The sequence below is a fragment of the Mycobacteroides salmoniphilum genome (assembly GCF_004924335.1).
GTDB classification, from domain to species: domain Bacteria; phylum Actinomycetota; class Actinomycetes; order Mycobacteriales; family Mycobacteriaceae; genus Mycobacterium; species Mycobacterium salmoniphilum.
The window spans coordinates 1,758,546-1,815,432 of the sequence record NZ_CP024633.1; the positions used below are offsets into that span (position 1 = coordinate 1,758,546).

A 56,887-nucleotide genomic window follows, 5' to 3' on the forward strand; every position below is an offset into this window, starting at 1 on the left:
ACCCATGGTGCCGTCTTGACCGATGCCGCCGCCGTCAAGGCCAAGGCGCTGTTGGATCAAGAAGGGCGTGACGACCTGTCGCTGCGCATCGCTGTCCAGCCCGGCGGTTGCGCGGGTCTGCGATACCAGCTGTTCTTCGATGACCGCACCCTCGACGGTGACCTCGTCAGCGAGTTCGACGGTGTGAAGCTCACCGTGGACCGGATGAGTGCCCCGTACATCCAGGGTGCCTCGATCGACTTCGTCGACACCATCGAGAAGCAGGGCTTCACGATCGACAACCCGAACGCCACCGGCTCCTGCGCCTGCGGCGATTCCTTCAACTGATCAGAACGCGTTCGCGCCGCGCATGTACGCGGAGCAGACGTAGATCTTGCCCTCGTTGATCAGTAGCTCGGCCTGCCCCTGTGGGGCGTCCTTCCGCTTGTGACTCGTTGCGGTGAATAGCACTTTGAGTTGGTACTCGGAGAAGTAGACGATCTTGTCGATCGACTTCACGGTGGCCGTGCCGAACGTCGCCACAAACTGTTGAGCGTTGGCGCGCACAATCGTGTCGTCGGTGTCCTTGTCACGCACCGCGTCGTACAGGCCGCAGCCGGCGTTGCGCGCCAGCGTCACGATGTCGAGCTTGGCCATCGCATCCAGGTAGCCCTGGATGGTCTGCTCGATCTTCGCCTCACTGGGCCGGTGGGATACCCCCGAATTCTTGGTCAGAAGTCCCAGCAGCAGTGCCAGCACCACCAGCGCCGCCACCACGGCGGCCGGCGCGAGCCACGCGGGCAGCTTGCGCTTACGTTCGGGGTAGTCGACCGGGGGCGGCATGGGAGGTAAACCAGGGTAGGGCACCGTCGAATAACCTGGTTCAGCCATGGACTCTCCTGAAATATCGTTTCCCCGGTTCTCACTCCCCAACAATCCAGGCTAGCAATCGGATACAACTACCCGAACAGTTACGCTAGGTAAGCTTCTGGGGTTGTCTCTCGACTCACCCACACCTGCCCGAATCCTACGAAGGGTCTCACGCGTGTCCATCATCGTCACCGGATCCATTGCGACCGACCACCTGATGAACTTCCCCGGGAAGTTCTCCGAACAGCTGTTGGTCGAGCACCTGCAGAAGGTGTCCCTCAGCTTCCTGGTGGACGATCTGGAAATCCGTCGCGGTGGTGTCGCTGGGAACATCGCGTTCGCCATCGGCGTGCTCGGTGGCAAGCCCGCCCTGGTGGGTGCCGTGGGTGCGGACTTCGCCGAGTACCGATCCTGGCTTGAGCAACACGGTGTCAACTGCGATGCCGTGTTGATTTCCGAGACCGCCCACACCGCGCGTTTCGTCTGCACGACCGACCAGGACATGGCGCAGATCGCGTCCTTCTACCCGGGTGCGATGTCCGAAGCCCGCGACATCTCGCTCGCCGATGTCGTATCGCGCACCGGGGCACCGGAATTGGTCATCATCGGAGCCAACGACCCCGACGCCATGTTCCGGCACACCGAGGAATGCCGCAGCCTGGGGTTGCCGTTCGCGGCCGACCCATCGCAGCAGCTGGCCCGGCTCTCCGGCGAGCAGGCCCGCGAACTCGTCGGTGGCGCCAAGTACCTCTTCACCAACGACTACGAGTGGGATCTGCTGCTGTCCAAGACCGGATGGACCGAGGCAGACGTGCGTGAGCGTGTCGAGCTGCGGGTCACCACCCTGGGTCCCAAGGGTGTTGAGATCGTCGAGAAGGACGGCACCTCCCTCAAGGTGGGCGTGGTCCCGGAGACGGGGCAGGTCGACCCGACCGGTGTCGGCGACGCATGGCGTGCCGGATTCCTCACCGGCCGCAGCGCCGGCCTGAACCTGGAGCGTTCGGCACAGCTGGGATCGCTTGTGGCAACACTGGTTCTGGAGACTGTCGGCACCCAGGAATGGGCGTGGGAGCGCGATGACGCGCGGGCCCGGCTCGCCGATGCGTACGGCCAGGAAGCAGCCGACGAGATCGGTGCCGCTCTCTAGAGCTGCACCGGGTAGTGCGGCTCCTGGATGTTCGGCCGCACCGACTGCTCGACGAAGATCGCATGCCACAGCATGAAGATCAGCACCGTCCACAGCCTGCGGCTGTGATCGCTGACCCCGGCGGCGTGTTCGGTGAGCATCCGGCCGACGGCGGGCACATCGATCAAGTGCCCGGCCTGCGTGGTCGCCAGCATCTCTCGGGCCCAGTCGTGCAGTAGGCCGTCGACGAACCAGTGCCGGATGGGCACCGGGAAACCGAGCTTGGTCCGGTGCAGAACATGTGCCGGGACAATGGGTTCCAGCGCTCTGCGCAGGGCGTACTTGGTGGTCTCGCGGGTGATCTTCTCGCGGTAAGGCAGCTGCGAGGCCACCTTGAACACCTCGGGGTCGAGGAACGGCACCCGCAGCTCCAGCGAGTTCGCCATCGTCATCTTGTCGGCCTTGACCAGGATGTCGCCGCGCAGCCAGGTGAACAGGTCCACATACTGCATACGCGCCACCGGATCCCAGTCCGCGCAACGCTCGTAGAGGGCCGCGGTGACGTCCTGGTGGCCCCATTCCGGGCGATAGTGGGGGAGCACCGCGCGCAGCTGTTCGTCGTCGAAGCTGCGCGCGTTCCCGTAGTAACGCTGCTCCAGTGTCATCGACCCGCGGTGCAGCAGGCTTTTGCCGCGCACCCCATCCGGGATGGCGGCGGACAGCCGCGCCGCGCCACGTCGCAGCGCACCCGGCAGGTATTCGAAGGGCTTGAGCGACAAGGGCTCCCGGTAGATCGTGTATCCGCCGAAGAGCTCGTCGGCGCCCTCGCCGGAGAGCACCACCTTGACGTGCTTACGTGCCTCCCGGGCCACGAAGAACAACGGCACCAGGGACGGATCCGCCACCGGATCGTCCAGATACCAGACGATCTCGGGCAGCGCGGAAACGAACTCCTCCTGGCTGACCACCTTGACGATATGCCGGGCGCCGATCGCCTGGGCCGACTCCGCCGCCACGTCGACCTCGGAATAGCCTTGCCGTTCAAAGCCGGTCGTGAAAGTAATGAGCTTCGGGTTGTGCCGGATCGCCAGCGCCGCGATGGCCGTCGAGTCGATACCGCCGGACAGGAACGATCCCACCGTGACATCGGCCCGCATGTGCTTGGCCACCGAATCGGAGAGCACCTCGGTGATCTCGTCGTAGCGGGACTGACGGGTCGCGCGGGTGAACGGCGTCACGGCGAACCGGGCCGGGAAGTAGCGCGTGACGCGCGGCTCCTGGCCGGGGGAGATGCGGGCGTATGAACCAGACTCCAGGCGTCGGATCTCGTTGTGCAGACTTTCGGGCTCCGGAACGTACTGCAGCGTCGTGTAGTGCTGCAGCGCCCGCAGGTCCAGCTCGGTCCCGATGCCCAACTGCTCCACCAGGTCCAGCAGGCATTTCTTCTCACTGCCCAGTGCGGTGCCGCCCGGCCCCGTCGCCATGAACAGCGGCTTGATGCCGAAGGGATCTCGTGCGCAGAACAGCTCGCGTTCCACCGTGTCCCAGATCGCGAAGGCGAACATGCCGCGCAGCCGGTGCAGCGCGTCCGGACCCCAGAAGTGGTAGGCCGCCAGGATCGCCTCACCGTCGCCCTCGGTGGCAAAAACGGCGCCGTAATCGGACCTGAGCGCTTCCCTAAGTTCCAGGTAGTTGTAGATCTCGCCGTTGAAGACCAGCACGTAGCGGTCCGGGGTGTCCACCGGTCCCCAGCGCAACGGCTGGTGTGAATGCGCGATGTCGATGATCGAGAGTCGGTTGAAGCCGAAGAGCACGTTCTCTTCGTGCCAAATCCCCGGTTCATCGGGGCCGCGATGGCGCATATGCACCATCGCCGCATCTACCGCGGGGCTATGGGATTCGAGGGAAGACCCGGGCGGTCCCAGCCACGCCACCAGTCCACACACGCGGCCAAGTATGCAACATCGCCGGACGTATCACGGGACCATGGTCCCGACACCGGCCCCGTCGCTGCCCTGATGCGACCGCGTGGTCTACGCTGCGTAGTATTCGATTGCTGCCACTGGTCAGCGATGGATTCTGGACCGAAACAGGAGGCTGCAAAACGTGACGTCACCGATGAGCCACGTGGGCGAAAAGGCTCGGACACGGTCCGGCTCACGGCCGTCCCTGCTGGCCACTGTGGTGCTGTTGGGCGCGGCGAGCTTCCTGCTCAGCGGTTGTAGCGTCCAAGAAGTGCTCCGGTTCGGGTGGCCCGAGGGCATCACCCCCGAGGCCCACGACTACATGGCCCCCCTGTGGACCTGGGCAGTCGTCGCCTCGCTCGTCGTCGGCGTCATTGTGTGGGGCCTCACCTTCTGGACCGTCGCGTTCCACCGGCACAAGCCCGGCGATACCGAGTTCCCGCGCCAGTTCGGATACAACCTGCCGCTGGAGCTGATCCTGACGGTGGTGCCCTTCCTGATCATCGCGGTGCTCTTCTACTTCACCGTCGTGGTGCAGAACAAGGTCATGCACAAGGACCCGAACCCTGAGGTCGTCGTCGACGTGACCGCCTTCCAGTGGAACTGGAAGTTCGGGTACCAGAAGGTCGCGTTCAAGGATGGCAGCCTCAACTACGAGGGCGCCGATCCGGAGCGCAAGAAGGCGATGAGCTCCAAGCCCGAGGGCAAGGACGCGCACGGCAAGGAGATTGTCGGCCCGGTGCGCGGCCTGAACCGTGAGGACCGCACCTACCTGAACTTCGACAAGATCGAGACCGTCGGAACCTCTTCGGAGATCCCGGTGCTGGTGCTGCCCAGCGGCAAGAGCGTCGAGTTCCAGCTGGCCTCGGCCGATGTCATCCACTCGTTCCGGGTGGTCCCGTTCCTCTTCACGCGCGACGTGATGCCTGAGCCCAAGGCCAACAACTCCGACAACGTCTTCCAGGTCAGCAAGATCCTGAAGGAAGGCGCGTTCGTGGGTCGCTGTGTCGAGATGTGCGGCACCTACCACTCGATGATGGCCTTCGAGCTGCGCGTGGTCAGCCCCAATGACTTCAAGTTCTATCTGGAAGCGCGCAAGGCGGGTAAGACCAACGCCGAGGCGCTGGCGTCGATCGGTCAGTCACCGGTCTCGATTACCACCAGGCCGTTCGACGGCCGCCGCGGGGAGCTCGCGCCGGCGGACAACAACGCGGCGAAGAACTAGGCGAGGGAGCGCAGCATGCATATCGAAGCCCGACTCTTCGAGATCCTCACCGGATTCTTCGCCCTGGCCACCGTGGTGTACGCGGTACTCACCGCCATGTACGCCAATGGCGGTGTGGAGTGGGCGGGAACCACCGCCATGGTGATGACCACAGGTCTGTCGCTGATCATCTCGACGTTCTTCCGCTTCGTAGCCCGGCGCCTGGACACCCGGCCCGAGGATTACGAGGATGCCGAGGTCGCCGACGGCGCCGGAGAGCTGGGCTTCTACAGCCCGCACAGCTGGTGGCCGATCATGATTGCGCTGGCCGCCGCCACCACTGCTGTGGGTGTGGCGCTGTGGCTGCCGTGGCTGATTGCCGCCGGTGGGGTGTTCGTGCTCAGCGCGGTCGCCGGGCTGGTCTTCGAGTACCACGTCGGCGCGGAGAAGCACTAGCTCATCTCTCGTGTCGTGCCGCCTCCCACGGCCGCGCTCGTACTTTGCCGCGAGACTCCCGTGACTGGTGTGACATCTCCGTGCGCACTCTCACGTTTTCGATAACAATCCGGTGGTCAGTTTGGTTTTTGCGGCCGTCGGGTTTCGTCGCCCCGGATGGCGTTGGCTATCGTTGCCATGGCGCCTCAGGCAGGTAGCCCGCCGGGGAGCGGGAAGTGACGAAAAGGAACTTGTGTAGATGAGTGGGACGGACAACCCAGGGTCGGGGACTCCCGGGGAAGTTCCGGATCTGGACGGTCCGAATGCGGACGCCGCGGCTGCTGACTCTTCCGGGGCGGACTCTTCCGCGTTTCATTCGCAGGCGTACTCGGCGCCCGAATCTGAGCAATTCACCAGCCCGTACGTGCCGTATGACGAATACGAGACAGCGCTGGTCGAGGGCGATGAGCCGCCTCCGCCGCGCTGGCCGTGGGTCGTCGGGGTGGCGGCGATCATCGCCGCGATCACCCTGGTCGCCTCCGTCGCGCTGCTGGTAGCCGGGCGCTCGGACGAGACGACCGGAGCCGCCAAGAGCACCTCGGTCACGCCGACCCCGAGCACGACACCGTGGAACGAGATCATCACCACCACTACGGAGCCTCCGCCTCCGCCGCCCCCTCCACCTACCACGGAGCCTCCGCCTCCGCCGCCCCCTCCGGTGGTGACCGAGACGGTGACGGTGGAACCGCCGCCTCCTCCGCCTCCGCCGGTGACGACGCATGAGGCTCCGCCTCCGGTGACGACCACCACGCCTCCGCCGCCGCCTCCGCCGCCCCCGACAACCACGACGCCGGCCCAGCCGCGGCAGATCACGTACGCGGTGACGGGCTCCAAGGCTCCGCTCGACCGCATCACGATCACCTATGTCGACCCTCAAGGGCGCACCCGGGTCGCGCCGAATGCGTATATCCCGTGGTCGATCACCGTTACCCCGATCTCGAACTCGGAGATTGGTTCGGTATCGGCGAGCAGCATGTTGCGCTTGAGCCAGCTCAATTGCACGATCACCACCAGCGATGGTCAGGTGTTGTCCTCCAACAACAACAATTCGGCGCAGGCAACCTGCTAATGCCAGCAGGTCGATTAACCAAGCCACTGGAGGCACTTGCCGGTCCGGTGCGGCGATCCTCTCCGGAGTCCGTCGACCGGATGCTGATCGGGTTGTGCGCCGTGATCTGGCTGGCGTTCGTCGGGATGTTGGTCGGCGCCATTGTCGTGATGACCGGGGTAGGGGAGGACGCGGCAGGGGCCGCTGGTACCTCGTGGGGGATCTACATCGTCATCGGGGTGTCTTTGGCCGTCATCATCGGCGCGGTGCCGCTGCTGTTGCGCGCCCGTAAGACGGCGGCCCGGCCCACCAATGGCGCATCACAAGCTGTGCCTAAGCCCAAGGGCGCCAGTGCCTCCGGTGCAAGCGGCATGCCGTCGGGTCCGCCTCCCGCGGAGGCCTCGACCGAAAAGCTCAAGACATTCGGCGGTCTCGTGGACCCCGTGAGTCATGTTCCCAAGGACTACAACGGCCCCGGGTCGCCGGCATATCGGGCCGCCGCCGAGGCAGCGTCCAAATCGGCAGCAGTGGACCGGCTGTGGCTGCGGGCCACGGTGGGGATCGCTGGTGGCATCGGTCTGGCACTGCTGGCCGTGGTCACCGGTACCTACCTGTTGGCGGTGGAAAGTGAGACCGCCGCCATCGTCGCGTTTGTGTTCGGTGGGGTGATTACCTGCGCGATGGGGGCGATTCCGTGGCATACCCTCAAGAAGCTGCGTGAGCTCGGCGCGTCAGGATCCTCGGACGCGCAGTAGTTTCACCGCTAGAAGTCGGCGATCCCGGCGCGGGCAACGACTTTCGTGATGGTGGCGCGCACCAGTGATTCTTCCGGGACCGCATTGCGGCGGCCGAAGTCCTCGGCCAGGTCGGCGCCCATGTAGCGTCCACCGATCCTGGTCGCCCATTCGAGCATCTCGTCGAGATCGTTGGTCAGCCGTGCCTCCGCCGAGAACTGGACATAGGAGTACGGCGGCCGCTGGTCGTCGACGGCCAGCGAGATGCGCGGGTCTCGTTGAATGGCCTTGCCCTTCAAGGTTTCCGTGCCCGTCGTGAAGATCAGCTCATCACCGTCGGAGCCCTCGTGGAGCAGGAACCACACCGGCGTCACGATGGGTGCACCGTTGGACCGGACCAGGCCGAGCATTCCGGTGCGGGTGCCCTGGGTAGCGAAGGCCCACCATTGTTCGCGCGTCATCTCCTGCATACAGCCAGGGTAAAACATTGGGCCCCGCACACTTTCGTATGCGGGGCCCAATCGTCGAGCTGACTTCTAGTGGCCGTGACCGTTCGTTGACGGCTCGCCGTCCTGGTACTCCTTCAGAGCGAGCAGCGACTTGTGGTGCGCTTCGTGCTCGGCTTCAACCAGTGCGGCTTGCTCGTCGGCGGGGTCGGCGAACAGGAACGAGCCGGTGCCGGGCGCGCCGGCCGATCCGAGCTTGTTCATGCGTTGAGGTACTGCCGCGCCCTGGTATTCCAGCGGGATGGCGTGGCCGTGCTCGTCGACTCCGGCAAGCGGTTGGTGCAGCTCGATGTATTCACCGTGCGGCAGTCGCTTGATGATGCCGGTCTCGATGCCGTGTTCGAGTACCGCGCGGTCGCTGCGTTGTAGGCCGATGGCCCACCGGTAGGCGAGGTAGTAGACGACGATCGGCAAGATGACCATCCCGATGCGGCCGATCCACGTCGTCGCGTTCAGCGAGATGTGGAACTTCAGCGCGATGACGTCGTTCATCGCGGCCAGCGTCAGGATCATGTAGAACGAGATCGCCGCTGAGCCAATGGCGGTACGTACCGGGGCATCACGCGGACGCTGCAGCAGGTTGTGATGCGCATCGTCACCGGTCAGCTTCTTCTCGATGAACGGGTACATGGTCAGCAGACCGAACACCACGCCCATGATGATCGCCACCGCGAATACCGCGGGCACGGTGTGCCCGAAGATGTACAGCTCCCAGGCAGGCCATAGACGCGCCAGCCCTTCTGTCCACTGCATGTAGAAGTCGGGCTGGCTGCCTGCCGAGACCTGCGAGGGCTTGTAGGGGCCCAGCAGCCAGATGGGGTTGATCTGCAGCAGACCACTCATCAGCGCCAGGATCGCGGTGGTGAAGGCGAAGAACGCACCGCCCTTCAGTGCGAAGACCGGGAGGATCCGCACCCCAACAACATTGGATTCCTTGGCTCCCGGGCCGGGGAACTGGGTGTGCTTCTGGTACCACACCAGCGCCAGGTGCACGCCGATGAGGGCCAGGATGATCGCGGGGATCAGCAGGATGTGCAGCGCGTACATGCGCGGGATCCAGATGTTGCCGGGGAAGTCGCCGCCGAACAGCGCCCAGTGCATCCAGGTACCGACAACCGGGATGCCCAAGGTGATCGACGACATCGCGGCGCGCAGACCGATACCGGAGAGCAGGTCATCGGGCAGCGAGTAGCCGAAGTAGCCCTCGAACATCGCCAGAATCAGCAGCAGCGAGCCGATCACCCAGTTGGCTTCGCGGGGCCGGCGGAATGCGCCGGTGAAGAAGATGCGCGCCAGGTGCACCATGATCGACGCCGCGAACATCAGCGCCGCCCAGTGGTGGATCTGTCGCACGAAGAGGCCACCGCGGACCTCGAAGCTGATGTTCAGCGCGGTCTCGTAGGCCTTGGACATCTGCACACCGCGCAGCGGCTGGTAGACGCCGTTGTAGGTGACCTCGGCCATCGACGGGTCGAAGAACAGAGTCAGATACACACCCGAGAGCAGCAGGATGATGAAGCTGTACAAAGCGATCTCACCGAGCATGAACGACCAGTGCGTCGGGAAGACCTTGTTGATCTGCCGCTTCATCCCGGCGGCGAGGTGGTACCGAGAGTCGATCGCCTCAGCTTGTTTGCCTAGGCGTGACGGCTTTTGGGCTGTTTCGCTCATGATTTGCGCTCCCAGAATGCGGGTCCGACGGGCTCGACGAAGTCGCCATTGGCGACGAGGTATCCGTCCTTGTCGACGGTGATCGGCAGCTGTGCCAGTGCCCGGGCGGCCGGCCCGAAGATGGGCTTGGCGAAGTGCAGTGCGTCAAACTGCGACTGGTGGCACGGGCACAGGATGCGGTAGGTCTGCTGCTCGAAAAGCGATGTGGGGCAACCCAGGTGCGAGCAGATCTTGGTGTACGCGAACAGGTCGCCGTAGTTGAAGCTTTCCTGTCCCTTGCGCTTGATCACCTTGCCCATATCGCTGGGGCGCACCCGGATGATCATCACCGGGTTACGTACGCCCATAGAGATATGCGACAACTTCTCGTGCGATTCGACGGTGGTGCCATCGCCATCGGACTCGCGCCACGGGAACACGGTCTCCATGCCACCGGCGTCGATGTCCTCGGGGCGGACCTTCAGCAGGATCTGCGAGCTGCTGCCCACGGCCCGGCCCAGGTAGATGGTTTCGCCCTTGTACCGCGGGGTCCAGCCGCTGGTGAGCAGCACCGGCTGCTTGCCATTGGCGGTGGGGACCACGGGGGCCCACGGGTTCTTGATCAGACCGCCGATGAATGCGACGGCGGTGCCGGCGCCCATCGCGCCGACGCCGAACCCGAGAGCCCGGATGACCATCTTGCGGCGGGGGAGCGTCGAGGTCTCCAGGGTGTCCTGCAGCTGCGCGACGATGGTCTTGCGGTCCACCTCCGACGAGCCCGGCCCGTCGTGGCGGTCCTGGATCGAGATCTCCTGGGGAACGAACTTCTTGGTGTACAGCACCGCGCCGATACCCAGCGAGAGCACCGACAGGCCCAAGGTCAGGCCGTACAGCGGTGTCGCGAGGTTGTACGCGGCATTACCCGGATCGCCGAATGGCTTGTACTCCCAGGGCCAAAACAGGAAGACACCAAGCAGGGCCAGGCCAAATACTCCGCCAAGGGCGAACCACAGGGCAATCAGCCGCTCGGCGCGCTTCTCGGCCTTGGTGCCCTCCACGGGCCAGCGCGGTTCGCGGTAGACGATCTCGACGCCGTCGAGGTTGGTACCGAGCTTGACCAGCTCATCACGGCTCATGGCCGCGAGCTGCTCGTCGCTGGGAATCTCTACTTTGGGATCGCCACTCACGCGCGCGCTCCAATCCACAGTGCCGCGGCAATGGCGGCGACGATGCCGATGATCCAGATGGCCATGCCCTCAGAAGCCGGGCCGAAGCCGCCCAGGCCGTAACCGCCCGGATCGGGGGTCTCGGTCGAAGCCTTGACGTAAGCGACGATGTCCTTCTTCTCGTCAGGGGTCAGCTGGCGGTCGGAGAACTTGGGCATGTTCTGCGGGCCGGTCAGCATGGCGGTGTAGATCTGCTGCTCGTTGGCCGGATCGAGCTCGGGGGCGAACTTGCCCGACGAGAGGGCCCCACCGCGGCCGGTGAAGTTGTGGCAGGACGCGCAGTTCAACCGGAACAGGTCGCCACCGCGGGCGATGTTGTTGCCGCGCAACGACGTTTGAGCGATTGCGCCGTCGCCGTCGCGGATGACCTGGGGTCCGCCGCCGTTGGCCTGGATGTACGCGCCGAGGGCGTCAGTCTGCTCCTCGTCGAAGATCGGGTCCTTGCGCTGGGCCTGAGCCTCGTTGCGCATGGCCGGCATACGGCCCGTGGAGACCTGGAAGTAGACGGCCGCGTCGCCCACGCCGATGAGGCTCGGGCCGCGGTCGGGTACACCCTGCAGGTTGGCGCCGTGGCAGGTGATGCATGAGGTCTCGTACAGCTGCTTGCCGGTGCGCAGCAGCGCGGACTTGTCCTCGTCGGCCACCGCGACCTGCGGGGTGGGCGTGAAGGTCGAGGCCAGGCCGCCGGCGACCACCAGCGCGATCAGCAGCAGCAAACCTGCTGAGATGCGGCGGCGGAACTTGCGGCGTGCGCGATTCTTAGCGGCTGTGTTGTTTACGGGCTCCACGCTCAACGGTGGCGCTCCCTTCACCGAGTCGGGCTGGTTCATCGGACGAAGTAGATGGTGGCGAACAGGGCGATCCACACGATGTCGACGAAGTGCCAGTAGTACGACACGACGATCGCGGAGGTTGCTTGGGCAGGAGTGAACTTGCTCATCCGGGTACGAACCAGCAGATAGATGAAGGCGACCAGACCACCGATGACGTGCAGACCGTGGAAACCGGTGGCCAAGTAGAAGGTTGAGCCGTAGGCGCTGCCGGCGATGGTGGTGCCCTCGTGCACGAGGTTGATGTACTCGTAGCCCTGGCCGAGAACGAAGAAGGTGCCCATGATGAGGGTGACGATGTACCAGCGGCGCAGCCCGAAGACATCGCCACGCTCCGCGGCGAACACACCCATCTGACAGGTGAAGGACGATGCGACCAGCACTGCGGTGACGGGGATGGCAAGACCAAGGTTCAGCTCGGTGGGCTCCGGCGGCCAGTTGCCACCGGACTGGGCCCGGGCGGTGAAGTAGAACGCGAAGAGTCCAGCAAAGAACATCAACTCACTGGAAAGCCACACAATGGTGCCAACACTCACCATGTTGGGCCGGTTCAGTGAATGAACCCGCTGGGTAATGGCGGTTCCCGCCGGCGATCCTGGGGCTGCTGCGGTCGTCACGTCGTAAGTATGACGCTTTGTAGTTGTCGAGAGCCACCCGGGTCCGACATTGATTTGTGACCGACTCTCCACAACGCGTGTGGCCTCTGATGAGAGTGGTGACGGCAGCCCCGGCCCGGCGTGTCGCACCGTGCCCGGGAGGTCCATGGGACCATTTGCGCGTGCCCGAGCATTCCTGGCCCCTGGTACTGGGCGAGCTGACCAACCGTCGTGACCTGTCGGCGGGTCAGGCGGCCTGGGCCATGGATCAGATCATGACGGGCGTGGCCACCCCCGCCCAGATCGCGGCCTTCGGGGTGGCGATGCGGATGAAGCGTCCGACGTCCGCCGAAGTCGGGGAGCTGGCCGACACCATGCTTTCGCACGCGGTCGGATTTGCCTCGGGTGAACAGATCGGCGCGAACGCCGTGGACATCGTCGGTACCGGGGGCGACGGCGCGAACACGGTGAACCTGTCGACCATGGCCTCCATTGTGGTGGCGGCGTGCGGTGTGCCGGTGGTCAAGCACGGCAACCGTGCCGCGTCCTCGCTGGCCGGTGGCGCTGACACGTTGGAAGCGTTGGGGGTGCGCATCGACCTGGGGCCCGAGCAGGTGACGCACAGTCTCGCCGAGGTGGGAATCGGATTCTGCTTCGCGCCGCATTTTCACCCGTCATACCGGTACGCCTCCGTGGTGCGTCGTGAGATCGGTGTCCCCACGGTATTCAATCTGCTGGGGCCGCTGACGAATCCCGCCCGGCCGCGGGCGGGATTGATCGGCTGCGCGTTCGCGGACCTGGCCGAGGTGACGGCAGGGGTATTCGCCGGACGTGGGTCCAGTGTGTTGGTTGTGCATGGCGACGACGGGCTCGATGAGCTGACCACCACCACGACCAGCACCATTTGGCGGGTTCAGGCGGGGACCGTCGACAAGCTGCGGTTCGATCCGGCGGCGTTCGGTTTCGCGCGCGCCCGGCTGGAGGAGCTCGTCGGTGGTGATCCGGAGTTCAACGCCGCCGAGGTCCGAGCGGTACTGGCCGGCGGAACGGGGGCGGTGCGCGACGCGGTGGTGCTCAACGCCGCGGGCGCGGTGGTGGCGCATGCCGGCCTGGCCAGCGATGCCCAATGGCTGCCCGCCTGGGAGAACGCACTTGCGCGGGTGTCCAGCGCGATCGATTCGGGGGCAGCGGCGGCGCTGCTGGATAAGTGGATCGTCGTCAGCCAACGGCTCGGGACGGAACGGGACGCCCAGGTCTGATCAGCTCGGACATCCCCCAGTCGTCGTGGTGGACGGCGTGCGCGATGCGCGCGATGCGCGCGCTGCGCGCAGTCGCCGCCCAATCCCGCAGGGGGCCCGAACATCCCGTCGCCTCGGCGTAGCCATCCGTCGAGGACACGATGCGCACACCGGGTTCGGCCAGCCAGCGGGTGATCAGCCCGGTTTCTTCGGGCGCGGCCCCGCCGAACGGTTCGGGGGTCGGCAGTACCACTTGGGCCGACGCCGAAGCGGCCGCCACCACCGGCATCGGGGGGACGCCGCGGCGAGCGACCGCCGCACCGGCCAGCTGTCCATGCCGCATCACGGCGATGTGCCATCCGCCCTCACCATCGGGCCGCGCGGCGATCAGTTCCTCGATGCGCGAGAGGGCGTGCAGGCGGTGCTGACGGGCCAGTGCCTCGATGAGGTTGGCCGTGGCGTCGCGCTGTCGCGCGGCGCTTTCATACCGCCGCAGACCACTCAGCTCGCCCACTCGGCCGCACATGGCGTGCAGCGGTTGTCCTTCGGTGCCGGCCAGGACCGCGAGTGCCGGGATGAGGGCGTCCCGGTATTCGCGTGCATCCACCCCGGTGGGGGCGGGGCAGGGGGAAGCGGTGTCGTGCGGGTAGGACTGGCCGTTGCAGGCGGGGCCGTGCCGTCCATTGGCACCGATGCGTGCGGCACACGTGCGCACGCCGGTGAACCGGGCGAGTGCCAGGGCGGCGGTCACGGCGTCGCCGCGTGCGCGAAACGGACCGAGCATCGGGCGTCCGCTGGTGGTCCGGACGACGGCGAAACGGGGGAATGGCTCCTCGGTGAGCACCACCCACCACCAGCGGTGCGGGAACCGTGACTTCCTGTTGTACGGCGGTGCGTGCGCACCCAACAGCCGCAGTTCGCGCACCCCGGCCTCCAGGGGATGCGCACAGGTCACGTGGTCCACCGCGGTGGCGATGGTGACCATCTCGCGCATCCGGCCGCGCGGGTCCGCGCCCGTGAAGTACTGCTGCACCCGCCGGTGCAGGTTGACCGCGGTGCCCACGTACAGCACTTCGCCGGACGGCCCGCGGAACAGATAAACACCTGGGGCGTAAGGCATCCCATCGGCCAGCGAGCGTTTGTCGCGCAACGCGTTGGGAACCTGGGTCCGGTACCGTCGCAGCTCTGCCATGGTGTCGACGCCCTGGTTGCCGACCCGGCCGATCAGCGCATGCAGCACATCGACGGTGGCCCGCGCGTCATCGAGAGCCCGGTGGTTGGGGGTGGTGGATGCGCCGAGCAGCTGAGCCAGCGCACCCAAGCTGACCCGCGGCGCCTCATCGCGCGACAACACCCGGCGGGCCAGCCGGACCGTGCACAGCACCGTGGGCTGCGGCCAGTCGATCCCGCATTGTCGCGCGGCCGCCTTGAGGAACCCGATATCGAAACCGGCGTTATGGGCGACCAGGACTGCGCCGCGGGCGAATTCGAGAAATGCCGGAAGCACCTGCTCGATCGGCGGCGCGTCCACCAGCATCGCCGAGGTGATACCGGTGAGCCGGACGATCTGTGGCGGCAGCGATCGCTTCGGATCGACCAGCGTGGCCAGCTCCCCGAGCACTTCGCCGCCGCGCACCTTCACCGCGCCGATCTCGGTGATCGCATCGTTCTCCGCGCTGCCCCCGGTCGTCTCCAGGTCCACCACCACAAAGGTGGTGTCACGCAATGCTTGTACAGACGGGGCCTGCGCCGACGACCCCGGCGAGGAGAGCACCTCGTCGAAGGTCAGTTGCGTCATGTCGTGACCGTAGGGCCCGGGACCGACATATCGGGCTCACGCCACGGGGGTGCAGATCAGCGCGAGTGCGTCGTTTGTCGTGTCGACGCCGTCGTCGCCGATCTTGTCCTCGAGTCGGGTCCGCAACAGGCTGCGGGTGGCGGCATCGAGCGCGAGGTGATTGGAGTAGGTGAAGACCATGTCCAGGTACGCCTGCGTGGAGAAGTGTCGCCGTTCCGGGAAATGGGAGTGCCGCACGCGGTACCCGAATTTCTCGAGGGTCGGGGAGACGGTGTCCTCGGTGTCGATGGAGGGGCGCCTCGTGGTGTCCATGAAATCGGCATAGACGGTGTCCAGCTCGTGCTGTGACGGCGTGGTGGGCACAATCCGGTTCCACACCAGGGCGAGGCGGCCGCCGGGGCGAAGCACCGTCAACACCTTCGGCAGCGCGGCAGCGGGCTCCACCCAGTGGAAGGACTGGGCGAAGAGCACCAGATCGAATGTGCGGCCCGCCGGCTGCCAGTCCTCGAACGTGGCCACCTCGACGGTGATGCCCTTCCCGGACGCCACCTGTGCCATCCGCGGGTCCGGTTCGACCGCCAGCACCTCGGCGCCCGCCGCGGCCAGCTGTGCCGCCGCGATCCCGGTACCTGCCCCCACATCCAGGGCGCGTGTCTGCCGGCCGGAAACGAGATCGTCGATCAGCGCGAGCGGATAGCGGGGGCGATGACGGTCGTAGGCGTCTGCGGAGTCTCCAAACGACTCGGCCCGGCGGCGGTCGCTATGTGCTGGTTGCGGCTGTTCCGTCATATCGCCAGGGTGCCAGGGGCCGTCTACTTGTCGGTGGGCGCGGTTACCGTCCGCCTGAACCCGAAAGAACGACTCAAGGAGAGGAGGAGCCATGCTCATCGATTGCGACGATTGCGCGATGCGCGGCCCGGGATGCGGTGACTGCGTGGTCAGCGTGCTGTTGGGGGTGCCCCAGACACTCGCCGACGACGAACGTGCCGCGCTGGCCGTCCTGGCCGAGGCCGGGATGGCGCCCAGGCTGCGCCTGGTGCCGATTCAGCGCACGTACGACACGCCTCATTCGGCGAAGACGCCCGATGCGGGAGTCGCATAGGGCACACTCGAAATAGGTGCATGATGGCCCGCCCCGGAAACGGGGAGGAGAACCGGCGTTTACGCGACACTGATGTCATTCCACACTCCGGTGGACAATGTCGATGCCATTTCGTAACCTATCTGAGACCTATCGGCGCCGTAGTTCGCGGCGATCAAATTGCAGTAAAGGGATGTAGTCAGTGAGTGTCGGGCGTCTTCTTCGAAATGATTCGGATCGACTGACGCCCTCTCCTCTCCGACGTGCCATGCTCGCGCTGACTGCTGCCGCCCTGGTCGGCGGGGTATTTACGGGTGGTCATGTCGCGACTGCCGACCCCAACAACGACGCTGTCAAGAAGCTCAACGAGCTGTCCCGCCAGGCCGAGGCAACGTCCGAGGCGGCTAACTCGGCGAAGATCGATCTCGACGCCAAGCTGGCGACCCAGCGCGATGCCGAAAAGGCTGTTCTCGCCGATGAGGCCGTCGCGAAGGCCGCGCGCATGGCGGTGTCGACGTACCAAGTTGACGTCAACAAGGCAATGGTCGCCGCCTACATGGGTGGCAACACCAGCGGTTACGGTGCCGTGCTGACGTCAAACTCGCCGCAGAACCTGATCGACCAGCTCTCGGTGCAACGCACGGTGGGCGGCGAGATGCGTGGCCGGATGGACAACTACCGCGCTGCGCAGTCCTCGGCAGATCAGGCCGAGCAGCGGTCCCGCGACGCCGCCGAGCAGGCCCGGGTGGCCGCCGAGCAGGCCAAGAATGTACGCGCTTCGCTGCAGGCCAAGCAGAGCCAGCTGCAGGTGCAGATCGCGGTGGTCAAGTCGCAGTACAACACCCTGAGCCCCGGCCAGCGTGCGCAGCTGCTGGCACCGGCGCCCGTGCCCCCGCCGCCCGCCGGCGAACCGGGCCAGGCCCCGGACGAGCCGCTGATGCAGGCCGCTGCCGCGGCACCCGCGCCGGAAGCCGCCATCGGCGGCGGAGGTTCGCCCGTCGGTGCGAGCGCCGTCGCGGCCGCATTGACCCGGATCGGCGCGCCCTACTCGTGGGGCGGTTCCGGCCCCAACGCCTTCGACTGCTCGGGTCTGGTGATGTGGGCCTACGGCCAGCAGGGCGTGTCGCTGCCGCACTCCAGTCAGGCACTCGCACGTGGCGGTACACCCGTCGCGCTGAGCGATCTGCAGCCCGGCGATGTCATCAACTTCTACGGGGACGCCTCGCATACGGGCATCTATGTCGGCAACGGCATGATGGTGCACGCCTCCACCTACGGTGTTCCGGTCGCGGTCGCGCCCATCACGTCCTCCGGCCCGATCTATAACGCGCGTCGCTACTGAGCCGCGGCCATCGTGCGCGTGTGCCCGGGGTAGCACGCTGGGCATCGCTCTTCGCGGTGCTCCTGCTGGTTCTCTGCGGGGGTTGTCGAGCACGGCCCGCCACGCCGGCCAACGATGTGCGCACGGCGATTCAAGCACTGCTGACACGCTATGCCGATGCGTTGCGCAGCCATGACGTCGCGGCATTGCGCGCCGTGCTCGCCCCCGGCAGGCCCGCGTTCTTCGAGGCTTCGCGGCGGGTGCAGGAGAACCTCTCGGGGCTGACGACGGACACCTTCGAGTACCGGCTGGCGGCCGAGATTCCGGCTGATCCCGTTGCCCGGCAACAGCAATGGACACTGGACGCCGCGCTGGTCTACGCGATCAGCGGGGTGGACACCGTCGCCGTTCGGCGCCCCCTCACGGTCGGCGTGCTGCACGACAATGACGCCTGGCGGTTGTTCGACGCCGGCGCGGTCGCCGTGCCCTGGCAGTTCGCGCCGGTAGTGGAGACGCGGAAGAGAGCGGGGGACCGGGATGCGGTGGTGCTCGGACACCCGGGCTCAGCGGTGGCGCCACGGCTTGTCGATGAGATATCCGGTGCGGTGACGTCACTGTCGGAGTTCTGGGGCCCGCAATGGCATGCGGGGGTGCTGCTGATCGCGGCAGGGACCGACGCCGAGTTCGCCGCTCTTGTCGGTGGCGAGCACACCGAGGGAATCGCCGCCGCCGCGGTGGTCGACCGTGTCGATAGTGGAGTGGCCGTGGGGCAGCGGGTGATCTTCGCGCCCGGCTCGGCAGCACTGCCACCCGATCAGTTTCGTGTGGTGCTGCGCCACGAGCTCTTCCACGCCGCGGCCCGCACGGTCACCGGCGACCATGCGCCCCTCTGGCTGGTGGAGGGCGTGGCCGACTACAACGGGCGCCGCGGTAGCGGCACCCCGTTCCGCAACGCCGCCCCCACGTTGGCGAGTGCCCTTGCCGCGGGCCAGATTCCGGACCATCTACCGACCGACGACGACATCGACAGTCCGGGGCCCCGCCGCACACAGGCGTACGAGGAAGCCTGGTCGGTGGCGCAATACGTGGCCGAGGCCTTCGGTGAGCCCAAGCTTGTGCAGCTGTACCGGTACGGGGCGGATGTCGTCGCCGCGCCGCGCGGCGCGGCGATCCAGCGGGCATTGGGCATCGACGAGGCAACGCTGGTTCGGCAGTGGCGGAGCTGGCTCGGCTCTCGTCCACTACGGTAGGCGTCGTGACCTTTCAGCTTGGCGGCCAGCGACGACGGATCCTGTTGGTCACCAACGATTTTCCACCCAGGACCGGCGGTATTCAGTCCTACCTGCAGGAGTTGGTGATCCGGCTGGCCGGATCGCATGAGGTCACTGTCTATGCGCCGCGGTGGAAGGGGTGTGAACGTTACGATGCCGCCGCCGATTACCACGTGGTGCGCCACCCGACCTCGCTGATGCTGCCTGGTCCCGGTGTCCGGCAGCGCATGGTGGACCTCATCCGCTCGCAGCGCTCCGAGGTGGTGTGGTTCGGCGCGGCCGCACCGCTCGCGTTGTTGTCCTCGGCGGCGAAGGCGGCAGGGGCCGCCGTGACAGCAGCCAGCACGCATGGGCACGAGGTCGGCTGGTCGATGCTGCCGGTGGCGCGGTCCGCGCTGCGACAGATCGGGGACAGCACCGATGTGATCACCTACGTCAGCCGCTACACGCGGGGCCGCTTCGCCGCGGCCTTCGGTCCACGTGCGGCACTCGAACATTTGCCCGCCGGTGTCGACACCGGCAGATTCCGCCCCGACCCGGTGGCACGCGAGGAGCTGCGGCGGCGCTACGGGCTGGGCGAGCGGCCGACCATCGTGTGCATCTCCCGGCTCGTTCCGCGCAAGGGCCAGGACATGCTGATCGAGGCGCTGCCGGCGATCCGGGAGCAGGTGGACGGCGCGGCGCTGGTGATCGTGGGCGGCGGACCGTATGCGGAACCGTTGCGTGCGTTGGCCAATCGATTCGGTATCGATGAGCACGTGGTGTTCACCGGCGGTGTGCCGTGGGAAGAGCTACCCGCTCATCACGCGATGGGCGATGTCTTCGCGATGCCCTGCCGTACACGCGGAGCGGGGCTCGATGTCGAGGGTCTGGGGATAGTGTTCCTGGAGGCGTCGGCCTGTGGTGTCCCGGTGGTCGCTGGAAACTCCGGGGGCGCACCGGAAACCGTGCGCGACGGGGAGACAGGACTCGTCGTAGACGGCAGGTCGGTGCCCGCGATCACGGAAGCGATTGTTCAGATCCTGTCGGACCCGGCACGCGCCGCCATGATGGGCGCAGCGGGGCGCACCTGGGTGACCGATCACTGGCGCTGGGATCACCATGCGGCGCGCTTCGCCGAACTGATCAGCGGCTCCGCCTAGGCTCGTTCGGGTGGACCGATCTACTCGGGTGACCCCGAGTAGATCGCGTCGATATCTGCCGCGAACTTCTCGGCAACCACGTTGCGCTTCACCTTCAGTGTCGGCGTCATCTCGCCGGTGGCCTCGGTGAAGTCGACCGGCAGGATCCGGAACTTCTTGATGGCTTCGGCATGGGAGACAACCTGATTGGCTGCCTTCACGGCGGTCTCGACCTCTGCGAGGAGATCAGGATCCTCGACCAGGTCGGCGACGGTGGCACCGGCTGGCTTGCCGTTGCGCTGCTTCCAGCCGTCGATGGCCTCGGGGTCGATCGTGATGAGAGCGCCGATGAACGGCTGCTTGTCGCCCACGGCCATCGCCTGACTGATCAACGGGTGAGCGCGCAGCTGATCCTCCAGCACCGCGGGTGCGACGTTCTTGCCGCCGGCGGTGACGATGATTTCCTTCTTGCGGCCGGTGATCGTGATGAAGCCGTCCTCGTCGATCGCGCCGAGGTCACCGGTGTGGAACCAGCCATCCAGGATCGATTCGCTGGTAGCGGTCTCGTTGTTCCAGTAGCCACTGAACACGACACCACCGGACACCAGTAGTTCGCCGTCGTCGGCGATTTTGGCGGCGTTGCCGGGCAACGGCCTTCCGACACTGCCGATCTTGAGCCCGCCGATGACGTTCACCGCGCACGCTGCCGTCGTCTCGGTGAGGCCGTAGCCTTCGTAGATGGTCAGACCGACGCCGCGGTAGAAGTGGCCCAGCCGGGCACCCAGCGGGGCTCCACCGGAAATCGACGCCACGCACTCACCGCCGAGCGCCGCGCGCAGCTTGCCGTACACCAGCTTGTCGAAGGCCGCGCGCTTGGCGCGCAACACGATGCCCGGGCCGCCGTTGTCCAGCGCCTGGCTGTATTCGACGGCGGTATCAGCGGCCGCGTCGAAAATCTTTCCCTTGCCGTCGTTCAGGGCGTTCTGCCGCGCGGTGTTGTACACCTTCTCGAAGATGCGGGGGACCGAGACGATGAAGGTCGGTTTGAAAATCCCGAACGTCGGTACCAGCGTCTTGATATCGCTGGTGAAACCGACGCTTACCTTGGATTGGAAGCACGCCATCGCGATGCCGCGGGCCAACACGTGAGCCAGCGGCAGGAAGATTAGCGTCCTGCTGCCCTTCTGCAAGTAGTCGGGGAAAACGGCACGCGCACCGCGGGTTTCGTACACCAGGTTGGAGTGGGTGAGCTGGCAGCCCTTGGGGCGTCCGGTGGTTCCCGAGGTGTAGATGAGTGTCGCGGGGTCGGTGGCCTTGATGGCGTCGAGTCGGCCGGTGAGCTCGGCGGGGTCCACACCGGCACCCGCCTCGGTGAGTTCGTCGAGGGCTGCGGGCGCACCCGAACTGGCGATGTGAAACACGGTGCGCAGGTTGGGCAGTTCGGGGGCGAGTTCTTGGGCGACCGTGGCGTGGGCATCGGATTCCACGAACAGGGCCACCGCCGCGGAGTCCTGCAACACCCACCGGACCTGATCGGCCGAAGACGTCTCATAGATGGGCACGGTGATGGCGCCGATCGACAGGACCGCGTAGTCGATGATCGTCCACTCGTAGCGTGTCGCCGAGATCAGTGCCACGCGATCGCCGGGCGCCACGCCCTTGGCGATCAGACCATTGGCCACCGCACGGATCTGCGCCGCAGCCTCCGCGTAGGTGACAGGTGTCCAGGTGCCGTCGACGAGGCGGGAGAATGCCGCCTGGTTGGGGTCTTCACGCTCGTAGTCGTAGACGGCATGAACCACCGACGCGTTGTCCTCGACGGTGAACGGGGCAGGGACGCTGAACTCTCGCACCGGCTCAGACTAGTCGTGGCCTGAAGATCGTCGAAGGCGTTGCCGCATTTCCTTCGGCGGCGAGGCTTAAGCTTGTCCGCGATGAACAGCATTCAGGTCGCCGACCAGACCTTTATCGCCGCGGATCCCGCGGACATCGGCCGCGCCATCTCCAACCCCGCAGATTGGCGCCGTTGGTGGCCTGACCTGCAGCTCAACGTCGTCGAGGAGCGGGGCGAGAAAGGCATCCGCTGGACGGTTGCCGGAGCCCTCACCGGGACGATGGAAGTGTGGCTCGAGCCCTCGCTGGACGGCGCGATCCTGCATTACTTCCTGCACGCCGAGCCCACCGGCGTCAGCGCCGCACAGGTGGCCAAGCTGAATCTGGCCAAGCTCAATCATGCCCGTCGCATCGCCGGGAAGCGGTTTGCCTTCGGAGTCAAGCAGCGGCTCGAGGCCACGCGGACGATCGGTGAATCGTGGGTGCCGCAGGCCTGATCAGATGGCGGTGAGCACGACCACCGGGATGGGCCGGGACGTCGCCCGCTGGTAGGCGCTGTAATGGCCAGAGTTGTTGGTGTCGGCTAACTTCCACAGTCGCTCGTAGTCCGCGTCGCCGGGCAGCAGGGGCGTCGCGCGGACGCGGCGTTGGTGCCTGCCCAGCTGCACCTGCACGTCCGGATGAGCCTTGAGGTTGTGATACCAGGCGGGATTGCGCCGGGCGCCGCCATTGGAGGCCACGATGACGAGATTGTCGCCATCCGCTGCGTAGGTCAGCGAGTTGATGCGCTGCTCTCCGCTCCTGGCGCCGATAGAGGTCAGCAGCAGGCTGGGGGCCATCCCCGGAACACGATGACCCAGATAGCCTTTCGATGCGATGTAGATGCTCTGGTGCACACCGAGCACCTTCGCCACCAGACGACTCATGGACGTCTCTCCTTCGCGCGGCCGCGGCGAATTGCCAGGATGGGAGTATCCGAGCGCCAGGGAGAAGGGTACCGTCTGTCAGGTGGCTGAGAAGACTACCCAAACGATTGCCATCGATGCCGAACCCGGCAAAGTGATGGCGGTGATCGCCGATATCGGCGCCTACCCGGAATGGGTGTCGGAGTACAAGGAAACCGAGGTGCTCGACACCGACCCCGAGGGCAGGGTCAAGCGTGCCCGGTTGGTGCTGGACGCCGGCGTCCTCAAGGACACCCAGGTCCTGGAGTACGTGTGGTCTCCGGATGGCCGCAAGGTCACCTGGACCCTGGCGGAAAGTTCCCTATTGCGTTCGCTGGAAGGGACATACCTTTTGGCGCCCAAAGGGTCTGGCACTGAGGTGACGTATGAGCTGGCGGTCGACCTTCAAATTCCGATGATCGGAATGCTCAAACGTAAGGCCGAACGCAAGATCACCGATTCCGCGCTCAAGGATCTGAAGAAGCGAGTCGAATCTGACCGCTAGCGACGTCGACGCGACGCCGCGCCCAGATGTCGAATCGCCGTTGACAGCCACCATCGGCCTTTTCGTCGGCAAGGGGGGCGTGGGTAAGTCGACGCTGGCCGGTGCCACCGCAGTGCGCTACGCGCGGGCCGGTCAACGGGTGCTCGCGGTGTCCACCGACCAGGCGCATTCCCTTGGCGACGTTTTCGGCGTCCGGGTGGACCCGTCACCGGGTGCCCATTGTGTGCGGGTGCTCGAGGACCCATACGGGGGACAACTCGACGTCATGGCTCTGGACACCCTGGGGCTGCTGGAGCGGCGTTGGGGTGACATTGCTGAGACGATCGCAGCGCAGTACCCCGAATCGGATATCGGATCGCTTGCGCCCGAAGAGCTTTCCGCGCTGCCGGGTGTCCAGGAGATGCTTGGGCTGCATGAGGTCCAGCAGCTCGCCGAGACGGGCGAATGGGATGTCGTCGTGGTCGACTGTGCTTCGACGGCCGACGCGCTGCGCATGTTGACCCTGCCCGGAACCTTTGCGATGTACCTGGAACGAGCCTGGCCGCGGCATCGTCGACTCGGCGGTGTCGGCACGCCTCGCGCGCAGATTCTGGCCGAATTGCTGGAACGCGTTGCGGCGTCGGCGGATCGGCTCGCGGGCTTGCTGTCGGACGCCGAGCGGGTGGCAGCGCATCTGGTGCTCACTCCCGAGCGGGTGGTGGTCGCCGAGGCCATCCGCACCGTGGGAGCGTTAGCGCTAATGGGCGTGCGCATCGATCAGGTGATCGTCAATCAGGTTCTCATTCAAGATGATTCGTACGAATACCACAATCTGCCCGCGCATCCGGCGTTTGACTGGTACATGCAACGCATCGCCGACCAAGCCGCGGTGCTCGACGAGATGGGGGAGGCGATCGGGGACGTGGAGATGCTGTTGGTACCGCATCTGTCGCGTGAGCCCATCGGGCCGGAGGCCCTCGGGGAATTGGCCGAGGCGGTGCGACGGCGCGACGGCGCTGCGCCCCCGGCGCCGCTGGCCACCGTCGTCGAGCACGAATCCGGATCCGGAGCGGACACCGTCTATCGGTTACGGCTAGAGTTACCGCAGATTGACCCGGCCACATTGAGCCTCGGCCGGGTGGGAGATGACCTGGTCATCGGCGCAAATGGGATGCGCCGGCGGGTCCGGCTGGCCTCCGTGCTGCGGCGCTGTGTGGTTGTCGATGCCCGGCTTGTCAGTAGCGAGCTGACCATACGGTTTAGAGCGGATCCGGAGGTGTGGCCGACGTGACGGGTACCCATCCGGAGCTCGGTCCCGAGCTGCGGGCGTTGGCCGCTTCCATCCTTGACATGCTCGACCCGGCGCTACGGCAGGCTGCTCGCGCCCCCGGAGACGGCGGCGTGCCCGGAAAGTGCAGTCAGCTGTTCTGCCCCGTCTGCGCGCTGGCGGCCCTTGTCGAGGGTGAGCACCATCCGCTATTGGCGACGATCGCCGAACACAGCCTGGCATTGGTCATGGTGGTGCGGGCGATGTTGGAGGCGGAGGGACAAGGTGGTCCCGACGGCCCAGATGGTGGGTCGGGTCTTGAGTATCAGAGTCCGTTCCCGCCTCCCTCGCCGAGCTCGCAATCCACTGGCTACCAACCGATTCCGATCGACATCGACGAGTAACGAGCATCCTGCGCCGAGACGGACTGTCTGGTCGACGGGGAGTAATCGCCATCGGCGGGATCGGGCACCTCGGACCGCTTCCGGGACGTCGCGTCCCATGTATGCGCCCGGCAGATGTGCTCCGTTCATATCCGGCGCGGGACCTTAGACAGTCCACGGAGATTCGCCGTGGCCGAGGGTAAGCTCGGCGCCAGCCCTGTGCTGCTCACGGGGATCGGGAGAGGATGCGCGATGTTCTATTGGCTGCTGAAGTTCATCTTCATGGGGCCGATCCTGCAGCTGATGGGCCGACCGAAAGTGGAAGGTCTGGAGAACGTCCCTTCGTCCGGGCCGGTGATCCTGGCAGGTAACCACCTCGCGGTGGTGGACAGCTTCTACTTGTGCCTGGTGTTGCGCCGCCGGGTGACCTTCCTTGCCAAGAGCGAGTACTTCACCGAGCCCGGGTTCAAGGGCTGGCTCAAGAAGGTGTTCTTCAGCGGTGCCGGGCAGGTGCCCATCGACCGGGCCAGCGCCGATGCCGCCGAGAACGCCCTGAGCACCGCCAAGCGGTTACTCGGGGAGGGCAAGCTGCTGGGCATCTATCCGGAGGGCACCCGTTCCCCGGACGGACGCCTGTACAAGGGCAAGACGGGCCTGGCGCGCATGGCGCTGGCCACCGGGGTACCTGTGATCCCTATCGCGATGGTCGGCACCAATGTGATGAATCCGCCGGGAACGGCTCGCTGGCACTTTTCCAAGGTCACCGTGAAAATCGGCAAACCGCTGGACTTCGAGCGCTTCGACGGTATGGCCGGAAACCGCTTCATCGAACGTGCGGTCATCGACGAGGTGATGTACGAGCTGATGCAGCTGTCCGGTCAGGAGTATGTCGACATCTACGCGGCCGCCCTCAAGGAGAGCACCGGCAAGCCCACGGAGTCCTCCACGCAGCCCGACCGCATCCCGGAGAGCGCTGCCGGTTAATCCGGGGTCCGTGCATCTTCCCTGCATCTGAGGTGGCACCCCGCCGTGGGGCGTGGGTCAGCTATCCGCGCCGCGCCCGCTAGTCTTGAGGCCACCCGGCGGGAGAACTGAGAGATGCGAGGGCCGTGCCGAATTCAATAAACAAATCCACCATCGCGGACCGCGGCTCCGCTCGTCGAGTGGCCAGATGGATCACGTGGGGTGGCCCGCTCGTCCTTGCTGTCGCCCTGTTGTTGCACGCGGTCGTCTTCATTCACTGGCCGACGTATGCGCTGCAGATCGACGTGTTGGTGTATCGATTCGGTGGTACCCGGGTACTGGACGGGCTGGATTTGTACTCGATCGGGCGCAACGGCGAGCTCGACGATCTGCTGTTCACCTACACACCGTTCGCGGCATTGGTATTCACCCCGCTGGCCTTCATCACCGACTTCACGGCGCAGGTCCTGTCGCTCGTGGTGTTCCCGGCGCTCCTCGTCTACTCGGTGTGGCGCATGCTGGCCTGGCTGAATGTCTCCGCCAAGGCCGGGTTGTGGGGGTTGTTGGCCCTGTTGGTCGGGCTGGTTTCGTGGCTGGAGCCGGTCCGGCTCTCTATTCAGCTGGGTCAGATCAATCTGCTCATCCTGGCCGTCGTGGTGACGGACATCCTGGCTCCCAAACGGTGGAAGCTCGCAGGGGTCGGAATCGGGATCGTGGCCGGCATCAAGCTGACTCCGATGATCTTCATCGTCTTCTTGGTCCTGGTGGGACGGATTCGCGCGGCCGTCGTCGCCACCGTCACGCTGATCGCCACCATCGGTCTGGGCTTCATCTTCCTGCCGTCCGCCTCGCACTACTACTGGGTGGACCGTGCCTTCGAGAAGATCAGCCGCATCACGCGCGATCCCACCGCGAGTACCAGCATCAGCGGACTGTTTCTCCGACTGGACCTATCGGCCGGGACCGCCACCGCACTGTCTGTGCTGGTGATCGTGGCGAGCCTGGTGGTCGCAGTCCTGGCCTACCGGCGAGATCAGCTGCTGCTGGCGACCTCCATCGTGGGTATGGCATCGGCGGCGGCATCGCCGTTCAGCTGGAGCCACCACTGGGTGTGGTTCGTGCCGTTGGTCGTCCATCTGGGTTACCGCGGTTACGTGCTGGGTAAGCGGGCGTCCGCGCTCACGATGTGGGCGTTCTGCGTGGTGTTCGCGGCCTGGTTCACCAGCCTGAGTGGCAAGACACCGGACTCCGGTGCGTTGACGCTGCGACCCGGCGGCGTGCTGGACGACCTGATCCCTAGCTTGTATGTGTTCGTTCATCTCGGGGTACTCGTGGCCAGCTGGATGTGGCTACGGCGCGATCCGTCGGGCGTGAACGATGTTGCGCGCGAAGACGAGCCGACACAGGCCGACGAGCTGGCGCCGGCCTCTCCGGCACACAATTAGGCGGCACGCGTGCGTTATTTCTACGACACGGAATTCATCGACGACGGCCGCACCATCGAACTCATCTCGATCGGGATGGTGTGCGAAGACGGCCGTGAGTACTACGCAGTCTCCACCGCCTTCGATCCGCAGCAGGCGGGCCCGTGGGTACGTCAGAACGTGCTGCCCAAGCTGCCGGCGTTGTCGTCGCCGCTGTGGCGCTCACGCGGTCAGATCCGTGACGAGCTGGCCGAGTTCCTTGGGCTCAATGGTGGTGGGCCGGCCGACCCGATCGAATTGTGGGCCTGGGTGGGTGCCTACGACCATGTGGCGCTCTGCCAGCTGTGGGGACCGATGACGGCGCTGCCTCGGCCGGTCCCACGGTTCACCCTGGAACTCAAGCAGCTGTGGCACGACCTGGGCCAGCCTGCCGTGCCGAAACGGCCCGCCGACTCGCACGATGCACTGGTCGATGCCCGGTACAACCTGGCCCGCTACCGCGCGATGGTCCCGCCGGCCTGATCACTGCGCAATCCCGGGTAAAAATCCGCTGGTAAGGGGCGGTTAAGATGGGTTCGTGAACTGGACAGTCGACGTCCCCATCGACCAATTGCCGGAGCTGCCGCCGCTCCCGGCCGATCTGCGCGCGCGCCTCGATGCCGCGCTCGCCAAACCTGCTGCTCAGCAGCCGAGCTGGCCCGCGAATCAGGCCGCTGCCATGCGGACCGTGCTGGAAAGCGTGCCTCCGATCACCGTCCCCGCGGAGATCCAGCGTTTGCAGGGCCAACTGGCCCAGGTGGCACGTGGTGAGGCATTCCTGCTGCAGGGCGGAGACTGCGCCGAGACCTTCGCCGATAACACCGAACCGCATATCCGGGCCAACATCCGCGCACTGCTGCAGATGGCGGTGGTGCTGACGTACGGGTCCAGCATGCCGGTGGTGAAGCTGGCCCGTATCGCCGGCCAGTACGCCAAGCCACGCAGCTCGGACACGGACGCCCTGGGGCTGAGGTCCTACCGCGGTGACATGGTGAATGGTTTTGCCCCCGATGCCGCACTGCGTGAGCACGACGCGTCGCGTCTGGTGCGCGCGTACGCCAATGCCAGCGCAGCGATGAACCTGGTGCGTGCCGTGACCGGCTCGGGGTTGGCCTCGCTGGCCCTGGTGCACGACTGGAACCGCGAATTCGTCCGCACCTCGCCCGCGGGTGCGCGGTACGAGGCGCTGGCCTCCGAGATCGACCGCGGCCTGAAGTTCATGAGCGCCTGCGGCGTGGCGGATTCCAACCTGGACACCGCCGAGATCTACGCGAGCCACGAGGCGCTGGTGCTCGACTACGAGCGGGCGATGCTGCGCCTGGCCGAGGACGAGAACGGCGAGCCCGCGCTCTACGACCTGTCGGCCCACTACCTGTGGATCGGCGATCGCACACGGCAGCTTGACCACGCGCATGTGGCTTTCGCCGAGATCATCGCCAACCCGATCGGGATGAAGATCGGTCCGACGACCACGCCCGATCAGGCTGTCGAATACGTGGAACGTCTTGACCCGCGCAACAAGCCGGGCCGTTTGACGTTCGTCTCGCGGATGGGCAACTCGAAGGTGCGCGATCTACTTCCGCCGATCATCGAGAAGGTGCAGGCCACCGGCCATCAGGTGGTCTGGCAGTGCGACCCGATGCACGGCAACACCCACGAGTCGCCCAGTGGCTACAAGACACGGCATTTCGATCGGATCGTCGACGAGGTGCAGGGTTACTTCGAGGTGCACAACGCACTCGGCACGCATCCGGGCGGTATTCACGTCGAGATCACCGGTGAGAACGTCACCGAATGTCTTGGTGGGGCACAGGATATTTCGGATGACGACCTGGCCGGTCGCTACGAGACGGCATGCGATCCGCGTCTGAACACCCAGCAGTCGCTGGAGTTGGCGTTCCTCGTCGCGGAGATGCTCAGGGACTAGAGCAGGTTGGTGATGTTGGCGCCCAGCGACCAGCATCCCGCCGCCACCGAGGTGGTGATGATCAAGACGATCACCAGCCACATGAAGATCGCGCGGCGGCTCTGCTGACGTTCGTACCGGTAGTCCGAGTCGTCGACATCGGCGAAGAACGCCGAGTCATCGGGCTCATCGAAATCCCGATCGAATTCGGGATCGTAAGCGGGCACCGGGTCCATCATGCGGGTGGGATTGGGCACCCTGGGGCGCGGCGCGGCGCTGGGTCGTGGAGCGACGCCCAGGGCCGCCGCGGCCGAGGCGGTATCGGCGGCGTCGAGATCACGAGCGGGAGCGGCGTCCGTACTGCCGCCGGTCTCGATCAGCCGACTGCGGTATAGCTGTTCGGCGACATGCTGTTTGGAATCCCGGGGCGCGGGCACCCGGAAGGATGGCAGGTGCAGATCAGTGGCGATGGCATCGAGCTCGGCGCCCATTTGTGCGGCGTCGGCGTAGCGCGCGTCCGGGTCGCGGGAGGTGGCACGCAGCACCAGTTCGTCGAACTCCTCCGGGATACCGTCGATCGTCTCACTGGGCGCCGGGACATCACGATCGATGCGCTGATAGGCCAGTGCCAACGGCGTATCACCGGTGAACGGCGTTGAACCGGTGAGCAACTCGTACATCAAGATGCCCGCCGAGTAGACATCGCTGCGTGGGCCGGCGGAGCCGGTGCGCACCTGCTCCGGGGACAGGTACGCCGCGGTGCCCAGGATCACGCTGGTCGAGGTTATCCCCGCTTCGGCGACGGCACGGACGAGCCCGAAATCGGCGAGCTTGACCTCGCCGTCATCGGAGATCAAGACGTTCTCGGGTTTGACATCGCGGTGCACCAGACCCGAGCGGTGGGCAACCGCCAATCCGCCCAGCATCGGGTTGAAGACCGCGGCCACCGCATGCGGCGGCATGGGCCCGCGTTCGCGCAGCAGCTCCCGCAGAGTTCCCCCGTCGACCAGTTCCATCACCAGGAATGGGTGTCTACCGTCCATTCCCTGGTCGAACACGGCGACCAGGCCGGGGTGACGCAGCCGCGCGACGGCCCGCGCTTCGAGCCGGAATCGTGCCAGAAACCCGGTGTCGGAGGCGTAGCGGCTGTCCATCACCTTCACGGCCACCGGGCGGTCCAGTCGGGTGTCCAGCCCGCGATACACGGTCGACATACCGCCCGTCGCGATCGGGGTCTCGATGCGATACCGACTGTCGAGCACGGCGCCGACCATCGGGTCGAGGCGGCCGGTCGGGGACTGTGGCGATGTCATCGCATCGATCGTATCGACTGATGCGGGAACGCCTCGTCGTCAATGTGGCTTATCGAGCATTTCGCGGAGGGAGTTGAGCATCGGCCCGGCCCCCGAAAACAGCATCGTTCGCCATTGACGATGCAGGGGAATGGCAGGGTCGAACCGGCTGTAGGTGACGCGGAGTCGGGTGCCGCCGGGCTCCGGGAGCAGGTTCCACCGGGAGGTCACTTCGATTCCGGGGGCGGTCAGCACCTGTTCGATGTGCTCGCAAGGCACCACGCTGGTGTAGGTGGTGCGGAGCACGCCATCGAAGCCGACCGCGGGCAGCGGATGGGTGATGAGGACACGGGTCTCGCCGACCTCGACCGGTGCATTGTTGACTTCCTTCACCTGTGAGGCGGTGAGCTCCTGGGAGACGAGAACATCCCAGACCTTCTCCACGGGGTAGGGGTAGTACTCGCTGTGGGTGACCGATGTCGGATCGCCGGAACTCGTCACGATCCGAAGGTTACGCGCGTCACCACACCCGGAGGACACTTTTGGACGACGGCGGCCCGCGGGACGACTAGCGTCATTGGTCATGAGCGCAATTCCCTACGTCGCCGACACACTTGACGCCGATGAGCCGCTGTTCTCTCTCAAGGAGGTGGCTGGGCGCCTGCGGGTAACGGTGAGCAAGGTTCAGCAATATCTGCGCGACGGTGAACTGATCGCGGTGCGGCGCAATGGCGAAATCAAGGTTCCCGTCATCTTTTTCAGCCCCGAAGGGCCCGTGGTGAAGCATTTGGCCGGGCTGTTGTCCGTGCTGCGCGACGGGGGATACCACGAGCCGGAAATCATGCGCTGGTTGTTCACCGGTGATGAGTCGCTCACGGTGACCAGGGATGGCACCACCGAACGTATCGAGGCGGCCCGCCCGGTCGACGCGCTGCACGGCCACCAAGCCCGCGAAGTGCTGCGGCGGGCGCAGGCCATGGCTTACTAGGCGGCAGGTGCCGGCGTATCGGCCTCGGCCGGTTCGGGTTCGTGGGACTCCGGTGCGGTATTGATCATCCGCCATGCGATGGCTGCACAGGTCGCCGCGATCAGCACGTGGATCCACACGTACATGCCGTGGGAGCCATCGGGTTTGAAGATCACCATGATCCAGGTGGAGAACCCGGCGATGGCGGCGATGGCGGCGCGTGATTGCAGCAACGGCGCCGCGATGGCCAGCGGCCACGTGTAATACCAGGGCAGCGCGGCCGGTGCCATGAGCACCACGATCACCATCGCCCACAGGATCCCGAACATCGCGTCGCGTTCGTTATGGCGGTGCCGCCACCACACCACCGGCAGCGCCAGTGCCACTAGTGCGGCGCCGACAGCGCGGGTGATCGACAGCAAGGCATCGAAGTTGACGGTGACGAAAAGGCCTGCGAAGACGTTGATGAGGTTGGCGACCGCGGTAGGCACCGTCAGCCAGTTGATGATTTTCACCGAGCCCGCCAGTGCGGGGAGCCATCCCAGGCCGACTCCGGCGATCCAGGACAGCACTGCGAAGACCGCGGCCACGATCGTGACAGAGGCCGCCGATGCCATGGCGAACGCGATGACCGGGCGGCGCTGCGGCGAGCCCTCGTCGGCACTCTGCACGAGTCGGCGCATCCAGATCCACACCAGGAAGGGCAGTGCCAGTCCGGCGGTGGCCTTGACGGCGACCGCCAATGTCACGACGGCGACGCCCCAAACATGGTGCCGCTCAAGGGCGAGCGCGATGCCCGCCATCATGAGTCCGACCATCAGCATCTCGTTGTGCACACCGCCCATGAGATGGATGATGACCAGCGGGTTGAGCACACAGATCCACAGCGCCTTGCTGGCGTTGGCGGAAAGACAGCGCGCGACGCGGGGTGTGGCCCATACCAGCAGGGCCAGGCCGGGCAGCATGCACAGGCGCAGCAGCATGGTTCCCGCCACCACGTCGTCTCCGACGATCTGGGTGACGAATCGTGCGATAAGCATGAACAGCGGCCCGTACGGCGCGGTCGTGGTGGACCAGATCGGACTGACGTTCTCCAGCAACGGGTTCGGGTTCTCTACCGGTCCCACCACGTACGGATCGAATCCGTCGCGCAACAGTGCGCCCTGGGCGAGGTAGGAGTAGGCATCCCGGCTGAACACCGGTACGGAGGCCAGCAACGGCAGCAGCCAGCAGGGAATGACGACCAGGATGGACTCCTTGGTCACCTTGCCGGCGATCACATGTCGACCCAGCCCGAGCCACGCCAGCAGCATGAGAACCACCCCGAGCCACATGCAGATCGAGGACACCACCAACCCGTGGCCGAAACGCAACCAGGACAGCCCAACCGATTCCAGCAGCGGGTCGTGTTGCCGGGTGCTGCCCGCACCTAGTCCGCCGATGGCAATGAGGATGGCGCCACCGAATCCGGTGACAGCCGCGCGTCCGGCGTGGGACCGTAGGAAGACGGCTGCCCGCCCGGCAGTTTTCAGGGGAGGCTCCAGCGCCTTTGATGATGTACTCACGTGATCATGCGCTCCGGTTGGACACCAATCGGACGAGGTCTGACAGTGCGGCACGCGCGTCGTCGGCGATATCGGCGCCGGCCAACTGGTCCAGTGCACGGTGTGTGTGCTCTTCGATACGGGATTCAACGGCGGCCAGCGCGCCCAAGTCGACTATCAATGAACACATCTGCGCGACCTGCTGATCGGTGAGCGGGCTGCCGATCCAGGAGTGCAGCATGTCCTCGGCGGCACTGTCCTTGACGCGTGCCAGCCGCAGAGCCTCGGCCAGCAGCACGGTGCGCTTTCCGGAACGCAGGTCGTCGCCGGCAGGTTTTCCGGTCACCTTGGGATCCCCGAAAACCCCGAGCACGTCGTCGCGCAGCTGGAATGCGACGCCGATATCCAGTCCGACATCACCGAGAAGTCCGGAGATCTCCGGGTTCTCGGCCGCGATCGCCACACCCAGCTGCAACGGTCGCTGCACGGTGTAGCCGGCGGTTTTGAAGCGGATCACGCGCAGGGCTGTTTCGACGGACTCGTCGCCAGAGGATTCGGACAGAATGTCCAGATATTGGCCGCCGAGCACCTCGCTGCGCAGGATTGACCACACGCCCCGTGTCCGCGCATGTGCCTCCGGAGACAACCGTGCCCCGGCCACCATGTCATCGGCCCAGGTAAGTGCCAGATCGCCGAGGAGGATCGCGGCGGAAATGCCGAATTGTTCGGGGGAGCCGGACCAGCCGTTCTCGCGGTGGAGGGCGGCGAACTCGACGTGGATGGTGGGTTCACCGCGGCGAGTGGCGGAGCTGTCGATGACGTCATCGTGGATCAGCGCGCAGGTGTGCAGTAGTTCGAGTGCGGCACACACCCGCAGTACTTCGGGGTTCCACGGGTCGGGATCCTCGGTGACCGCTCGCCAGCCCCAGTAAGCGAACGCCGGACGCAGCCTCTTGCCGCCACGCAGCACAAACTGGTCGAGGGCGGTGATCGCATGCTCATAGTTCTGTCCGATATGCGCGGTGTGCTCGCGGCATTCGGCCAGGAACTGGCTCAGTTGGTCGCTCACCGCATCGGTCAGGTGCCGGGCGTTGGCAGCGGCTACGTTGACACTCAGCGGGGCGTCCTTTCACGGTGCGGTAATTGGTCCCGGATGCGCGGGGAGTGAACCCAGACTAATCGCACCTATCCTGGACGGGTGACAACTCACCCGCTCGACCGTGACGCATCGGTCGCCGAGCTGCAGGATCCGGGGTCGATCGCCGATCGACTGGCCGCGGTTGCGCCCGGTGATGTCGCGTTCTCGGTGGAGTTCATGCCGCCCCGCGACGAGGCGGCCGAGGCTCGGTTGTGGCGGGCAGCAAGAGTTTTCGAGCGGTATCAGCCGGTGTTCGTCTCGGTGACCTATGGTGCGGGCGGCTCCACCCGTGACCGTACGGTGCGGGTGACCGGTGAGCTGGCCGAGAACACCACCTTGCTTCCGGTCGCGCACCTGACCGCCGTCGGCCATACCGTCGACGAGCTGCGCGCCATGGTGGGCGCCTATGTGGACCGTGGCATCACCAATATCCTTGCCCTGCGCGGCGATCCGGCTGGAGACGTGAATGCGGAATGGATTCCGCACCCAGGTGGCCTGACCTACGCCGAAGAGCTGGTGCGGCTGGTTCGTGATCTGGGTGATTTCCACGTCGGCGTGGCCTCTTTCCCGGAGGGCCACCCGCAGGCGATCGACCTGGAACGCGATACGGCCAATCTGGTGAACAAGCTGCGGGCGGGGGCCGAGTACTCCATTACCCAGATGTTCTTCGACGTCGATGACTACCTGCGGTTGCGTGATCGGGTGGTGGCCGCCGATCCAGAACAAGGCGCCAAGCCGATCGTTCCCGGGTTGATGCCCATCACGTCGCTGCGGTCGGTGCGTAGGCAGGTCGAGCTCTCCTCGTCCACGCTGCCTGCTGCGCTGGAAGAACGGCTTCTCCGGGCTGCCGGAGGCGGTCCGGAAGAGAACCGTGACGAGGTTCGCAAGGTCGGCGTCGAGGTCACCACCGCGATGGCCTCCCGGCTGATCGCCGAGGGCGTTCCGTGCGTGCACTTCATGACGCTCAACTTCGCACGGGCCACCTCCGAGGTGCTGGAGAACCTCGGGGTGCGGGTTACTCCGGGAACTGGTCGGGCGTAAACCGCGAGGATTGGTCACGGTCCAGCCACGCCAAGGACGCGACGAGGGCGCCGACCAGCAGCGCAGAGATCGTCACGAAGATCGCGGCTCCGTTGAACGAGCGGGTGCTGGGGTCGCTGTAGCGAGCGGTGGCGCTGAACGTACTCACCACACCGGGATTGAGTTTCCATTGCACGGCATCGGAGCCGAGCGTCTCCCCGTTGGTCGATTCGATATCGCCGGGAAAGGAAATAGCCAGCGACACATCGGCATTTGACGTGTCTTCCAAGGCGGTGAGATCGGCGCGGCCTTCCAGAACGACCACCTCGCCGTTGCGCCGCAGCGTCAGATCGAATCCAGCGGCGTTCTTGTTCATCCCGGCCAGCTGGGGGACCTCCGCGAAGGTCAAATCGTTGAAGATGGCGCGCGACCCCACCATGCCGTTCTCCTCGTACTCGCCCACCTGAACCTTCTGGGCGAACGACATGTTGCGATCGAGCTGAGGGCCCTTATCGTCCTTGCCCTGCGGTTTAGCGACGGCGATCAGTTGGCCGGAGACGTGATCGTCGGTGGTCACGGTCATCGAGGCCTTGACGCGTACGCATCCCGACAGCAGCGGCAGCGTCGTCAACAACAGCACGGCGGCGATGCGCGCCACGCGCCCTGACCTAGTCATCGTGGCTCATCGTGCCAGACGGCGGATACATCCGGTTGCCGATATCCGGGCTCCAACGGCAAAGGCCGGCCAAGCACGGCGAATCGCCTGGGATCTCCGGCGAACTGATGCTGGCGGACGACATCGGTGAATCCGAGCCGCCGGTACAGCCGCCACGCTCGGTTGGACTCGCCGGTGATCTCGGGGGTGGACAGCAGGACATGCGATTCGGAGCGACCCGCCAGCAGCCGCCGCGCCAACGCCTCGCCAAAACCGTGGCCCTGAAGCGCAGGGTCAACATGCAGCTCCGTCAGCTCGAAGTACTGGTCGAGCAAGGCGCTGATGCGGTCGCGCGGCACCCCCGACTTCCGCAGGCCCTGGCTGACCTGCTGGTGCCACCATTGGTCGGCGGCACCGCGGTAGCCGTACGCGATCCCGACGATGCGCGCCTGGTCCATAAGGTCCGCGTCGGGTCCGGTGTCGTCAGACGATGGGATAGTGGGAGCATCGAAGATGGCGGCCGCCTGCCACCCGCGTCTGCGGCTGTGCTCCAGCCACATGGGCGCGCGCTGATCCTCGGTGCCGTGCGGATAGCCCATGGCGATGACATAAACACGAAGCGCTTCGCTGAGCCTGCGCTGCATATCGCGTTGCGACAAGTCGGCCAGGAATGTCGTCAACGTGCGTCCTTTTGGTTTCCGTGCGGGCTTCGGGTGTACCGCCCGGGTTTATCACGCTCTGCCCAGTCCTGGGTGCTGTCGCGGTTTTCGCCGGGTCCGTCGGCGCGCCGCGTCGTTGGGGGGTGCCCGGTAGGGCTTGGCTGGGAGATTGGTGGGTGAACCGGGTGGTATAGCGGGTATTCACCTCGTATTATGAACGTGAGGGTGTTGTAACCGCGGCACCCTTGATAAAACGACACGACATACTCAACCGGTTGCGATGCGCCAGAGGGAGGGACCGATGCCACTCTCCGAGCACGAGCAGCGCATGCTCGACCAGATTGAGAGCGCGCTGTACGCGGAGGATCCCAAGTTTGCGTCGAGTGTGCGCGGAGGACGCCTGGGTGCGACCTCCGGCCGCCGCCGCCTGCAGGGTGCGGCTCTTTTCTGCATCGGATTGGCCATGTTGGTGGTCGGCGTCGCGGTGCCCGCCACCCAGATGGGGAACTTCCCGATCCTGAGCGTCATCGGGTTCGTGGTGATGTTCGGGGCCGCGGTCTTCGCAATCATCGGAAGCCGACGTTCCGAGGCGGGTGTTGCCGGGCACGTGGGGCCAGGTGGGGCCAGTGGCCGCATTCGCCGCCCCCGTGCCGCCGGGTCGTTCGCGCAGCGCATGGAGGAGCGGTTCCGCCGCCGTTTCGACAACTGACCAACGTCATCTAACGCAGCTCCACATCACAGACCCGCGCAGTCCGCGCGGGTCTGTTGCTGTGTGCGTTGCTGCCTGAACGGCTCGACCCGGCGGCGGCCCGCCGTGGGGTGATCGCTCGCAAGCCCATCCGTCCGGGCAGGCCAAATCGTTATCAACTCGTCGGGATACTGGTGCCCCACTCGTCCCCACTAGGTTGACCTGGGGAAACGCTATGTCGGTGACCCCCGTCGACCAGATGGTGGGTGCATCGTGGGGAGACACGCGGCAAATCAGATTCAAAGTGGGGGATTGTGGGGTAAAGTGGCGCCTATCGGAGGGAAGGGTAGCTCCGAAGGGTTTGGACAGGGAGGTGTCGAGATGTTTCTCGGTACCTACACGCCCAGGCTTGATGACAAAGGGCGGCTGACATTGCCCGCCAAGTTTCGGGACGCACTAGCGGGAGGGTTGATGGTCACCAAAAGCCAGGATCACAGCCTCGCCGTCTATCCACGGACCGAGTTCGAGCAGCTGGCGCGCAAGGCGGCCACGGCTTCTCGTAGCAACCCCGAGGCTCGCGCCTTTCTGCGCAACCTGGCCGCGGCCACCGACGAACAGCATCCGGACGCACAGGGTCGCATCACCCTGTCCGCCGACCATCGGCGGTACGCGGATCTGTCCAAGGACTGCGTTGTCATCGGATCTGTTGACTACCTAGAGATTTGGGATGCCGCTAAGTGGCAGCGGTACCTGGAGGAACACGAAGAGAACTTCTCGACGGCCAGTGATGAATCCCTCAATGGCATCTTCTGAGCGAGCCCGCGCAGCGCGGCCTCTGTCCGATACGGCCCTGGCGTACTTCCCCGACGCCAGGTTCGCACCATCGGGCAGGGACCGGGCTGCACGGTTTCCTTGCATCTACCAGCGCTCCCACAGGGGCATGTCCCGCTCCCGGAGGGGTGTCGCCGTGTCTGACAACAATTCTCGGCCGGGGTTCGGTCACATTCCGGTCATGCTTGAGCGCTGCTATGAGCTACTGGCTCCCGCTCTGACGGCCCGGTCCGCGGACGGATCCGGCGCTGTTCTCGTTGACGCCACCCTCGGCGCGGGCGGGCACACCGAGCACTTCCTTTCCACACTGCCGGGCCTCACGGTCATCGGTCTCGATCGCGATACCAATGCCCTGGACATCGCCCAAACCCGGCTGGCGCCCTTCGGGGCGCGATTCGCCGGCGTGCATACCCGCTACGACGGCCTTGCCGATGCGCTGGACGGGTTGGGTTACCGGACAACATCTTCGGTTGACGCGGTGCTCTTCGATCTGGGCGTGTCCTCCATGCAGCTCGATCAGGCCGAACGCGGCTTTGCCTATTCGGTTGACGCTCCGTTGGACATGCGGATGAACGCGCACGACGAACTGACTGCCGCGGACATCCTGAACACCTATTCGGCGGCAGAGCTGTCCAGGGTGCTCACCAGATTCGGCGAGGAGCGCTTCGCGCGCCGGATCGCCGGCGAGATCGTCCGGCGCCGCGCGATCGAACCCTTCACGCGCAGTGGGCAGTTGGTTGAACTGCTGTATGCCGCCATCCCCGCCGCCACCCGTCGTACCGGCGGTCACCCGGCGAAACGGACCTTCCAGGCGCTTCGGATCGCGGTTAACGCCGAGCTCGAATCCCTTGCCGCCGCGATACCTACCGCGATGGCGGCGTTGCGTCCCGGCGGTCGTATCGCGGTCATGGCCTACCAATCGCTCGAGGACAAGATCGTCAAGGCGGAGTTCGCGGACGCCATCGCATCCCGGTCGCCCATCGACCTACCCGTCGAATTACCCAGTGATGCACCGGAGTTCAGAGCTATCACCCGAGGCGCCGAACGGGCGAACGATGCGGAAATAGAAGTCAATCCGCGTAGTGCACCAGTGCGGTTACGGGCAGTCGAACGAGTTGCGGATAGGAGGAGCGCATGATTGGGGTGCGCAAGAAGGGTGGTGAGGCCCCCAAGAAGACCAACTCCGCCAAGCCCGCCACACGTCGCGGTGGCGCGCCCAAGGCGCCCGGTGCCGGTCCTTCGCCGCGCCCACGCCGTTCTGCTCCGCAGACCATGCCGATTCCGGTGCAGCGCAAGGCTCCCGAGAAGATCCGTCCGGCAACCAGCACCCAACAGGCGAAGGATCGAGCGAAGGCGCGCAAGGCCAAGGCGCCCAAGGTCATTCGTATACCGCTGCGCGAAAGAATTCTCACCCGCCTGTCCGATGTGGACCTGCGGCCACAGGTGTGGATCGCCAAGGTCCCGTTCGTCGTGCTGGTCATCGGCGCCCTCGGTGTTGGCCTGGCCATCACATTGTGGTTGTCGACCGACGCCGCCGAGCGCTCCTACCAGCTGCGTGCCCAGCGGAACACCAATGAGGATCTGCTACAACGCAAGGAAGCCCTCGAACGCGATGTGTTGCGTGCGGAATCCGCACCGGCACTCGCAGATTCGGCACGCGACCTCGGTATGATCCCGTCGCGCGATATCGCGCATCTGGTGCGGGACCCGCAGGGCAACTGGCTGTTGGTGGGTGCTCCAAAGCCTGCCGAAGGTGTCGCGCCGGCTCCACTGAACTCTGTGATCCCCGATGACGTCGATGCTGTTCCGAAGGCCGGCAATTCGGTCGAGGTGCCCGTGCAGCTGCCGCCCGTGCCGCCGCCGGTGGCTGTGGTACCGCATATGGCCCCACCGGCGATCGTGCCCGCGCCCGTGGTGGAAGCTCCTGCGGGACAAGAACCCGCTCTCGCGCCGCCCGCGGTTCCGGCGCCCGCGCCGGTCGTGGCCGCACCGGATCCCGCTATCGCGATACCGCCCCCCGTGGCCGACGCGCCGCAAGCATCAAATATCACGAATTCTCCAGTTACCGGGGAACAATTCAATCCCGTGGCAACAACGAGTCCCCACCCGGCGACGTGACCCGGGAGGATCGGTCCCGGCCGGTCGGTGCCCGTCGCACCCGACGGCCGGTCGCTGCCGTGTCGCGGACAGCCGGATTCGCCTTTCGGCACCGGGCGGGCAATATCATCATCTTCCTCACGCTCGCCGTCGCCGCCCTCCAGCTGTTCACCCTGCAGGGACCGCGCGCGGCGGGTCTGCGCGCCGAGGCCTCCGGTCAGCTGAAGGTCACCGAGACCGAGAAGGCGTTGCGCGGCACCATCGTCGACCGTGCGGGCAACAAGCTGGCCTTCACCATTGAGGCTCGTGCGCTCACCTTCCAGCCGAAGAAGATTCGCGAACAACTCACCAAGGCCTGGGAGAAAAGCCAGGTGACCCTCAAGGACCCTGGGAAGAGCGACGCCGATAAGGCCGCGGCGGCGAAAATAAGGGCCGTCGAGCCCGAGCAGCGGCTGCAGGATATTGCCAATGGAGTGTCGGCCAAGCTGGGCAACAAACCCGATGCCAAGAGCTTGCTGAAGAAGATCCGCAGCGACGACACCTTCGCGTACCTGGCGCGCTCGGTCGATCCGGCCATCGCCGCCGAGATCGTCAAGGAGTTCCCCGAAGTGGGGGCCGAGCGGCAGGACATCCGCCAGTATCCCGGTGGCTCGTTGGCCGCCAATATTGTGGGCAGCATCGACTGGGAGGGCTACGGCCTTCTGGGGCTTGAGGATTCCCTGGACAGTGCGTTGGCCGGCAAGGACGGATCCCAGACCTACGACCGTGGCTCTGACGGTGCGGTGATTCCCGGTAGCTACCGCGACCAACACAATGCCGTCAACGGATCCACCGTCGAACTCACGCTGGACAATGACATTCAGTTCTATGTGCAGCAGCAGGTCCAGCAGGCCAAGGACTTGTCCGAAGCGCGCAGCGTGTCCGCGGTTGTGCTGGATTCGAAGACCGGTGAGGTCCTGGCGATGGCCAATGACAACACCTTTGACCCCTCACAGAACCTCGGTAAGCAGGGCAACCGTGAGATGGGCAATCTTTCGGTGTCCTCGCCGTTCGAGCCCGGATCGGTCAACAAGATCATCACGGCATCGGCGGTCATCGAAAATGATTTGTCCAATCCCGATGAAGTGCTGCAGGTTCCGGGCTCCATCAACATGGGCGGGGTCACGGTTCGCGACGCGTGGGTACATGGAACCGTGCCGTACACCACCACCGGTGTATTCGGAAAGTCTTCCAACGTGGGCACACTGATGCTCGCCCAGCGGGTGGGTCCGGAGCGGTTCATGGATCTGGTGGAGAAGTTCGGTCTGGGACAGCGCACCGGTGTCGGTCTTCCGGGCGAGAGTGCCGGTATCGTGCCGCCGATTGAGCAGTGGTCGGGCAGCACCTTCTCAAACCTGCCCATCGGTCAAGGCTTGTCGATGACGCTGCTTCAGATGACGGGCATGTACCAGGCCATCGCCAACGATGGTGTCCGGATGCCGCCACGCATCCTCAAGAGCGTCACGATGCCCGATGGCACCCGCAAGGAAGAGCCTCGCCCCGAGCCGGTGCAGGTAGTCAACGCGGGCACCGCGCGCACCGTCCGGAACATGCTGCGTGCGGTGCTGCAACCCGATGCGCGCCAGATTCAGAACGGTACCGGTGCGGCCGGTGCTGTCGAGGGTTATCAACTCAGTGGCAAGACCGGCACAGCTCAGCAGATCAACCCGGCCTGCGGGTGCTACTTCGATGACGTGTACTGGATCACCTTCGCGGGAATCGCCACCACCGATGACCCTCGTTATGTCATCGGCATCGAGATGAACGCGCCACACCGGGCCGCGGATGGCCGCCCCGGCAACACCGCCGCGCCGTTGTTCCACAACATCGCGTCGTGGTTGATGCGTCGCCAAAACGTGCCACTATCACCCGATCCCGGGCCGCCGCTCATCCTGCAGGCCACCTGAGCCGGTCCTCATCGGGTCAAGGGTGCCCGGCCGCCCGGTAGTGTCGTTTGACGCCCAAGGACCCGGGGCGGCACAACCACGGTAGGAGGTGATCACTGGTGGCGGCATCCGGAACACACAGGTTCCTCCCGCGGACGCGCCGGCACCCGGTGGTCGACCTCGCCGCAATGATCTCGGCCGAACTGCGCGGACCAAGCGCAGACGCGACCGTCACCGGAGTCACCCTCAGGGCACAGGACGCGCGCGCGGGTGACCTCTTCGCGGCGCTGCCCGGTAGCAGCGCGCACGGTGCCCAGTTCGCCTCCGAGGCGGTCGCCGCGGGGGCGACAGCCGTGCTCACCGACACCGCGGGAGCCCAGCTGTTGGCGGATCAGGGTCTAGATATCGCGGTGTTGGTCCATCCCATCCCGCGCGCGGTACTCGGTCAGCTCGCCGCGACGGTTTACGGAGATCCGTCGCGGCAGGTGCAGGTAGTGGGCGTTACCGGAACATCCGGGAAGACCACGACCACCTACTTGGTCGAGGCGGGCCTGCGGGCCGCGGGCAGACGCGTCGGTCTCATCGGCACCGTCGGGGTGCGGATCGACGGCGAAGATGTCCCCAGTGCCCTGACCACTCCGGAGGCGCCGGCTCTGCAGGAGTTGTTGGCCGAAATGGTGCAGCGTGGTGTGGACACCGTGGTCATGGAGGTGTCCAGCCACGCGCTGGCGCTTAACCGGGTGGACGGCACTCGCTTCGCGGTGGGGGCGTTTACAAATCTTTCGCGAGATCACCTCGATTTCCACCCCAATATGGAGGACTATTTCGCTACTAAAGCCAGGCTGTTTCAGCGTGATTCACCGCAGCGGGCGCGGCATTCGGTCATCTGTGTCGATGATGACGCCGGGCGCGCCATGGCCGAGCTGGCGCGCGCGGCGGGCCCCGAAGTGGTCACGGTGAGCTCGCGAGCCGGTGCCGTCGGGGACTGGACCTGCTCGGACGTGGCGGTCGGCGACGACGGCGGTCAACGGTTTGTCGCGAAGGGTCCCGCGGGCAGCGCGCAACTCGCTATCGCACTACCGGGCCACTACAATGTGGCCAATTGCCTTGTGGCCGTTGCAATCATGGAATTGCTCGGGGTGTCGGCGGCGACCGCCGCGCCAGGGATCGCGATCGCCGGAGTGCCGGGGCGCATGGAGTCGGTGGTTGCCGGCCAGCCGTTCCTGGCCGTCGTCGACTATGCCCACAAGCCCGGCGCGCTGCGCGCGGTCCTGGAGAGCCTGCGCAGCCACCGCGAGGGTCGGCTGGCGGTGGTGTTCGGTGCGGGCGGCAACCGCGACCGTGGGAAGCGCGCCGACATGGGGCAGGTAGCCGCGGAGCTGGCCGATCTGGTGGTGGTCACCGACGACAACCCCCGAGACGAGGATCCGGCGGCGATCCGCGCCGAGATCATCTCCGGGATAGCCGGTTCGGATGTCGAGGTAGTCGAGATGGGTGACCGACGGGCCGCCATAGACGTCGCCACCGGATGGGCACGACCGGGGGACACCGTCCTGATCGCGGGCAAGGGGCATGAGAGCGGTCAGCGTGTCGGTCCGGTTTCCGTCCCGTTCGACGACCGGGTGGAGTTGCGTTCCGCGCTGGAAGGCTTGGAGAGCTCGAAAAGACGCGGGAGCCTGAATGATTGAGATGACTGTCGCCGAGATCGCCGAGGTCGTCGGTGGGCGTCTCGACGGAATCGGTGTCGATGAGGCCCGGAACACGACGGTTACCGGCACCGTCGAATTCGACTCGCGTCATGTGGGGCCAGGTGGACTGTTCCTGGCCCTGCCGGGTGCCCGGGTCGATGGTCACGATCATGCCGAAGGTGCCGTCGCGGCCGGTGCCGTCGCGGTGCTGGCGGCCAGGCCGGTGGGTGTGCCAGCCATTGTGGTGTCACCCACCGGCGTCGCGCGCACGGAAGTGTCTGCACTGGAACATGATTTGGACGGATCGGGTGCCGCGGTGCTGGCCGCGACCGCCGCGCTGGCAGCCGAGGTGGCCCGACGGCTCACGCGGCGAGGGCTGCGCATCGTCGGTGTCACCGGCTCGTCGGGAAAGACGTCGACAAAGGACCTCATCGCCGCGGTGCTCAACCCGCTCGGTGAGGTGGTGGCTCCTCCCGGATCCTTCAACAACGAGCTTGGTCACCCCTGGACCGTCCTGCGGGCCAGTGAATCGACCAAGTTCCTGGTGTTGGAGCTGTCAGCCCGCCGTCCCGGAAACATCGCGGACCTCGCGGCCATCGCGCCGCCATCGATCGGTGTCGTGCTCAATGTCGGCACGGCACATCTGGGCGAGTTCGGCTCGCGACAGGCCATTGCCGATACCAAGGGTGAACTGCCGCAGTCGCTTTCGAATGACGGTGTCGCAGTGCTGAATGCCGATGATTCCGCGGTGGCCGCGATGGCCGCCAAGACGCAGGCGCGGGTGGTGCGCACCAGCGTGCACAACACCGCTGATATCTGGGCGACCGAGGTGAGCGTCGACGATCTGGCGCGTGCCCGCTTCACCCTGCATGCCGGTGACGCGGTCGTACCGGTTCGGCTGGCTGTGCACGGTGAGCATCAGGTGAGCAACGCGTTGGCCGCTGCCGCGGTCGCGCTGGAATGCGGCGCCACCCTCGCGCAGGTTGCCGACGCTCTCGCCGGGGCGGGGCCGGTGTCGCGGCGCAGGATGGAGGTCAGTACCCGAGATGATGGGGTCACCGTCATCAACGATGCTTATAACGCCAACCCGGATTCGATGATGGCCGGGCTGAAAGCCCTGGTCTCCATGGCTCGCCATGGGCGAGAATCCCGCCGTAGCTGGGCGGTGCTGGGGGAGATGGCCGAGCTGGGGCCCGACGCGATATCCGAGCATGACCGCATCGGACGGGCCGCGGTGCGCTTAGATGTCAGTCGATTGGTAGTCGTCGGAACCGGGAGGTCGCAGCGGGCAATGCATGCGGGTGCAGTGATGGAGGGGTCGTGGGGGTCCGAGGCGGTGCTGGTGGACGATCCTGCGGCAGCCGCCACGCTGCTGGCCGACGAGCTGGCCGCGGGCGATGTGGTGCTGGTCAAGGCATCGCGATCGGCCGGGCTATGGGTTGTAGCCGATGAGCTGCTGAAGGCAGGTGACGCATGAGGCAGATCATCATCGCGGCCGGGATCGCGATCCTGGTCTCGATCATGCTTACCCCGGTGCTCATTCGGGTGTTCTCGCGCCAGGGCTTCGGCCAGGAGATCCGGGACGACGGCCCGCAGCATCATCAGAAGAAGCGCGGTACTCCGTCCATGGGCGGCGTCGCGATCCTGGCCGGTATGTGGGCCGGGTACTTCGGGTCACACCTGGTCGGCATCGCGTTCGGATCCGATGGCCCCTCGGCGTCGGGGCTGCTGGTGCTCGCGCTGGCCACCATGCTTGGTGGCGTCGGATTCATCGACGACTTCATCAAGATTCGCAAGGCACGCAACCTCGGTCTGAACAAAACCTCCAAGACGGTCGGCCAGATCTTGTCGGCGCTCGTCTTCGGCGTGCTGGTGTTGCAGTTCCGCAACACCGACGGGTTGACGCCCGGTAGTCCGCAGCTCTCCTACGTGCGCGAGATCGCCACCGTCGCCATGCCCGCCGCGGTCTTCGTGCTCTTCTGCGTGATCCTGGTGATGTCGTGGTCCAACGCCGTCAACTTCACCGACGGCCTGGACGGGCTGGCCGGCGGATGTATGGCCATGGTGACCGGCGCGTACGTCATCGTGACCTTCTGGCAGTACCGCAACGCCTGCTCCACCCATCCCGGCGTCGCTTGCTACAACGTGCGCGATCCGCTGGACCTGGCGGTGATCGCCGCGGCAACGGCGGGCGCGTGTATCGGGTTCCTGTGGTGGAATGCCGCACCCGCCAAGATCTTCATGGGGGACACCGGATCGCTGGCCCTGGGCGGCATCATCGCGGGCCTGTCGGTCACCACCCGGACCGAGCTGCTCGCGGTGGTGCTGGGCGCGCTGTTCGTGGCCGAGATCGTGTCGGTGGTCCTGCAGATCGCCGCATTCCGCACCACCGGCCGCAGAGTGTTCCGCATGGCGCCGTTCCATCATCATTTCGAGCTGCTGGGCTGGGCGGAAACGACCGTCATCATCCGGTTCTGGCTCTTGACGGCCATCGCCTGCGGGTTGGGATTGGCCCTGTTCTACGGCGAGTGGCTCGCCACGATCGGTGACTAACCGGCCATGACCGCTTCTGATGTGACGGAACTGGCCAGCGGGGCAAGAGTTCTGGTCTGCGGTGCGCGTGTCACCGGAGATGCGGTGGTGGCCGCACTGGCCGGATTCGATCTCCTCATCACCGTCTGCGACGACAACGAGGAAGCTCTGCAGCGTCATCGCGAAGCAGGGCGTGGGGCGCTCACCACCGCCGAGGCGCAGCGCCGCATGGCCGATCAGGACCTGGTGATCGTCAGCCCCGGCTTCGGTCCATCCTCACCTGTCGTGCTGGCAGCTGTTCAGGCCGGGTTGCCCATCTGGGGCGACGTCGAATTGGCTTGGCGCTTGGACGCTTCCGGTCGGTACGGACCGCCCAAACGGTGGTTGGTGGTCACGGGAACCAATGGAAAGACCACGACCACGGCCATGGTCCACGACATGTTGATCGCAGCGGGGCGCACCAGTGCGCTGTGCGGGAACATCGGAGACCCGGTCTTGAACGTTTTGGATCGCGATGTGGACTATCTCGCTGTCGAGCTGTCGAGCTTTCAATTGCATTGGGCACCGTCGGTGCGCCCGGCGGCCGGTGTGGTGCTCAATGTGGCCGAGGATCACCTCGACTGGCACGGAGGAATGGACGGGTACACCCGGGACAAGGCGCGAGCACTCACTGGTGAGGTCGCGGTCGTCGGCTTGGACGACGCGGTGGCCGCCGGGCTGCTCTCCGGCTCGCCGGCGCCGACCAAGGCGGGATTCCGCACCGGTGACCCCGCGCCCGGAGAGCTCGGCGTGCACGACGGCCGGCTGGTGGACCGGGCATTCGGGACCAATGTGTCGTTGATCGAGGTGTCGAGGCTCCCGGTGGCGGGTCCGATCGGTGTACTCAACGCGCTGGCGGCCGCCGCGCTGGCCCGCGCGGTGGGTGTGCCCGCCGAGGCCGTTGCCCGCGCGTTGGGAGCCTTTCAGGTGGGGCGGCACCGGGCCGAGCTGGTCGCGCGGCGTCACGGTGTTTCTTACGTGGACGACTCAAAGGCCACCAATCCGCACGCGGCCGCGGCGTCCATCGCGGCGTATCGGCGCGTCATCTGGATCGCCGGGGGGTTGCTCAAGGGGGCCGCGGTCGATGATCTGGTACGCGGTTGTGCCGACCGGCTAGGCGCAGTTGTGCTGATCGGCACGGATCGAGGACTGATTGCTGAGGCTTTGGCGCGACACGCGCCGGATGTACCCGTAGTTGCAGTTGTGACGCGCGAGGATGCTGGGGTGCAAGAGGCAAATGTGGTCCATGTGACTGATGAGGCGGATGGGGGTGGCGCTGACTTGGGTACCCGAGTCATGTCCGCGGCCGTCCGGCACGCCAGCACAGTGGCCCAGCCTGGCGACACCGTGCTGTTGGCTCCGGCCGGCGCATCCTTCGACCAATTCAGCGGGTACTCCGAGCGTGGCGATAGATTCGCCGCGGCGGTGCACGCACTTACCGGTTAGGTGACAGCGACGTGTCGACCCTGACCGCCCCATTCGCCAGAATTTTTCGCTCCAAGAACGCGACCACGCCGGCCACGAAGTCCTCTGACGCCAAGTCGGACGGGTTGGTGGCCCGGACTCGGCTGGGTGCCTGGCTGAACCGGCCCATGACCTCGTTTCACCTGATCGTCGCGACGGCCGCGTTGCTCACCACGCTTGGGCTCATCATGGTGCTGTCCGCATCCGGCGTGGAGTCCTACGACCTGGACGGATCGGCGTGGGCCGTCTTCGGCAAGCAGGTGCTTTGGGTGTGCGTGGGCCTGGTCGGTTTCTATATCGCACTGCGCACCCCGATCCGGGTGATGCGCAAATACTCCTTTCCGGCATTCGTGTTCACCATCGTCTTGATCACTCTGGTGCTGATACCCGGAATCGGCACGTACTCCAACGGTTCTCGCGGCTGGTTCGTCTACGGCGGCATGTCGATGCAGCCCTCGGAGCTCACCAAGATCGCCTTTGCGATCTGGGGCGCGCATCTGTTGGCATCGCGTCGTATGGAGAAGGCATCGCTGCGCGAGATGCTCGTTCCCCTGGTGCCCGCCGCGCTGATCGCGCTCGTGCTCATCGTCATCCAGCCCGACCTGGGGCAGACGGTCTCCATGAGCATCATCTTGTTGGCGTTGCTCTGGTATGCCGGGTTGCCGCTCAAGGTGTTTCTCAGTTCGGTGATAGCCGCCGTGTTGGCGGCCGCCATCCTCGCTGTCTCTGCCGGATATCGCTCCGATCGGGTGAAGGCCTGGCTGGATCCGTCGGCGGACCCGCAGGCAACGGGTTATCAGTCGCGTCAGGCGCGATTCGCGCTGGCCCAGGGCGGTTTCTTCGGCCAGGGTCTGGGGCAGGGGTCGGCCAAGTGGCACTACCTGCCCAACGCCCACAACGACTTCATCTTCGCGATCATCGGCGAGGAGCTCGGCTTCGTCGGGTGCCTCGGGGTTCTCGCTCTGTTCGGGGTCTTCGCATACACCGCCATGCGCATCGCCAAGCGCAGTGCTGATCCGTTCCTGCGGATGCTGACCGCCACCGCCGGCATGTGGGTCATCGGCCAGTCCTTCATCAATATCGGATACGTGATTGGCCTGCTGCCGGTGACCGGCATTCAGCTTCCGCTCATTTCTTCGGGTGGAACAGCGACGGCCACAGCCCTTTTCATGATCGGCCTGATTGCGAACGCGGCGCGCCACGAACCGGAGGCCGTCGCTGCCCTGCGTGCGGGTTCGGGTGACCGAATGAACAGGCTGCTGCGGCTACCTTCGCCGGAGCCATACGTGGCTGCCCGGATCGACACCGCGCGTGATCGGCTCCGTGCCAAGTCGTCCGCACGGGGTGCCGAGACGGCCAATCCGCGGCCCGAGCGCACGCGGCGCTCCGAACCCACACAGGAGCCCAAGCGCAAGCCACGTGCACGCACCGACAGCGAAGCAGGGCATCATAGGCAGGTGCAGCAGGCGCGCCGGGCTTCGGGAGCGCGTGCGAGTGGCCGGACCCGTGAGCAATCCCGGGCCGGTGGCTCACGCGCTCGAACCCATCGATAGCTGCTGACATGTGATTGCTGCCAGACCGAAAGGATGCTCTCCGGAGTGAGTGATGAGGCGCTTGCGCGAAGAACATCGGGCGCCGATGAGCTTCGGCCGCTTTCGGTGGTGCTGGCCGGTGGCGGTACCGCTGGGCACGTCGAACCTGCGATGGCGGTCGCCGACGCGCTGCGTGAGATCGACCCGTCGGTGCGGATCACCGCACTGGGCACCGAGCGTGGCCTGGAGACGAGGTTGGTGCCCGACCGTGGTTACGACCTGGAACTGATCGTCCCGGTGCCGCTGCCACGCCGACTCACGGGCGACCTGGTGCGACTGCCGCTGCGGGTGCGCCGGGCGGTGCTGCAGACGCGGGCGGTGTTCGACAATGTCGGGGCCGACGTCGTGATCGGCTTCGGTGGTTACGTGGCCCTTCCCGCCTATCTGGCGGCCCGTCGCGGACCGTTGCGCCGTTCTCGCGTTCCGGTGGTCATCCACGAAGCGAACGCGCGTGCCGGCCTTGCCAATCGGGTCGGGGCGCGCCGCGCGCAGCGCGTGTTGTCCGCGGTCTCGGATTCGGGGCTGCGCCGTGCGGAGGTGGTCGGCGTGCCCGTTCGCGGGTCGATCACGGCACTGGATCGTGCCGCGTTGCGGCAGGAAGCGCGCGCTTACTACGGGTTTGACGACAACGCGCTGGTGCTCTTGGTGTTCGGCGGCTCCCAGGGGGCGGTGTCCCTGAACAATGCCGTCTCGGCTGCCGCCAATGACCTTGCCTCCGCAGGGGTTTCGGTGTTGCACGCGCATGGGCCCAAGAACACGATCGAGCTGCCCGAGCCGAGACCGGAAGACGCCCAGGGCGTCCCCAAGTATGTGGCCCTGCCGTACCTGGACCGGATGGATCTGGCGTATGCCGCGGCCGATATCGCGGTGTGCCGGTCCGGTGCGATGACCGTCGCGGAGGTTTCGGCGGTAGGGCTGCCCGCTATCTATGTACCCCTGCCCATCGGTAACGGCGAACAGCGTCTCAACGCGTTGCCGGTTGTCGAAGCCGGCGGCGGGGTCATCGTCGCGGATCGCGACCTCACTCCGGAGACACTGGCGCACATGGTGATCGAGATAGCCTCCGATTCCGACAAACTTGCCGCGATGACGTCGGCCGCCGCGCTGTCCGGGCATCCGGATGCCGCGCGGCGGGTGGCTCAGGTCGCATTGGATGTCGCCCGAGAGGGGCGTTCTCAGAGACGGGGCACCCCGCGATGAATGTCGGCCCACTCCCGGAGCACCTGCGCCGCGTGCACATGGTCGGCATCGGCGGCGCCGGAATGTCCGGTATCGCCCGGATTCTGCTGGACCGGGGAGCACAGGTATCGGGCTCCGACGCCAAGGAGTCGCGCGGCGTGCTCGCGCTGCGTGCCCGCGGCGCCCTCGTCAACGTCGGTCACGACGGTGACGCTCTGGACCTGCTGCCGGGCGGTCCGACTGTGGTCGTCACCACCCATGCCGCGATTCCTAAGACCAACCCTGAACTGGTGGAAGCGAATCGGCGCGGAATACCGATCCTGCTGCGTCCGGTGGTACTCGCGGACCTGATGGCCGGATACCGCACCCTCATGGTGACCGGAACGCACGGCAAGACCAGCACCACCTCGATGCTCATCGTGGCGCTGCAGCATTGCGAGTACGACCCTTCGTTCGCGGTCGGCGGCGAGCTCAACGAAGCCGGCACCAATGCCCACCACGGCAGCGGGGACGTGTTCGTGGCCGAGGCCGACGAAAGCGACGGGTCCCTGCTGCAGTATCGGCCGAATCTGATCATCGTCACCAATATCGAGGCGGACCACCTCGATCACTTCGGCAGCGTTGAGGCCTACACCGCGGTGTTCGATGCGTTCATCGAAACCCTTGGCCCCGAAGGGGTCCTGGTGGTATGCCTGGATGACCCGGGCTCCGCTGCGCTGGCACGCCGCGCCCATGAGCGCGGCGTACGGGTGCGTGGCTACGGCAGCATCGAGCAGGCCGAGGCGGGGGATGTTCCGGTGGCCGGGCGCCTGCGGGATTGGCAGTTCAGGGACACCGGAGCCATTGCCCAGATCCAGTTGGCGGGTGAGAGCACCCCACGCACCATGCGGTTATCGGTGCCCGGACGACACATGGCCCTGAACGCGCTGGCCGCCGTGGTGGCGGCCGCCGAGATCGGCGCCTCCGTCGAAGGCGTCCTCGACGGGTTGGCTGGATTTGAAGGTGTACGCCGCCGATTCGAACTGGTCGGCCAGGTCGAGAGTGTCCGGGTTTTTGATGACTACGCGCATCATCCGACCGAGGTGCGCACGGTGCTGCAGGCGGTTTCCGGGATTGTCGCGCAGCAGGGACACGGCCGTTCCGTCGTCGTCTTTCAACCGCACTTATATTCGCGCACAGCCGCTTTCGCTACGGAGTTCGCCGAGGCGCTGAGTATCGCCGATCTGGTGTTTGTGCTTGATGTCTACGGGGCGCGCGAGGCGCCGCTGCCGGGTGTCAGCGGTGCGCTGATCGCCGAGCAGATCAGCGGAGTGCCGGTGCATTACCTGCGCGACCTATCGACGGTGGCTGAGCAGGTCGCCGCGTCCACGGGGCCCGGAGACCTGGTGGTCACGATGGGCGCTGGCGATGTCACGCTGCAGGGCAAGGAGATCGTGCGTGCACTGCGCGTGCGAGCCAATGACTGGCCGCCACCGAGGAATGGTCAATGAGCGAACCGGATAAGACTTCCGAGGACGCTCCGGAGTCGACCCCGGAGCCCGATGAGCTCGAGGACTCCGCTGCCGAGGCGGTCGACGAGAACGACGTCGCCGAGGGGACCGGCGAGGAAGACGGCGACGAGGGGCCGCGGATGCGGGCCAGGCGTGAGCGGATGGAGCGCCGGGATGCGCAGCGGCGCGCGATCGCGCTGGAACAGGCGCGACGCGAGGCGAAGGCCGCGGCCAAGGGTAAGCACGTCGACCAGGGCAAGGCCGCGGGGCGAGGCAAAGTTCAGGGTCTGCACACCTTGCTCCTTGCGGTGCTGCTGGCATTGATCGCGGTGGGACTCGGTGCGATTCTGTACTTCACGCCGCTGATGTCGGTGCGCCAGACGGTGGTAACCGGTACCGGAGTGATAACCCAAGAGGACGTCCTCGGCGCACTGAACATCGCGCAGGGAACACGGCTGCTGCAGATCGACACCGCCGCGGCCGCGGATCGGGTGGCCAGTATCCGCCGGGTGGCTAGCGCGCGGGTGCAATGTGAGTATCCGTCCACGCTGCGCGTCACGATCGTCGAGCGGGTTCCTGTTGCCGGATGGGCGGGTGGCGACGGCACACACCTCATTGACCGCGACGGGGTGGACTTCGCCAACGAACCCCCTCCGCCGGGTATCCCGGTGCTCGACGTGGTGGCTCCGGGTCCACAGGACCCGACGACCAAGGCGGCGCTACAGGTGCTCACCTCGCTGGCGCCCGATCTGGCTCGGCAGGTCGCCAAGGTCGCGGCGCCGTCGGTGTCATCGATCACACTGACTCTTGACGACGGTCGCACCATCGTGTGGGGGACCACCGATCGCACCGCGGAGAAGGCGGAGAAACTGGGGGCGCTGCTCACGCAGCCCGGTCGCATGTACGACGTGTCCAGCCCGGATCTGCCGACGGTCAAGTAGTCGAGCGCTTTGCTCACGGTTTCTAGAAATAGCCACGGGAAAATCCCGGCATCCTTCGGCGCGCCTCCCAGGCGCGGTATCCCGCGCCCCCTACCGTTCTGTTTCAGCGGGACAACCTGACATAACTCTAAGCCTGAGGTAGAGGTTGAGAGTTTGCAGAGAGGCTCCAGCAACCAGACCACAGCAGCAACCAGGGAGGAAGGCGACCATGACGCCTCCACACAACTACCTCGCGGTGATCAAGGTCGTCGGCATCGGTGGTGGCGGCGTCAACGCCGTCAACCGGATGATCGAACACGGCCTCAAGGGGGTCGAGTTCATCGCGATCAACACCGACGCGCAAGCGCTGTTGATGAGCGACGCCGACGTCAAGCTTGACGTCGGCCGCGATTCCACGCGCGGCCTGGGCGCGGGCGCGGACCCCGACGTGGGGCGCAAGGCAGCCGAGGACGCCAAGGACGAGATCGAGGAGCTCCTCAAGGGCGCCGACATGGTCTTCGTCACCGCCGGTGAGGGCGGCGGTACTGGTACCGGTGGTGCGCCCGTGGTGGCCAGCATCGCGCGCAAGCTCGGTGCGCTGACCATTGGTGTGGTCACCCGGCCGTTCTCGTTCGAGGGCAAGCGCCGCAGTGGCCAGGCCGAGAACGGAATTGGCTCGCTGCGCGAGAGCTGCGACACCCTCATCGTCATCCCCAACGATCGCCTGCTGCAGATGGGCGACGCCGCGGTATCGCTCATGGACGCGTTCCGCAGCGCCGACGAGGTGCTGCTCAACGGTGTGCAGGGCATCACAGACCTCATCACCACCCCCGGCCTGATCAACGTCGACTTCGCCGACGTCAAGAGTGTCATGCAGGGCGCCGGCAGTGCCTTGATGGGCATCGGCTCGTCGCGCGGTGACGGCCGGGCGCTCAAAGCCGCTGAGACCGCGATCAATTCGCCGCTGCTCGAGGCGTCCATGGAGGGCGCCCAGGGTGTGCTGATGTCGATCGCCGGTGGCAGTGACCTGGGCCTGTTCGAAATCAACGAGGCTGCGACATTGGTGCAGGAATCCGCGCACCCCGAAGCCAACATCATCTTCGGCACCGTGATTGACGACTCGCTCGGCGACGAGGTGCGCGTCACCGTCATCGCCGCCGGGTTCGATGCCGGTGGCCCCAGCCGCACGCCGATCAGCGGCACAGCAGCCCCGGGCGCCGTGGCCCCCGGCAAGGCCGGTGCGGTCAACGGCTCCCGCTCGAACGGCAACAGCATCTTCGACACCATCGACGCGCAGAGCCTGCCCAGGGACACCAACGGTGCCACGGTGACACTCGGCGGCGACGAGGACGATGTCGACGTGCCGCCCTTCATGCGGCGATGAGCGCTTGCGTGAAGAGCCTCCAACTGGGCTAGGACTCCTTCTCTCATGGGTTTTCGAGTTCGGCGCGTCACCACCACCCGCCGCGGTGGGGTATCGCGCGCGCCATTTGACAGTTTCAACCTCGGCGATCACGTCGGTGATGATCCGGACGCGGTGACAGCCAATCGATCACGGCTCGCCGGTGCCCTCGGGCTGCCGGACGATCACCTGATCTGGATGCAGCAGGTTCACGGCGACCACGTGCACACGATCGAAGGTCCCGAAGAAGCGGTGATTCCCGAGACCGACGCGCTGGTGACCAGCCAACCCGGGATCGCACTGGCGGTGTTGACCGCCGACTGCGTCCCGGTGCTGTTCGCCGATGCTGCGGCGGGAGTCGTCGCGGGTGCTCACGCAGGACGGGTAGGGGCCAAACTCGGCATCGTGCCGCGCACCATCGAAGCCATGGTGGCCGCCGGAGCGCAGGTGGAACGCATCTCGGCGTTCCTTGGGCCGGCGGTCAGTGGTCGGCACTATGAGGTCCCCGCCGACATGGCAGCCGATGTGGAGAAGGCACTGCCCGGTAGTCGCACCACGACCTCGGCCGGAACTCCGGGTCTGGATCTGCGTGCCGGAATCGCCCGCCAGCTCTCGGGATTGGGTGTGACGGCCATTGATATCGACCCGCGGTGCACTGTGGAAGATTCCGATCTGTTCAGCTATCGCCGGGAGCCGCGTACCGGCCGACTGGCGTCGGTGATCTGGCTCAGCTGATGACGCGTTCCCAGGAATTGAGCACCGCCCTGGCGGCGGTACAGGAACGGGTCCGCGTCGCCGCCGACGCCGCCGGTCGCGACCCGGATGAGATCGAACTGCTGCCCGTCACCAAGTTTTTCCCGGCCACCGATGTCGAAGAGCTGTACCGATTGGGCTGTCGCGCGTTTGGGGAATCAAGGGACCAGGAGGCCGCGGGCAAGGTGTTGGAGGTCGGCCACGCGGACGTCCAGTGGCACATGGTGGGCAATCTGCAACGCAACAAGGCGAAGTCGGTTGCTCACTGGGCGCATTCGGTGCATTCGGTGGACAACCCGCGGCTGGTGTCCGCGTTGGACACGGCTCGCGGAGCGGGGGAGAAGGGCGAGCCGCTGCATGTCTATCTCCAGCTCAGCCTGGACGGCGACACCACCCGGGGCGGGGTGGATATCGCGGACCTCGCGGGGATCGACGAGCTGTGCGCGCAGGTGGTCGCCAGCGAGCATCTGCAGCTCGCCGGGTTGATGGCTCTGCCTCCTCGCGAGGCCGACCCCGACCAGGCCTTTCGTCGGCTCCAGCAAGAACAGGAACGCGTCCGGCAGCGCTATCCGCAAGCGAATCGCTTGTCGGCAGGAATGTCCAACGACCTGGAGACCGCCGTTAAATATGGGTCCACGTGTGTGCGTGTCGGAACGGCGTTGATGGGGCAACGACCGCTAACGTCACGGTAGATCGTCACTCCAGTCACATTTGCAACACAGCTGTAGAGACCGAGCGAACAACTGAACTCCATATAGCCCACGCACGGAAGGTCACGCGATGAGCACGCTGCACAAGGTCAAGGCCTACTTCGGCATGGCTCCCATGGACGACTACGACGACGAGTATTACGACGACGTCGACGCTCCCGCGCCCCGCCGCGCGTCCGCCGAGGACCGTCGGTATCCGCGTCGTGGCGAGCGGTTCGCCGACGATGCCGAGTACGGCTACGACGAGCCCGGCTACCGACCGGCTGGTCCGGCCGGCTACGCCGAGGAAGAGCGCTTTGCCACCCGCCATCCGGCCTCGCGCGAATTCGACCGTCCGGCACCGCGTTTGGGCTCGTTACGGGGTAGCGCCCCCACTCGCGGCGCGCTGGCCATGGATCCGCGCCGCGCCGCCATCTTCGAAGAGGGAAGCCCGTTGTCGAAGATCACCACGCTGCGTCCCAAGGACTACAGCGAGGCCCGCACCATTGGTGAGCGTTTCCGCGACGGCACCCCGGTGATCATGGACCTGGTGTCGATGGACAACGCCGACGCCAAGCGGGTCGTGGACTTCGCGGCCGGGCTCGCGTTCGCACTGCGTGGCTCGTTCGACAAGGTGGCGACCAAGGTCTTCCTGCTGTCTCCGGCCGATATCGACGTCAGCGCCGAGGAGCGCCGTCGAATCGCCGAGAGCGGTTTCTACTCCTACCAGTAAACCTCTGACGAATTCGGGCGAGAAGATGCGATGACCGCATCTTCTCGCCCGAATTCGCTTTAGTGGCAGGCCTTCGCGGGGCGCGGATCGTGTGGATCGTCGGGATCCTGGTCGCCGAACCACCGCGAGGGTTCGTGTGAGCCGTACTCGTCGTGCCAGTCCCACCATTCGTATGCGGGGGACTGGGGGTAGCCCTCCGGGGAGTCCTCCCACGTCTCCTGGCGGCCCAGCGCCGTCATGTCGAGGAAGGTCCAGGTGTTGTTGAACGCCTCGTCGCCCCGGTTGTTGA

At 65.9% G+C, this 56,887-nt stretch carries 56 protein-coding genes (2 of these 56 only partly in view); 38 read left to right on the top strand and 18 right to left on the bottom strand.

Going from position 1 to position 56,887, the window contains the following annotated elements; all coding sequences use genetic code 11:
- Nucleotides 1–327: the 3' portion of a HesB/IscA family protein gene (locus tag DSM43276_RS08790; RefSeq protein WP_078329228.1), read on the top strand. 39 nt of this gene lie to the left of the window's left edge; 327 of the gene's 366 nt are visible here — the last part of the coding sequence; its start codon lies off the left edge, out of view; it ends in the stop codon at nt 325–327.
- On the opposite strand, the gene DSM43276_RS08795 is transcribed toward DSM43276_RS08790, so the two are convergent.
- On the bottom strand, nt 328–870 hold the full coding sequence (locus tag DSM43276_RS08795; protein ID WP_078326461.1) for an Rv0361 family membrane protein: 543 nt from the start codon (nt 868–870) through the stop codon (nt 328–330).
- Nucleotides 871–1,024: 154 nt separating this feature from the next.
- On the opposite strand from DSM43276_RS08795, the gene DSM43276_RS08800 reads away from it, so the two are divergent.
- Nucleotides 1,025–1,996, top strand: coding sequence for a carbohydrate kinase family protein (locus DSM43276_RS08800; protein WP_078329227.1), 972 nt, complete (start codon nt 1,025–1,027; stop codon nt 1,994–1,996).
- On the opposite strand, the gene asnB is transcribed toward DSM43276_RS08800, so the two are convergent.
- Entirely contained in the window at nt 1,993–3,921 is a 1,929-nt protein-coding gene (gene asnB / locus DSM43276_RS08805; RefSeq protein WP_078329226.1) for an asparagine synthase (glutamine-hydrolyzing), read from the bottom strand. The two genes, DSM43276_RS08800 and asnB, sit on opposite strands and share 4 nt — an antisense overlap.
- 172 nt (nt 3,922–4,093) lie before the next feature.
- Between asnB and ctaC the strand changes: the two genes are divergently transcribed.
- The 4 genes from ctaC to DSM43276_RS08825 all read left to right on the top strand — a co-directional run bounded on the left by ctaC (nt 4,094) and on the right by DSM43276_RS08825 (nt 7,441).
- Complete coding sequence (gene ctaC, locus DSM43276_RS08810; RefSeq protein ID WP_136629156.1) at nt 4,094–5,164, top strand: aa3-type cytochrome oxidase subunit II; 1,071 nt, start codon at nt 4,094–4,096, stop codon at nt 5,162–5,164.
- 15 nt (nt 5,165–5,179) lie between these two features.
- Nucleotides 5,180–5,599, top strand: a complete 420-nt coding sequence (locus DSM43276_RS08815) for a cytochrome c oxidase subunit 4 (RefSeq protein WP_078326458.1) — start codon at nt 5,180–5,182, stop codon at nt 5,597–5,599.
- A 238-nt stretch (nt 5,600–5,837) separates the two neighbouring features.
- Nucleotides 5,838–6,707 carry an MmpS family transport accessory protein gene (locus tag DSM43276_RS08820; RefSeq protein ID WP_136629017.1) on the top strand — a complete coding sequence of 290 codons (870 nt, stop codon included), beginning with the start codon at nt 5,838–5,840 and terminating at the stop codon, nt 6,705–6,707.
- A complete protein-coding gene (locus DSM43276_RS08825) occupies nt 6,707–7,441 on the top strand; it encodes a DUF2561 family protein (protein WP_078329218.1) in 735 nt (244 codons plus the stop codon). Before DSM43276_RS08820 ends, DSM43276_RS08825 begins: the two co-directional genes overlap by 1 nt.
- A gap of 8 nt (nt 7,442–7,449) precedes the next feature.
- Here DSM43276_RS08825 and DSM43276_RS08830 read toward each other — a convergent pair whose 3' ends face one another.
- The 5 genes from DSM43276_RS08830 to ctaE all read right to left on the bottom strand — a co-directional run bounded on the left by DSM43276_RS08830 (nt 7,450) and on the right by ctaE (nt 12,171).
- Nucleotides 7,450–7,890: a PPOX class F420-dependent oxidoreductase gene (locus DSM43276_RS08830; RefSeq protein WP_078329217.1), complete on the bottom strand. Its 441-nt coding sequence runs from the start codon at nt 7,888–7,890 to the stop codon at nt 7,450–7,452.
- A 66-nt stretch (nt 7,891–7,956) separates the two neighbouring features.
- Complete coding sequence (qcrB, locus tag DSM43276_RS08835) at nt 7,957–9,597, bottom strand: cytochrome bc1 complex cytochrome b subunit (protein ID WP_078291496.1); 1,641 nt, start codon at nt 9,595–9,597, stop codon at nt 7,957–7,959.
- Nucleotides 9,594–10,781 carry a cytochrome bc1 complex Rieske iron-sulfur subunit gene (gene qcrA, locus DSM43276_RS08840; protein ID WP_169053046.1) on the bottom strand — a complete coding sequence of 396 codons (1,188 nt, stop codon included), beginning with the start codon at nt 10,779–10,781 and terminating at the stop codon, nt 9,594–9,596. Before qcrA ends, qcrB begins: the two co-directional genes overlap by 4 nt.
- Nucleotides 10,760–11,632: a cytochrome bc1 complex diheme cytochrome c subunit gene (gene qcrC / locus DSM43276_RS08845; protein ID WP_078326453.1), complete on the bottom strand. Its 873-nt coding sequence runs from the start codon at nt 11,630–11,632 to the stop codon at nt 10,760–10,762. The genes qcrA and qcrC overlap by 22 nt, the downstream gene beginning before the upstream one ends.
- A complete protein-coding gene (ctaE, locus tag DSM43276_RS08850) occupies nt 11,629–12,171 on the bottom strand; it encodes an aa3-type cytochrome oxidase subunit III (protein ID WP_372991272.1) in 543 nt (180 codons plus the stop codon). Before ctaE ends, qcrC begins: the two co-directional genes overlap by 4 nt.
- 176 nt (nt 12,172–12,347) lie before the next feature.
- Here ctaE and trpD point away from each other — a divergent pair, with 176 nt between their 5' ends.
- Nucleotides 12,348–13,487 (top strand): anthranilate phosphoribosyltransferase, encoded by a 1,140-nt coding sequence (gene trpD / locus DSM43276_RS08855; protein WP_412458654.1) that lies wholly within the window; start codon nt 12,348–12,350, stop codon nt 13,485–13,487.
- Here the strand turns inward: trpD and DSM43276_RS08860 are convergent.
- Nucleotides 13,447–15,264 carry a DEDD exonuclease domain-containing protein gene (locus tag DSM43276_RS08860; protein ID WP_109556038.1) on the bottom strand — a complete coding sequence of 606 codons (1,818 nt, stop codon included), beginning with the start codon at nt 15,262–15,264 and terminating at the stop codon, nt 13,447–13,449. The two genes, trpD and DSM43276_RS08860, sit on opposite strands and share 41 nt — an antisense overlap.
- Before the next feature lie 36 nt (nt 15,265–15,300).
- A complete protein-coding gene (locus DSM43276_RS08865; RefSeq protein WP_078329215.1) occupies nt 15,301–16,053 on the bottom strand; it encodes a class I SAM-dependent methyltransferase in 753 nt (250 codons plus the stop codon).
- A 91-nt stretch (nt 16,054–16,144) separates the two neighbouring features.
- On the opposite strand from DSM43276_RS08865, the gene DSM43276_RS08870 reads away from it, so the two are divergent.
- The 4 genes from DSM43276_RS08870 (at nt 16,145) to DSM43276_RS08885 (ending at nt 20,079) form a co-directional block, all read left to right on the top strand.
- Nucleotides 16,145–16,366, top strand: a complete 222-nt coding sequence (locus DSM43276_RS08870) for a hypothetical protein (protein ID WP_078326448.1) — start codon at nt 16,145–16,147, stop codon at nt 16,364–16,366.
- A 220-nt stretch (nt 16,367–16,586) separates the two neighbouring features.
- A complete protein-coding gene (gene ripC / locus DSM43276_RS08875; RefSeq protein ID WP_268807859.1) occupies nt 16,587–17,687 on the top strand; it encodes a peptidoglycan hydrolase RipC in 1,101 nt (366 codons plus the stop codon).
- A gap of 65 nt (nt 17,688–17,752) precedes the next feature.
- The gene (locus DSM43276_RS08880) at nt 17,753–18,916 is read left to right on the top strand and encodes a hypothetical protein (protein WP_078329224.1); all 1,164 of its coding nucleotides are present in this window, start codon (nt 17,753–17,755) and stop codon (nt 18,914–18,916) included.
- A 5-nt stretch (nt 18,917–18,921) separates the two neighbouring features.
- Complete coding sequence (locus tag DSM43276_RS08885; RefSeq protein WP_078329223.1) at nt 18,922–20,079, top strand: glycosyltransferase family 4 protein; 1,158 nt, start codon at nt 18,922–18,924, stop codon at nt 20,077–20,079.
- Nucleotides 20,080–20,099: 20 nt separating this feature from the next.
- Here the strand turns inward: DSM43276_RS08885 and DSM43276_RS08890 are convergent, their stop codons facing one another.
- Entirely contained in the window at nt 20,100–21,911 is a 1,812-nt protein-coding gene (locus DSM43276_RS08890) for an AMP-dependent synthetase/ligase (RefSeq protein ID WP_078329213.1), read from the bottom strand.
- Nucleotides 21,912–21,992: 81 nt separating this feature from the next.
- Between DSM43276_RS08890 and DSM43276_RS08895 the strand changes: the two genes are divergently transcribed.
- Nucleotides 21,993–22,388, top strand: a complete 396-nt coding sequence (locus DSM43276_RS08895; RefSeq protein WP_078329212.1) for a polyketide cyclase / dehydrase and lipid transport — start codon at nt 21,993–21,995, stop codon at nt 22,386–22,388.
- Here the strand turns inward: DSM43276_RS08895 and DSM43276_RS08900 are convergent, their stop codons facing one another.
- Complete coding sequence (locus tag DSM43276_RS08900; protein WP_078329211.1) at nt 22,389–22,817, bottom strand: nitroreductase family deazaflavin-dependent oxidoreductase; 429 nt, start codon at nt 22,815–22,817, stop codon at nt 22,389–22,391.
- An 82-nt stretch (nt 22,818–22,899) separates the two neighbouring features.
- Here DSM43276_RS08900 and DSM43276_RS08905 point away from each other — a divergent pair, with 82 nt between their 5' ends.
- The 7 genes from DSM43276_RS08905 (at nt 22,900) to DSM43276_RS08935 (ending at nt 29,322) form a co-directional block, all read left to right on the top strand.
- Nucleotides 22,900–23,340 carry an SRPBCC family protein gene (locus tag DSM43276_RS08905; protein WP_078326575.1) on the top strand — a complete coding sequence of 147 codons (441 nt, stop codon included), beginning with the start codon at nt 22,900–22,902 and terminating at the stop codon, nt 23,338–23,340.
- Nucleotides 23,330–24,610, top strand: coding sequence for an ArsA family ATPase (locus tag DSM43276_RS08910; RefSeq protein WP_211196762.1), 1,281 nt, complete (start codon nt 23,330–23,332; stop codon nt 24,608–24,610). Before DSM43276_RS08905 ends, DSM43276_RS08910 begins: the two co-directional genes overlap by 11 nt.
- A complete protein-coding gene (locus DSM43276_RS08915) occupies nt 24,607–24,990 on the top strand; it encodes a hypothetical protein (RefSeq protein WP_078329222.1) in 384 nt (127 codons plus the stop codon). The genes DSM43276_RS08910 and DSM43276_RS08915 overlap by 4 nt, the downstream gene beginning before the upstream one ends.
- Before the next feature lie 231 nt (nt 24,991–25,221).
- Nucleotides 25,222–25,953 (top strand): lysophospholipid acyltransferase family protein, encoded by a 732-nt coding sequence (locus DSM43276_RS08920; protein WP_078329221.1) that lies wholly within the window; start codon nt 25,222–25,224, stop codon nt 25,951–25,953.
- A gap of 125 nt (nt 25,954–26,078) precedes the next feature.
- Nucleotides 26,079–27,377, top strand: coding sequence for a glycosyltransferase 87 family protein (locus tag DSM43276_RS08925; protein WP_078329209.1), 1,299 nt, complete (start codon nt 26,079–26,081; stop codon nt 27,375–27,377).
- A gap of 9 nt (nt 27,378–27,386) precedes the next feature.
- On the top strand, nt 27,387–27,878 hold the full coding sequence (locus DSM43276_RS08930; RefSeq protein WP_078329208.1) for a polyadenylate-specific 3'-exoribonuclease AS: 492 nt from the start codon (nt 27,387–27,389) through the stop codon (nt 27,876–27,878).
- A 55-nt stretch (nt 27,879–27,933) separates the two neighbouring features.
- A complete protein-coding gene (locus DSM43276_RS08935) occupies nt 27,934–29,322 on the top strand; it encodes a class II 3-deoxy-7-phosphoheptulonate synthase (protein ID WP_078329207.1) in 1,389 nt (462 codons plus the stop codon).
- On the opposite strand, the gene DSM43276_RS08940 is transcribed toward DSM43276_RS08935, so the two are convergent.
- Both DSM43276_RS08940 and DSM43276_RS08945 read right to left on the bottom strand, forming a co-directional pair.
- Nucleotides 29,319–30,614, bottom strand: a complete 1,296-nt coding sequence (locus DSM43276_RS08940; protein ID WP_109556036.1) for a protein kinase domain-containing protein — start codon at nt 30,612–30,614, stop codon at nt 29,319–29,321. The genes DSM43276_RS08935 and DSM43276_RS08940 overlap by 4 nt on opposite strands.
- A gap of 39 nt (nt 30,615–30,653) precedes the next feature.
- A complete protein-coding gene (locus DSM43276_RS08945) occupies nt 30,654–31,094 on the bottom strand; it encodes an SRPBCC family protein (RefSeq protein ID WP_078329219.1) in 441 nt (146 codons plus the stop codon).
- Nucleotides 31,095–31,176: 82 nt separating this feature from the next.
- Here DSM43276_RS08945 and DSM43276_RS08950 point away from each other — a divergent pair, with 82 nt between their 5' ends.
- Nucleotides 31,177–31,581, top strand: coding sequence for an Rv2175c family DNA-binding protein (locus DSM43276_RS08950; RefSeq protein ID WP_078326438.1), 405 nt, complete (start codon nt 31,177–31,179; stop codon nt 31,579–31,581).
- Here the strand turns inward: DSM43276_RS08950 and DSM43276_RS08955 are convergent.
- Both DSM43276_RS08955 and DSM43276_RS08960 read right to left on the bottom strand, forming a co-directional pair.
- A complete protein-coding gene (locus tag DSM43276_RS08955) occupies nt 31,578–33,125 on the bottom strand; it encodes an alpha-(1->6)-mannopyranosyltransferase A (protein WP_078329206.1) in 1,548 nt (515 codons plus the stop codon). The two genes, DSM43276_RS08950 and DSM43276_RS08955, sit on opposite strands and share 4 nt — an antisense overlap.
- A gap of 4 nt (nt 33,126–33,129) precedes the next feature.
- Nucleotides 33,130–34,173 (bottom strand): polyprenyl synthetase family protein, encoded by a 1,044-nt coding sequence (locus tag DSM43276_RS08960; RefSeq protein ID WP_078326436.1) that lies wholly within the window; start codon nt 34,171–34,173, stop codon nt 33,130–33,132.
- 129 nt (nt 34,174–34,302) lie between these two features.
- Here DSM43276_RS08960 and metF point away from each other — a divergent pair, with 129 nt between their 5' ends.
- Nucleotides 34,303–35,283: a methylenetetrahydrofolate reductase [NAD(P)H] gene (metF, locus tag DSM43276_RS08965; protein WP_078329205.1), complete on the top strand. Its 981-nt coding sequence runs from the start codon at nt 34,303–34,305 to the stop codon at nt 35,281–35,283.
- Here metF and DSM43276_RS08970 read toward each other — a convergent pair.
- Both DSM43276_RS08970 and DSM43276_RS08975 read right to left on the bottom strand, forming a co-directional pair.
- Entirely contained in the window at nt 35,258–35,920 is a 663-nt protein-coding gene (locus tag DSM43276_RS08970) for an LppM family (lipo)protein (RefSeq protein ID WP_078326434.1), read from the bottom strand. The two genes, metF and DSM43276_RS08970, sit on opposite strands and share 26 nt — an antisense overlap.
- A 14-nt stretch (nt 35,921–35,934) precedes the next feature.
- Nucleotides 35,935–36,597 (bottom strand): GNAT family N-acetyltransferase, encoded by a 663-nt coding sequence (locus tag DSM43276_RS08975; protein ID WP_078329204.1) that lies wholly within the window; start codon nt 36,595–36,597, stop codon nt 35,935–35,937.
- Nucleotides 36,598–36,877: 280 nt separating this feature from the next.
- Between DSM43276_RS08975 and DSM43276_RS08980 the strand changes: the two genes are divergently transcribed.
- The 17 genes from DSM43276_RS08980 (at nt 36,878) to DSM43276_RS09060 (ending at nt 56,598) form a co-directional block, all read left to right on the top strand.
- Nucleotides 36,878–37,285: a DUF3040 domain-containing protein gene (locus tag DSM43276_RS08980; RefSeq protein WP_078329203.1), complete on the top strand. Its 408-nt coding sequence runs from the start codon at nt 36,878–36,880 to the stop codon at nt 37,283–37,285.
- 360 nt (nt 37,286–37,645) lie between these two features.
- Nucleotides 37,646–38,077, top strand: a complete 432-nt coding sequence (gene mraZ, locus DSM43276_RS08985; protein WP_078329202.1) for a division/cell wall cluster transcriptional repressor MraZ — start codon at nt 37,646–37,648, stop codon at nt 38,075–38,077.
- Entirely contained in the window at nt 38,052–39,233 is a 1,182-nt protein-coding gene (gene rsmH / locus DSM43276_RS08990) for a 16S rRNA (cytosine(1402)-N(4))-methyltransferase RsmH (protein ID WP_412458653.1), read from the top strand. Before mraZ ends, rsmH begins: the two co-directional genes overlap by 26 nt.
- Nucleotides 39,230–40,213, top strand: coding sequence for a cell division protein FtsL (ftsL, locus tag DSM43276_RS08995; RefSeq protein WP_136629018.1), 984 nt, complete (start codon nt 39,230–39,232; stop codon nt 40,211–40,213). Before rsmH ends, ftsL begins: the two co-directional genes overlap by 4 nt.
- Nucleotides 40,210–42,138 (top strand): peptidoglycan D,D-transpeptidase FtsI family protein, encoded by a 1,929-nt coding sequence (locus DSM43276_RS09000; protein ID WP_078329199.1) that lies wholly within the window; start codon nt 40,210–40,212, stop codon nt 42,136–42,138. Before ftsL ends, DSM43276_RS09000 begins: the two co-directional genes overlap by 4 nt.
- Nucleotides 42,139–42,236: 98 nt before the next feature.
- Nucleotides 42,237–43,805 (top strand): UDP-N-acetylmuramoyl-L-alanyl-D-glutamate--2,6-diaminopimelate ligase, encoded by a 1,569-nt coding sequence (locus DSM43276_RS09005; protein WP_078329198.1) that lies wholly within the window; start codon nt 42,237–42,239, stop codon nt 43,803–43,805.
- Nucleotides 43,798–45,282, top strand: a complete 1,485-nt coding sequence (locus tag DSM43276_RS09010) for a UDP-N-acetylmuramoyl-tripeptide--D-alanyl-D-alanine ligase (RefSeq protein ID WP_169053047.1) — start codon at nt 43,798–43,800, stop codon at nt 45,280–45,282. The genes DSM43276_RS09005 and DSM43276_RS09010 overlap by 8 nt, the downstream gene beginning before the upstream one ends.
- Nucleotides 45,279–46,358: a phospho-N-acetylmuramoyl-pentapeptide-transferase gene (mraY, locus tag DSM43276_RS09015; RefSeq protein WP_078291558.1), complete on the top strand. Its 1,080-nt coding sequence runs from the start codon at nt 45,279–45,281 to the stop codon at nt 46,356–46,358. Before DSM43276_RS09010 ends, mraY begins: the two co-directional genes overlap by 4 nt.
- Before the next feature lie 6 nt (nt 46,359–46,364).
- Entirely contained in the window at nt 46,365–47,822 is a 1,458-nt protein-coding gene (gene murD / locus DSM43276_RS09020) for a UDP-N-acetylmuramoyl-L-alanine--D-glutamate ligase (protein WP_078329183.1), read from the top strand.
- 11 nt (nt 47,823–47,833) lie between these two features.
- Nucleotides 47,834–49,393 carry a putative lipid II flippase FtsW gene (gene ftsW, locus DSM43276_RS09025; RefSeq protein WP_078329182.1) on the top strand — a complete coding sequence of 520 codons (1,560 nt, stop codon included), beginning with the start codon at nt 47,834–47,836 and terminating at the stop codon, nt 49,391–49,393.
- A 33-nt stretch (nt 49,394–49,426) separates the two neighbouring features.
- Nucleotides 49,427–50,632: an undecaprenyldiphospho-muramoylpentapeptide beta-N-acetylglucosaminyltransferase gene (murG, locus tag DSM43276_RS09030; protein WP_109556032.1), complete on the top strand. Its 1,206-nt coding sequence runs from the start codon at nt 49,427–49,429 to the stop codon at nt 50,630–50,632.
- The gene (gene murC, locus DSM43276_RS09035; RefSeq protein ID WP_078329181.1) at nt 50,629–52,101 is read left to right on the top strand and encodes a UDP-N-acetylmuramate--L-alanine ligase; all 1,473 of its coding nucleotides are present in this window, start codon (nt 50,629–50,631) and stop codon (nt 52,099–52,101) included. Before murG ends, murC begins: the two co-directional genes overlap by 4 nt.
- On the top strand, nt 52,098–53,042 hold the full coding sequence (locus tag DSM43276_RS09040; RefSeq protein WP_078329180.1) for a cell division protein FtsQ/DivIB: 945 nt from the start codon (nt 52,098–52,100) through the stop codon (nt 53,040–53,042). Before murC ends, DSM43276_RS09040 begins: the two co-directional genes overlap by 4 nt.
- Before the next feature lie 208 nt (nt 53,043–53,250).
- Nucleotides 53,251–54,405: a cell division protein FtsZ gene (gene ftsZ / locus DSM43276_RS09045; RefSeq protein ID WP_078326420.1), complete on the top strand. Its 1,155-nt coding sequence runs from the start codon at nt 53,251–53,253 to the stop codon at nt 54,403–54,405.
- A gap of 45 nt (nt 54,406–54,450) precedes the next feature.
- Entirely contained in the window at nt 54,451–55,158 is a 708-nt protein-coding gene (gene pgeF, locus DSM43276_RS09050) for a peptidoglycan editing factor PgeF (protein ID WP_078329179.1), read from the top strand.
- Nucleotides 55,158–55,868, top strand: coding sequence for a YggS family pyridoxal phosphate-dependent enzyme (locus DSM43276_RS09055; RefSeq protein ID WP_078329178.1), 711 nt, complete (start codon nt 55,158–55,160; stop codon nt 55,866–55,868). The genes pgeF and DSM43276_RS09055 overlap by 1 nt, the downstream gene beginning before the upstream one ends.
- Nucleotides 55,869–55,956: 88 nt before the next feature.
- A complete protein-coding gene (locus DSM43276_RS09060) occupies nt 55,957–56,598 on the top strand; it encodes a cell division protein SepF (RefSeq protein WP_078329177.1) in 642 nt (213 codons plus the stop codon).
- Between the two features lie 59 nt (nt 56,599–56,657).
- Here the strand turns inward: DSM43276_RS09060 and DSM43276_RS09065 are convergent, their stop codons facing one another.
- Nucleotides 56,658–56,887, bottom strand: partial view of a DUF899 domain-containing protein gene (locus tag DSM43276_RS09065; RefSeq protein ID WP_078329176.1) — the 3' end only. 517 nt of this gene lie beyond the right edge of the window; only the last 230 of its 747 coding nucleotides appear in the window; the start codon falls outside the window, past its right edge — the gene reads right to left on this strand; it ends in the stop codon at nt 56,658–56,660.

Excerpts from the sequence above, each read along its gene's own strand:
- DSM43276_RS09040 (WP_078329180.1), top strand. The coding sequence starts at position 52,098 with ATGAGCGAACCGGATAAGACTTCCGAGGACGCTCCGGAGTCGACCCCG.
- DSM43276_RS08825 (WP_078329218.1), top strand. The coding sequence starts at position 6,707 with ATGCCAGCAGGTCGATTAACCAAGCCACTGGAGGCACTTGCCGGTCCG.
- ctaE (WP_372991272.1), bottom strand. The coding sequence starts at position 12,171 with ATGGTGAGTGTTGGCACCATTGTGTGGCTTTCCAGTGAGTTGATGTTC.
- ftsL (WP_136629018.1), top strand. The coding sequence starts at position 39,230 with ATGATTGGGGTGCGCAAGAAGGGTGGTGAGGCCCCCAAGAAGACCAAC.
- rsmH (WP_412458653.1), top strand. The coding sequence starts at position 38,052 with ATGAATCCCTCAATGGCATCTTCTGAGCGAGCCCGCGCAGCGCGGCCT.
- ctaC (WP_136629156.1), top strand. The coding sequence starts at position 4,094 with ATGAGCCACGTGGGCGAAAAGGCTCGGACACGGTCCGGCTCACGGCCG.
- qcrC (WP_078326453.1), bottom strand. The coding sequence starts at position 11,632 with ATGAACCAGCCCGACTCGGTGAAGGGAGCGCCACCGTTGAGCGTGGAG.
- DSM43276_RS08895 (WP_078329212.1), top strand. The coding sequence starts at position 21,993 with ATGAACAGCATTCAGGTCGCCGACCAGACCTTTATCGCCGCGGATCCC.
- DSM43276_RS08900 (WP_078329211.1), bottom strand. The coding sequence starts at position 22,817 with ATGAGTCGTCTGGTGGCGAAGGTGCTCGGTGTGCACCAGAGCATCTAC.
- mraZ (WP_078329202.1), top strand. The coding sequence starts at position 37,646 with ATGTTTCTCGGTACCTACACGCCCAGGCTTGATGACAAAGGGCGGCTG.
- DSM43276_RS08940 (WP_109556036.1), bottom strand. The coding sequence starts at position 30,614 with ATGACATCGCCACAGTCCCCGACCGGCCGCCTCGACCCGATGGTCGGC.
- murD (WP_078329183.1), top strand. The coding sequence starts at position 46,365 with ATGACCGCTTCTGATGTGACGGAACTGGCCAGCGGGGCAAGAGTTCTG.
- pgeF (WP_078329179.1), top strand. The coding sequence starts at position 54,451 with ATGGGTTTTCGAGTTCGGCGCGTCACCACCACCCGCCGCGGTGGGGTA.
- murG (WP_109556032.1), top strand. The coding sequence starts at position 49,427 with ATGCTCTCCGGAGTGAGTGATGAGGCGCTTGCGCGAAGAACATCGGGC.
- DSM43276_RS08920 (WP_078329221.1), top strand. The coding sequence starts at position 25,222 with ATGTTCTATTGGCTGCTGAAGTTCATCTTCATGGGGCCGATCCTGCAG.
- DSM43276_RS08980 (WP_078329203.1), top strand. The coding sequence starts at position 36,878 with ATGCCACTCTCCGAGCACGAGCAGCGCATGCTCGACCAGATTGAGAGC.
- ftsZ (WP_078326420.1), top strand. The coding sequence starts at position 53,251 with ATGACGCCTCCACACAACTACCTCGCGGTGATCAAGGTCGTCGGCATC.
- qcrB (WP_078291496.1), bottom strand. The coding sequence starts at position 9,597 with ATGAGCGAAACAGCCCAAAAGCCGTCACGCCTAGGCAAACAAGCTGAG.
- DSM43276_RS09060 (WP_078329177.1), top strand. The coding sequence starts at position 55,957 with ATGAGCACGCTGCACAAGGTCAAGGCCTACTTCGGCATGGCTCCCATG.
- DSM43276_RS08865 (WP_078329215.1), bottom strand. The coding sequence starts at position 16,053 with ATGACGGAACAGCCGCAACCAGCACATAGCGACCGCCGCCGGGCCGAG.
- DSM43276_RS08870 (WP_078326448.1), top strand. The coding sequence starts at position 16,145 with ATGCTCATCGATTGCGACGATTGCGCGATGCGCGGCCCGGGATGCGGT.
- mraY (WP_078291558.1), top strand. The coding sequence starts at position 45,279 with ATGAGGCAGATCATCATCGCGGCCGGGATCGCGATCCTGGTCTCGATC.
- DSM43276_RS09055 (WP_078329178.1), top strand. The coding sequence starts at position 55,158 with ATGACGCGTTCCCAGGAATTGAGCACCGCCCTGGCGGCGGTACAGGAA.
- DSM43276_RS08950 (WP_078326438.1), top strand. The coding sequence starts at position 31,177 with ATGAGCGCAATTCCCTACGTCGCCGACACACTTGACGCCGATGAGCCG.
- DSM43276_RS08820 (WP_136629017.1), top strand. The coding sequence starts at position 5,838 with ATGAGTGGGACGGACAACCCAGGGTCGGGGACTCCCGGGGAAGTTCCG.
- DSM43276_RS08860 (WP_109556038.1), bottom strand. The coding sequence starts at position 15,264 with ATGACGCAACTGACCTTCGACGAGGTGCTCTCCTCGCCGGGGTCGTCG.
- DSM43276_RS08795 (WP_078326461.1), bottom strand. The coding sequence starts at position 870 with ATGGCTGAACCAGGTTATTCGACGGTGCCCTACCCTGGTTTACCTCCC.
- DSM43276_RS08830 (WP_078329217.1), bottom strand. The coding sequence starts at position 7,890 with ATGCAGGAGATGACGCGCGAACAATGGTGGGCCTTCGCTACCCAGGGC.
- murC (WP_078329181.1), top strand. The coding sequence starts at position 50,629 with ATGAATGTCGGCCCACTCCCGGAGCACCTGCGCCGCGTGCACATGGTC.
- DSM43276_RS09010 (WP_169053047.1), top strand. The coding sequence starts at position 43,798 with ATGATTGAGATGACTGTCGCCGAGATCGCCGAGGTCGTCGGTGGGCGT.
- DSM43276_RS08815 (WP_078326458.1), top strand. The coding sequence starts at position 5,180 with ATGCATATCGAAGCCCGACTCTTCGAGATCCTCACCGGATTCTTCGCC.